Below are 57,671 nucleotides of genomic sequence, written 5' to 3'. Positions count from 1 at the left end.
ATCATTCTCTGGACGACGTCGGAGTTCGCGTTCGCCTCGCTGCCCGACGAATTTTCAACCGGCAGCTCGATGATGCCGCAGAAGAAGAATCCTGACCTGCTCGAGCTGATTCGCGGCAAGACTGGGCGCGTGGTCGGCGACCTGGTCGCGATGCTGACAACGCTCAAGGGCTTGCCGCTCGCCTACAACTCCGATCTCCAGGAAGACAAGGAACGCGTCTTTGACGCGCTCGACACGATCAAGCCGACGCTCGGCCTGCTGGCGAAGTTCTGGCCGATGCTGCGCTTCGATACCCGTCGCATGCGCGACGCGGCCGGCGGCTATGCGCTTGCGACCGATCTCGCCGAGTACCTTGTCAGCCATGGGATGCCGTTTCGTGAGGCCCATGAGATCGTCGGCGCGCTCGTGCGCGAGGCGGTCGAGGCAGGCAAGCCGCTCGAGTCTCTTACTGCCGAAGATCTGCGGCGGCATTCCGATGCGTTCGGCGTCGACGCGACCTCGATTCTTAGCGCCGAGCAGTCGCTCGCCCGTCGCGCGATCGACGGTGGTCCTGCACCCGCAACAGTGAGGCGCCGCCTGAAGGAGCTCGGGGGCTCGTGAAGCGCGAGATAAAAATTACCGCGATCGCTCTGATCGCGACCGCAGCAACCGCACTGTGGCTGGGATGCGGTGTGAAATCGCCGCCGATCCCGCCCGAGTACGCGCGGCCCGAGCAGATCCTCGATTTACAGGCGACCACGCCGCGCGCGGGGATACGAGTCGTATGGCATCGGCCCGAGCGCTACGCCGGTGGCACGCAGATGCGCGATCTCGCGGGCTTCACGCTGACGCGCGCGGAGAGCGACGGACCGTATGTGAAGATCGCCGACGTTCCGGTCACCGACCAGGGACGCTTCCAGCAGCAGAAAACGTTCGTCTACATCGATCAAAGCACGGAGGTCGGCAAAACGTATCACTATCAGGTCGTATCGAACACGACTGACGGTTATGTGAGCAAACCGTCGAACACCGCGACCGTGATAAGGCGCATTCCGCCGCCGCCGCCGAATCCGGAGACCTACCAGCTCCCGACGCCGACGCCGATTCCTTAAGCCGTTTATTCGCGTTGCCGCGCTGTGATAAAACCGTCTCTCACTGCCCTTTTGACGACCCGGCTGTGACGCCGATTTCCACATGAATTACTTCGAATACAAGAACGATCAACTCTACGCCGAGGATGTGCCTCTCGCCGAGCTCGCAAGCCGCGTCGGCACGCCCCTTTACGTCTACAGCACGCGGACGCTGCGCCGTCATTTTCGCGTCTTTGACGAGGCCTTCGCGGGCACCGACCATCTCATCTGCTACGCCATGAAGGCGCTGTCGAACCTCAGCATCCTGAAGCTGTTCGCCTCGATGGGCGCCGGTTTCGACATTGTTTCGGTGGGCGAGCTGATGCGATGCCTGCGCGTCGGCGCGGATCCAAAAAAGATCGTTTTTTCAGGCGTGGGCAAGACCGACGAGGAGATCGCAGCGGCTCTGGAAGCCGGCATCCTCATGATCAACGTCGAGTCGCGCCCCGAGCTGCATCGGATCGCGGAAGTCGCGGGCCGCATGAAGCGCAGTGCGCCCGTCAGCCTGCGCGTCAATCCCGATCTCGATCCCGGCACCCATCCACACATCTCGACCGGGCATCGCGACAGCAAGTTTGGCATTCCGCTTTCGCAGGTCGACGAGTATTACGCCGAAGCTCGCAGCCTCAAGAATCTCGAGCTGGTCGGGCTCAGCACGCATATCGGATCGCAGATCACCGAAGTTGGACCGTTTGCCGAAGAGGGGCAGAAGGTCGCCGCGATCGTGAAGCGCCTGCGCACCGCGGGCATCAGTCTCAAGTATCTCGACCTGGGCGGCGGACTCGGAATCCCCTACCAGGAATCGCCGCCGCCGCCGTCGGAATATGCGGCCTCACTGCTGCCTCCGCTGCGCGATCTCGGACTCAAGCTGATCACCGAGCCAGGTCGCGTGATGGTCGGCAATGCCGGCGTGCTCGTGACGCGCGTGCTCTATATCAAGGAAACCGACGTGAAGCGTTTCGTCGTGATCGACGGTGCGATGAACGATCTGATTCGGCCTGTGCTCTACGAAGCGTACCACGAGATTCGTCCGGTCGATCGCCGCGCGGGCGGCAAGGCGTTCATCGCCGACGTCGTCGGACCAGTATGCGAGAGCGGCGATTTCTTTGCGCGCGAGCGCGAGATGGCCGAGCCGAAGCCCGGTGACCTGCTCGCCGTGATGAGCGCGGGTGCCTACGGTTTCGTGATGGCCTCGAACTACAACAGCAGACCGCGCGCCGCCGAGATCCTCGTCGACGGTAAGGACGTGCATATCATCCGCGATCGCGACAGCTTCGACGACATCGTGCGCGGCGAGCACATCGTCGAGCTGCGCCGCGAGTGAGCTGAGCGATGCCCGCGCTGGATTTCACCAAGATGCACGGCTGCGGCAACGACTATATCTACGTCGTTGCGACCCGTGCGCGCCCTGTCGATCCCGCTAAGTTGTCGCAGCGAATTTCCGATCGTCATTTTGGCATCGGCGGCGATGGCCTAATCATGCTCACGCCCTCGCACGCCGGCGACATCCGGATGGAGATGTACAACGCCGACGGCAGCCGCGGCGACATGTGCGGCAACGGTATCCGATGCCTCGCGCGACTCGCATGGGATCGCGGGATCGTCAAAGCCAATCCGATGGTGGTCGAGACCGATGCGGGTCTCAAAACAGTCGCGCTCAACTTCGATGGCGACCGCTTGGTCGGCGCCACCGTCGATATGGGCGAGCCGATTCTCGATGGCCGCCGTATCCCGGTGAACGACGACGGTCGGATCATCAACTATCCGCTCGAAGTCGACGGCCGCAAGGAAATTATCACTGCGGTCTCGATGGGCAATCCGCACTGCGTATTGTTCGTTCCCAACTCGGCGGTGTTTCAGCTGCAGGATCTCGATTTCGCGGCGCTGGGCCGCAAGTTCGAGCATCATGGGTTTTTCCCGAAACGCGTTAACACCGAGTTTATCCTGCCGGTCTCGCGACGCCATCTTAAGATGCGCGTGTGGGAGCGCGGCTCCGGCGAGACCTGGGCCTGCGGCACGGGCGCATGCGCGGCGCTGGTCGCAGCCGTGCTCACCGATCGCGCGGAACGCAAGGCGAAGGTCGAGTTGCGCGGCGGCACGCTCGAAATCGAATGGCGCGAGAGCGGCGCCGACGCCAATCACGTTTTCATGAGCGGCGAAGCGATCGAAGTCTTTCGCGGCGAAGTCGAAGTCGGAGAGGGAGAAATCGTTCCGGTCGCCTGACCGGTCGGAGGCAGCATTCAGATGTTCACTGGCGCGTTGACGGCGATCATTACGCCGTTTCGCGATGGCGCGGTTGATGAGCCCGCGCTGCGCGAATTAATCGAGTGGCAGATTGCCGAAGGAATCGACGGCCTCGTGCCGTGCGGCTCGACCGGAGAATCCTCCACGCTCACCCATGCCGAGCACGAACATGTGATCAGGATCACGATCGAGCAGACGCGCAAGCGTGTCCCGGTCGTCGCCGGCACCGGCTCCAACGCCACGGCAGAGGCAGTGCGCCTGACGCGCGCCGCGCAGGAGATGGGCGCCGATGGCGCTCTCCTGATTTGCCCGTACTACAACCGGCCCACCCAGGAGGGCATCTTCCGTCACTTCAAGACGATCGCGCAGTCAGCCGACATGCCGCTGCTGGTTTACAACATCCCGAGCCGTACTGGCTCGAACATCGCGCCCGAAACCTTTGCGCGCCTGGTCGAAATCAAGAACATCGTCGGCGCCAAGGAAGCGACCGGCTCGATGGATCAAGTCTCCGACATCATTCGCCTGTGCGGCGAAAAGCTCACGATCCTTTCCGGCGACGACGCGCTCACGCTGCCGATCATCGCACTCGGCGGCAAGGGCGTTATCACGACTATCGGCAACGTGCTGCCGAAGCAGATGCATGACCTCGCTGGCGCCGCCGTCGCCGGCAACTTCGAGTTCGCGCGCGAGGCGCACTACAAGATGTTGCCGCTGATACGCGCGCTGTTCATCGAAACCAATCCGATCCCGGTCAAGCAGGCGATGGCAATGATGGGCAAGTGCGCCAACGAACTGCGCATGCCGCTCATTCCGATGTCGCCGCCGGCCGCGGAACGGCTTCATCTCGTGATGAAGGAGATGAACCTCATCTAGCGCGCGGCGGCGCCGTCGATCGCGGTGCCGGTGTTCCATCCGATCTCAGTCAGGAACCGATCAACCGTGGCGGCAAATTCATTCGGCCTTTCGAGATGAGCGGCGTGGCCGGCATCGAAAAGCTCGACCCGGAGGTCGGGAAATTTCCTGACCGTCGGTTCGTTTCGCTTCCATTGCACGAGCTGATCGTTCTTCGCCCACGCCGCCAGCACGCGGCTGTAGTACGTCCGATAGGCGGCGGGAAACCACCACGCGCCGCGCGCTCCCGCTTTGAAGAACTGGATCACGAGACCGAGGGCAATGCGGCCCATTCGATCGTTTATGACATCCAACCCGCCTGGATTTTCGAGCACAATCCCGGCGACGCGCTCGGGATGCGAAGCTGCATACTGAACGGCGGCCGCGCCGCCGATTGAATTGCCGATCAGAACCGCGCGATCGATTCGCGCTGCATCTACGAACCTCGCGAGCACTTCGGCATAGCGCCTCGCGATCGCGCGCAGCGCCGCCGCCAGATCAAGATGATGACACGGCTGAGGGGAGGTCCTGTCGTAGCGGGGCAGGCTGAGCGCGACGCGGTTCAGCTCTTCACCGTGGAGCGCACCTGCGACGCGATCGCGGAGGACGAGGTGAAAGCGCTCGGCCTTTCGACCGCGCGCGTCCTCGACCTGCTGCGCGAGGTCGTCGCGCGCTCGCTCGCGAACGCGCCGAGAATGAAAGCGGCCGGACATGCCGGCCGCCTTCGATAACTACCTGTTAATTGTGCGCTACTCGAACATCAGCACCGTGCGTGCGACTTCGCCGGCCTTCATCGCGCGGAACGCCTCGTTCACGTCCTCGAGCTTGCCGTGGCGGCTCACCATGTCGTCGAGGTTGATGCGATCCTGGCGATACAGATCGATGATGCGCGGCATGTCGATGCGGAAGCGGTTCGAACCCATGAAGCATCCCTGGATGCGCTTTTCGAACAGCAGCGAGAAGCCGTCGACTTCGACCTTCTGGCCGAGCGGAACCATGCCGACGATGGTCGCGATTCCACCGGGCTGAATGCTCTCGTAAGCCTGCTCCGCGGCCGATTTGAGACCAATTGCTTCGAACGAGTAATCCGCCCCTTCGCCGGTGAGCGTGCGAATCTCGGCGACCGGATCTTTCTCGCCCGCGTTAACAGTGTGTGTAGCGCCCAGCTTCTTTGCGAGCTCGAGCTTGTTCGGAAACTTGTCGACCGCGATGATCATGCGAGCGCCAGCGACCCGCGCGCCCTGTATGACCGCGAGGCCGACGCCGCCCGCGCCGAACACCGCGACCGTCGACCCGGGCGCGACCTTGGCGGTGTTAAGCGCAGCGCCGACGCCGGTCATGACGCCGCATCCGATGAGCGCGGCGCGATCGAGCGGGATCTTCTCGTCGATCTTAACCAGCGCGTTCTCATGCACCAGCATCTTCTCGGCGTAGCCCGAGAGATCGGCGAACTGGTTGACGGCCTTGCCGTTTTGCGACAGGCGCGGCTTGTCGTTCGGACCGCGCTGCGTTGCGGCCTTGTTCGAGCACAGGTTGGGATGCCCCGACATGCACTCCTCGCAGTAGCCGCAGAAAACCGACAGGCACGCGATCACGTGATCGCCGGGCTTCAGGTAGGTGACCTGCGAGCCGATCTTCTCGACGACTCCTGCCGCTTCGTGCCCGAGGATCGCGGGCGTCGGCCACATGTAGAGGCCGTCTACGAAATGCAGATCGCTGTGGCATACACCGCTGGCGACGGTGCGGACGAGAACTTCGCGCTCCTTGGGATCGTCGATATCGACATTCTCGATCTTAAGGGGCTGATTGGGACCGTGGAAAATTGCTGCTTTCATCTGAATGCTCCTTGATAGCGACGTCGCTCAGTTGTCGAAGGTCAGCACGGTGCGTGCGACTTCGCCGGCCTTCATCGCGCGGAACGCTTCGTTGACGTCTTCAAGCTTGCCGCGGCGGCTGATCATCTCGTCGAGCTTGAGTCGGCCCTGGAGATAAAAATCGATGTAGCGCGGCATGTCGATCCGGAAGCGGTTCGATCCCATGTTGCTGCCCTGCAGCTTGCGCTCGGTGAGGAACATGAAGCCGTCGATTTCGACCTTCTGCCCGACCGGAATCATGCCGATCACGGTTGCGGTGCCGCCGGGCTTGAGCGCGTTGAAGGCCTGCTCGGCGGCTTTCTTGAGACCGATCGCCTCGAACGCGTAGTCGACGCCGCCGCCGCCCGCGAGATCCTTGATCGCCTCGACCGGATCGCTGTTCGACGCGTCGACGGTGTCGGTCGCGCCGAACCGCTTCGCCATCGCGAGTTTGTTCTCGAACATATCAACCGCGATGATCTTGCGCGCGCCCGCGATACGAGCGCCCTGGATCGCCGCGATTCCGACGCCGCCGCATCCGAACACCGCGACCGTCGAGCCCGGCTCGATTTTCGCCGTGTTGAGCACTGCGCCAACGCCGGTCGTGACACCGCATCCGATGAGTGCGGCGCGATCGAGCGGGATGTCCTCGCGAATCTTCACCACCGCGTTCTCATGCAGCAGCATCTTCTCGCAGTAGGACGAGATATCAAGGAACTGGTTGATGGGCTTGCCTTTCTGCGAGATGCGCGGCTTGTCGGTCGGCTTGCGCTGCGTCGCGGTCTTGTTGGAACAGCGGTTCGGATGCCCCGACATGCACTGGTTGCAGAAGCCGCAGAACACGGAGAGACAGGAGATCACGTGGTCGCCCGGCTTGACGTAAGTGACGGCCTTGCCGACTTCCTCGATAATTCCGGCGGCCTCGTGACCGAGCACCGCAGGCGCGGCGTATGGATAGAGGCCATCAACAAAGTGCAGATCGCTATGGCACACGCCGGACGCGACGGTCTTGATGAGGACCTCGTGGTCCTGCGGATGATCGAGTTCGACGTCCTCGATCTTGAGCGGCTGGCCGGGGCCATGAAAAACAGCGGCTTTCATTCGCAAGCTCCTTGAGCGGTAGTGTGAGTCCGAGCGCACCGCAGCAGCGCGGCAAGGGCGCCGGAGACGAACCTTTTAACTATCACACGCCGCGCGCATTACCAGCGGCGGGAAAGATGGCGGGTTGCGCGCCTTCAAGTCCGTCATCCTGAGCGGCTGTGAACAAATTGATTTTGTGCGACCTAAGCGAAATCTCCTTGCGTCATGGTGAGCGGATTGGGCGGGCCGCTAGTCAGCAATATGGGCACCCCACGCAGTTCTTCACAAACTCCCAGGGGTGACGGACTGGATGGCGGCCAAGTTGATTGGAGAGGGATTCGCGCGTGATCAGGGGAAGGTGAATTTTGGATCTGTGCCTTTGATTGGGGTGCTAGGCGCGTTGGCGAGCGTCGACTTCCTGCGAGCGCAGAGCACCGATGCGGTGTCGCTATAGATGAGTCTCCAGTCTTTGCTCTCGTCCATCAGTTTGCGGGCGGGGGCCTTTGATGAAATCAACACGTAGTCATGCGGGTACGAGGCGAGGACTCGCGCTGCACCTGCGCGCGCGTCGTAGAAGGTCATGAAATCCTCGGCGATGCGCTCCGGGTAGATCATCTCGTAGCGGCCGTCGATAAAGACTCGCGACTTCGGCCCGTAGTGATAGAGCACATAACCGGCCCATTCGTAGTCGCAAAGGATGTTGCCGCGCAGTCCGTGCTGCGCCATGAACGCGATCGCGCCCGCGGGATAACTGCGGTCGGCCTCGAGCTTGCGCGACAGCACTCCCATCTTGATCGCGAGCGCGAGTGCGATTGCGGCGATGACAGTCTGTGTCGCGACGCTTGCGCGCCTCTGCCTATGCATCGACGATCTGGCCGACAGCAGAAGCATCGAATGCCGCGCCAGCGGTGCGGCGCATCCGATGATTCCGAGCGGGATATTACGCAGCGCCGCGGCAGTCGCCGCCAGCATCAACGCTCCGACAGCGACCAGCGGCAGATCGCGGCCACGCGGCGCGAGGATAACGCTGAGCGTGAATCCGCCGAGCATCAGCGCAAGGCTCACATCGAATATCACGGCCAGACCGGGTAGATGCCACACGGCCGCCATTCCGGCGAACAGCGATTGCCATTCGCTCACGTGACTCAGCATCGGCGGGCGCGTGATCGTGTGAAGCGCAGATCGCCACGCGCCGATTCCGTAGGGAGTGAGCAGGCTCGCGAGCGCCGCGCCGATCACGATCGCAGCGAGATGCGCGGCGCGTCCGATCCCATTGCCGCTGATAAAACCATCAAGTCCGGCGACCAGCGCATAGACACTCAGCACGGCGAGCCCCACGACGAAGCCGCCGTGAAGATTCGCCCACACCGCGAGCATCGGAATCGCGAGCCAAAGCGGCGAAGGTCGGCGGTAATTGTCGCGCGTAAGCATCCAGACGATCACGCTCAGCATCGCGTAGGTGAATATCTGCGGCCGAAACTGCATCCCGGGGATAAGGCCGATCGAGGCGAGAATCATCACGCCGAGTTGAATTCCGATCGGCGCGAAAGTCTCGCCGAGCGAGGCTGCGAGGCTCGCGATCGTGATCGCCGAGCAGACAAGGCGCAGCGCCTTCAGGCCGATCACCCCGAACCGCGCGAATATCCACGCGAAGATTACTTCGGATAACCATTCGTGACTGATCCAGGGCTGATTCGGAATCGAGTAGGCGTAGGGATCGCGCGCGATCGGACCGCGATTCGCCAGCATGTCGGCACCGAACTTCAGATGACGCCAGAGGTCGACGTCGGCAAGATCGGTCGCGGAGATCACGACGACGAGGAGCGCGACCATCGCGGGCGCAAATCGCATCAGCGACGGCGCTCGCGATTTCGATCCCTGCGGCGCGTTCATTTCCGTCCACTGCAAACGATAGTCGGAACGGGTCGATGGCGCGCCGGATGCGAGGCAACCAGCGACGTGCGAAAACTCGCTATGTCGCGCAGCGCGCCTATCTTCTTAGGACTAAGGCGCCGCGGACCTGCGCTACCACGATTGGATAGTTGCGCCGGATCGATGCTTCCGTTTCGGGACTCAGATTCTGATCTGCCATGATCATGACGCTCGCCGATGAACCCTCAGGCGAAGCTGAATCAACTGCCTGTGATTGATCTTCGGGCGGCAGATAGTAGCGCAGCACCTGTATCGCGTAGCTCGGCACGGCCGTCATCGTCTCTCCAGGCTTGAGGATCGTGCGCGCCGCCGCGATTGCCTCGGCGTACTGCGTGTCGTGGGGCTTGCGATCGTAGGACCAGACGTGACCGAGAGATAGCGCGACAGCCATAATGAGTGCAGCGGCACACAGCCGCGGCGGCCGCAACTCGGCGATGCCCAGCGCGATCAAAATGAAAAACGGCACGAATGACGACATCGCGTAGCGCTCGACGAAGATCGGCGTTAGCGCGTAGGAGGCGATCATCAACATGACTGGCGGCGCCCACATCCAGAGCAGCGCAAAAGCGACTGGCTGCCGCTCGCCGCGGATCCATCGGCGATAAAGCCCCCATAGCGCGAGGAGCGCGAGCACCGGATAGGCGATTGAACCGGTAGCCTTGTTGAAAAACGCGAGCGGCGCGTACCACGCCGGCGGCTTGATCCAGTGGATGACTCCGCCTGGCTTCGACGCCGCGGTTTGGCCGAAGGCCGAGACAATTTTCGGCACGAGGATCATGCCGCCGAGCGCGAGCGCGATAGCCGCGGCCCATGCGCGGCGCGCTCTTTGCGCGACAACCGAAAATCGCGCGGCGCCCAACACGTAGAGCAGCCAGGCAGCCTCGGTCAGCGGCACGAGCATCGCCGAGAAATTAGCGCCGACGCCTATCCCGGTCAGAATTGCGAGCGCAGCCAGGTTCGCGAGCCCCCCGCACCGCAGCGCGCGCAGGAAGAACCCCACCTGACCCAGAATCGCCGCGAGCATTACCGGATACATCCGGACCTCGCGCGCATACTTGATGACAACGAGGTTGACCGCGAACATCAACGCGCTTACCGCCGCGACCAGGAGCGAATCCTCGTCCTCGGCAAACATCTCGCGCGCGACGAAGCACACGAGCCCAATCGAGATTGTGCCGAGCAGCGCCGACAGCGCGCGCATCGCAAAGAGGCTCTGGCCGAATGTCGCCATCCACGCATGAAGCATCAAGTCGTGAATTGCGAGCTTGCCTGGATTCACGATTGCCTGCTGCGCGATAACGTCGGCGATCGTTGGCGCCGAGGCGGCGGCCCACGATGCGCCTTCGTCGGGCGAAAACTCGCGCGTCCCGAGATGCATGAGGCGGAGCGCCGCGCCCAGCACCAGTGCCACCGAGACGATCAGCAATGCGATCGCGCGGCGCTGCGAAGCTGAAGCGGCGCGGGTGCCGGGTAAATCTGAACTCAGAGACCCTTCCTTAACTGCGGCGCGGGCCGAAATCCTACCGTGCGCGTGGCCGGGATTGTCATCGGCGCATTGGTGCGCGGGTTGAATCCGGCGCGCGCGCGGCGGCGGCGCACGGTGAAGGTGCCGAAGCCCGGAATCCAGAAACGCTTGTCCTTGCGAATGGACCTGGCGATTTGCTCGAAGGAAAGATCCAGCATCCGCTCCACGGTCTTCTTCGGCTGCCGGGTATTTTTCGCCACGGTCTCGATCAATTCCGACTTGGTCATCGACGAGCCCTCCGCGCTTTGTTCCTAATGCCGCGCCGCGCTGCGGGCAAGAGTCGCGTGCGCGATGCGGCCCGCGATGGCTCTGGAGGCCGGTCAGAGCTTGGTGAACCCGTCGCGGCTCCACGCCTCCGATCCGACTCCGTTATGCACGAAGAAGAGCCCGTCGGGATCATATTTCTTTTTCACGTCGGCGAGGCGCTGACGGTTGCTGCCCCAGTATGCATTGGGAAAATCCTTTTCGAAGTAGTTGCTCTCGCTGACATATGCACCGGGTTCAGGCACGACCGCGCGAAGCTCATTCAGGCACTTCTCGATGCGTGCAGCGGCCTTTCGCCCTTCTTCGATGTTGGGCTCGTGGCCGGGAATTCCGGGATATGCGGGCTGCTGCGCGTCGCCGGTGATCGCGAGCGTGAACGCGGTCAGCACGGCGGGGTTAGTCGCAGTGTCGCGTGTTCTTTCGATCACGTCGGGCGGAGCACCGGCGAGCCCCTTGTTCAAGTGCAGCTCAAGATACGAATGCCGCGAGGCTGCGAACAGCGCATCGGCAAAGCGCTGCTGAGAATCAGGCTCGAGCAGGGATTCGGGCAGCCACAGCGACTGCATCCCCCACATGAACCATGAGACCTGGCCCGCGTCGCCCTGCCACCACGCGTTGCTAGGCGCCGCGCCTGGCCGTTTGTCGATCACAAATAACGGCTGCTCAACGAGATGCGACAGCGTTTTGTCTACAAGAGATGTAAACATGCTGTCATTCGGGTTGGGAAAGGGCAGCTCGGCCCAGTGCTCCTTCCACCACTGGACGTCCCACCAGCGCTGACCCGGGATGCTGCCGATCGTCAGATGTCCCTGGATCGAATAGTCACTCGACGAATTTTTGAGCCAATCGAGAAAGGGCTGCCAGATTTTTCTCGCCTCGTCCGAGCTGAGCCCCTGCGAGACCATCGAGACTTCGAAGATGTTGTCGGGCCGAACGTGAATCTGCTCGCCCCAATGATCGTTGAGAAGGCTCTCTTTGTAGAAACTCACGAACTGACGAATCAGGCGCCGGTACGCGTCGTCGGAGTCCGCTTTGATTTTGAAGTTCGCAACGCCGACGAATTCTGGCAGATCGTGCACCCGCACCGTGACCTTGCTGATCACGCCGAAGTTGCCGCCGCCGCCACCCTTGAGCGCCCAGAAAAGATCCGGGTTGTTGCACGCATTCGCGATACGAATCTGACCGTCGGCGGTAACGACCTCGGCCTCGAGCAGGTTCGCCGCCACCGTGCCGTAGTGTTTCGAATAGCTGCCGAAGCCGCCGCTCGAAACGAGTCCCGCAACGCCGACCGTCGTGCATCCTCCGCCCTGGACATATTTGCCGCCCTTGGTGGTGACCGCCTGGTAGGCCTGCATCCAGATCGTTCCAGCGCCGAGCGTGACCGCAGGTTGAGGAGCGATCTTGCCTTCGCATCCTTGCGGAACGAACGAAGGATGCATCGCGATGTCGTTCATGTGGCGGGTCCAGACTAACAGCGAGTCAGGTGCGTTGGAGGTGCCGTGGTAGCTGTGGCCGCCGCCTTTGACCACGAGGCGCAGGTTGTTCTGACGCGCGAAGTTGACCGCCGCCGCGATGTCGCTCGCGTTGCGCGCGGCGACTGCATACACGCTCGGCTGCGAGGTCCAGGCATCGACCCAGCCGAGGCTCTCCGTCAGCCCAACCTGATCGCCGACGAAGAACGGATTTTTCAGATTCTTCCAGAGCTCCTTGGCCGCGTCGCTGGAGGGATCGGTCTTCAGTATCGAAATCGGAAAATCGACCGTGATCAGATTTCCGCCGACCGCCTTATTGAGCTGATCCCATGCAGCCTTCGACGGCCAGGAAGGATCACCCGGGCGGCATCGTCGGACACTAGTGTCGGCGAGCAGCGGGAGCGGCAGCATCGGCAGCAAGGCTGCCGATCCGGCTACTTTGAGGAATTCTCTCCGGTTCATTTGGTCCCTCGCGTTCGAGTTAGCGATTCGGAGACTCAGCAATTCGTCTGCCAAGCATACCGCAGCGAAATCTGTGGGCGGAAATTGGACTTGGTTCCAGGAGCAGCAGCGCGATCGTTGCGGACGATGCAATACCAGCGCTGCGCTATGCGTCGCCGATTGCTCTCCAGACCAAACCCCAGCGAACTCCTTGATCACTGACAGTCACCGCGGCCGCATGGAAACGCTCCAGCACGCACTCGAGGATCATGGCGCCAGCGAAAATCACGTCGGCGCGGCCCTCGGCGAGTCCCGGTAAATTGCGGCGCTTTGTCAGAGGCATCGCGCCAAAGAGCTCGCGGACGCGCTTCACTTCGGAAAGCGCGATCGTGCGGCCATGCGTCGAGCCAAGCTGATCGACATCAAGGCCCTCCGACACGGCGCAAATCGTCGTCACCGTGCCCGCGATTCCGACCACCGCATCGGGACGAAAATCCCACGCGGCGATCGCGAGCGTTCCGTCGATCGTCTCGCGGAGCTTGGCAATCTCGGCAGCAGTGGGCGGATCGCCGCGAACCATTCGCTCGGTGAGCCTCACCGACCCAAGTTGAAGGCTCGCAAGATCGAGCGGCCGTCCGGGCTCGGCACGAATCAGCTCGGTCGAGCCGCCGCCAATGTCGACGATGAGCAGCTTGCCGGCGGGATCGATGGGCAGACCGCGCATTACCGCGAGATGCGACAAAGCTGCTTCCTCTGCGCCTGAGATCACGCGGAGCTCAACGCCCGTGCGCTCGCGCACCGCCACGATAAAGGCATCGCCGTCGCCTGCATCGCGCAATGCGCTCGTCGCGACTGCATCGAATTTCCCGACGCCGAGCTCGCGTGCGCGCCGCGCGAATTCCTCGATCGTCGCCAGTGTATTCGCCGATGTTTCGGGGTCGAGCGCGCCCGTGCGGTCGACGCCGCGGCCGAGCCGCGCGATCCGTCCGAGTTCCGCGAGCACCCGCGGATACTGATCATCTCCAACTTCGACGGCGAGCATCAACACGGTGTTGGTCCCGACGTCGAACGCGGCCAGCTTCATGAGCGCGCCGCAGCGGCTTGATCGCCGCCGGGTGGTTCAATCGCGTTAGAAGCGATCCAGCGATCGATTGCGGCGAGCGCGCGTTCTCCCTGCGCGATTTTCTTCTCGCGTCCGCGAAAGCGGCCGGCAAGTGCGGGCATCAAGCCGTAGTTCGCGTTCATCGGCTGGAAGTCCTTGCGCGTCGTGTCTGTGATATACGCCACGAGAGATCCAAGCGCGGTCTCAGGCGGCGGCACGACGAGTGCGCGGCCCTCGATCAAACGTTGCGCGTTGATTGCGGCCAGCAACCCTGCGGCGGCGGATTCGACGTAACCTTCGACGCCGATCATCTGGCCTGCAAGAAAGAGCTCGTCGCGCTTGCGAAGCTGCAACGTCGGCGCGAGGAGTCGCGGCGAATCGATAAAAGTATTGCGATGCAACGAGCCCAAACGCACGAACTCGGCGCGCCCGAGGCCGGGAATCATCCGCAACACGCGCCGCTGCTCCGGGTGCGTCATCTTGGTCTGGAATCCGACGATATTGTAGAGCTGGCCTTCGGTGTCGTCCTGGCGAAGCTGCACGACCGCGAACGGACGGCGGCCGCTCGGATCGCGCAAACCAACCGGACGCATCGGGCCGAATGCGAGTGTCTGGCGCCCGCGCCGCGCCATCTCCTCGATCGGCATGCATCCTTCGAAGTAGAGCGGCTTCTCGAACGGATGCAGCTCGACCTTGTCCGCCGCGATGACCGCATCGATGAACGCCTCGTACTCGTCCTCGGTCATCGGGCAGTTGATATAATCGTCGCCGCCCTTGTCGTAGCGCGAGGCCCGCCACGCGACGTTCATGTCGATTGAATCAGCCGCGACAATCGGCGCGATCGCATCGTAGAAGTAGAGATTGCGCGGTCCGATCAGATTGTTGAGCGCATCACCAAGCGCGGCACTGGTGAGAGGCCCCGAGGCGATTATCGCGCGACCGTCCGGGATGCTCGATGCTTCGGCGCGCTCGATCGTGACAGAAGGTTCACGCTCAAGAGTCTCGGTGATGATTCGCGAGAAGTCGTCACGATCCACCGCGAGCGCAGAGCCGGCCGGCACCCGTGCGCGATCGGCCGCCGCGATTACCAGCGAGCCGAGCCGCCGCATCTCTTCTTTCAGTACCCCAACCGCAGTCTCTAGCGAGGCGTTGCGCAGCGAGTTGGAGCAGACCAGCTCGGCGAATCCCGGGGTGCGATGCGCCTCGGTCATCTTGACCGGACGCATCTCGATAAGGCGCACGCGCACGCCACGCCGGGCGAGCTGCCACGCCGCCTCGCTTCCGGCGAGACCGGCGCCGATAACAGTAACCTGGGGCTCAGTCATCTTCAGGCAAACAGAGCGCGAACGTCTCTCGCCGCCGAAGATTTCATTTCGTAGGAAAGCCTCGCGGCGTTAGTGTCGATCCCGTTCACGCTCGTTCGACTATAGGCAGTAAACCTCAAAGGAGACTCACGATGGAATACATCCTGCTCATTTATAACAGCGAGGCCGAAGCCCAGAAGATGAGGCCCGCCCAAGGTCAGGAGATGTTTCAGGGCTACATGAAGTTCACCCAGGAACTGCAGGCTTCGGGCAAGAACAAAGGCGGCAATCCGCTGGAGCGAACCAGCAGCGCGACGACGGTGCGAGTCCGCAACGGCAAAACCGTGGTCACCGACGGCCCCTTCGCCGAAACCAAGGAGCAGCTCGGCGGCTACTACCTGGTAGAGGCGAAGGACCTCGATGACGCGATCGCGATCGCGGCGAAGATCCCCGGCGCGCTCACCGGCTCGATCGAAGTGCGGCCGATCATGAAGATGAACATGTAAGTTTGTTCCCCCGTGAACCTGCAACGGTTCAACATCGACCTTGCGATAGCCGTTGGCGAGGCCGCTGCGGTACGCTCCCGGGTGGAGATGGACCCCGGCGGCTTCGAAAGTTTTTATCGCGCGGAATACGGCCGAATTCTCGCAACGGTCATTGGTCTGGTCAGCGACTTCGACCTTGCCGAAGAAGCGGTGCAGGATGCGTTCGCGATTGCGCTCGAGCAATGGCCGCGCGAGGGGATGCCGCACAATCCGCGCGCGTGGATCGTCAGCGTCGCACGGCACAAGGCAATCGATCGCATCCGGCGGCGCGCGCGCTTCGACGAGCGCCAGGATGAGATCAAAAGGGTCATCGAGCTCGAGAGCATGCGCGACGACGACGAATCAGAGGATCGCGCGGTGCCCGACGAACGGCTGAACCTGATTTTCACATGTTGTCATCCCGCACTTGCGCGCGATGTGCAGGTGCCGCTGGCGCTGCGGACGCTGTGCGGGCTGAGGACGGAGGAGATCGCGCGGGCCTTTGTCGTGCCAGTGCCGACGATGGCGCAGCGATTGGTCCGCGCGAAGCGCAAGATCAGTACCGCCGGCATTCCGTACCAGGTCCCGCCGCCGGAGACGCTCAGCGAGCGCCTCGACGCGGTTATGGCGGTGATTTACCTGGTCTTCAACGAAGGCTACGCCGCAACTTCTGGAGCGGAACTCCTTCGCACCGACCTTTCCGCGGAAGCGATTCGTCTCGGCAGGATTCTCGTCGAACTGATGCCGACGTATCGCGAGGTCCGCGGACTGCTCGCGCTGATGCTGCTGCATCACTCGCGCCGCGACACCCGCGTCGATGCGAACGGCGACATCGTTCTGCTCGAAGACCAGGATCGCTCGAGCTGGCATCGCGATGAGATCGCCGAAGGTCTCGCACTCGCCGCCGAAGCGATGCGGTCGTCCGAGCCGGGACAATATGCGATCCAGGCGGCGATCGCGACCGAGCATTCGCGCGCCGCGCGATTCGAAGCTACCGCCTGGCGCGCGATCGCGGCTCTCTATGAAAAGCTGTCTGAATTAACTCCGACGCCCATCGTGGCGCTCAACCACGCTGTGGCGATCGCGATGGCTGACGGACCAGAACGAGGGCTGAAGCTGATTGACCGACTCGAGGCGACTCAACAGCTCAATGACTATTTCCTGCTCCACGCAGCCAAGGCGGACCTTTTACGACGGCTCGGCCGATGGGACGCGGCGGCGGATTCGTATCGCCGCGCACTTGAGTTGGCCGGCACAGAACCCGAGCAGAGATTCCTTCGACGAAGACTCGATGAGGTAAACAAGCGCGTCTAATTCTGCGGATTCGTCCGCGATAAAATGCCTGACGCGCGATGGCGCGCATCAGGCATCTCCGATCAACCGCAACAGATCAGCGCCGATTAACTATTCCATTTTACGGAGGTAAAGTCTCTTTCCGGTTGGCTTTGGTTACCGTCCCGCCCTGATCGTCGAAAATGTGAGTAACCTGAGAGCCGTCCATTCCATCAAGCCAGAATGTCACCGCATTACGAGGTTCTCCAGCGAGCGCGAGAAATTGTCGAGTGCGCCGGGCCCCACATTTATTGGATTGGTCGCGGGATTGTCCTGCGTGCGCACCGCACCTAACAACTACGGATTCGGCGGGACGTGGAGGGCTTGCTGGATTTGCCACCATGAAACGGGCTGGTCGGTGCGCAACAGCGCGATCGCCTCATCGATCATTTTGATCTGGACGGCGTAGTCCTGGACCTTGCCTGGCGAGTCCCACGTGTAATCCTGGACGCCATGACGGTCCAAATCACGCGCGGCCTGTAGCTGGTTGATGTAATCCTGGCGCTGCTCGGCCGACATCGACTTTGGCGGCACCGTCAGCGCCAGCCTCAGATCGCGATCCGATACGTATTGGCCTTGCCGCACCGCCGCGACGACTGCGTCGACTTTGGTCGCCGAGTGCATGAAATCGCCCTGCGTGATTGGGTTGATGCCGGGCGCGAGGGCATTGCGCTGGTCGGTCTGCTTTGCGGCTTCGAGCTGTGCAATGAGCGCGTCGCGCTGCTGCGGTGAGCTCGCGGGATTGGTCGATGCGCACGCGGATAACATCGCGGCGAGAAGAAACGCAGCATGGCGAGGTAGCGACTTCACCGGCGAACCATGGGTAGCCGCCAGAAAGGATGCGCGGCTAGGGATTCTGCGGAACGAAGAGCGCCTGCTGGATTGTCCACCACGAGACTGTGGCGCCGCTGCGCAGTTGTGCGATCGTTTGATCGATCATGCCGATTTGAACGGTGTAGTCCTCGCTCCTGATCGGCTCGCGCGACGAATCGAGGACGCCCGTCTCGTCGAGCTTTTTGGCAGCCTGGAGCTGGTCGATAAAGTCTTGCCGCTGCGCGGGCGTGAGCTCACCGGGCGGAACCGTCATCGCGAGATTCAGATCGCGCCGCGAAACGAACTGGCCTTGCTGCAGCTTGCCGATCGCCTCGTCGGCTTTCTGAGCTGAGTGCTCGAAGTCACCCTGCGCGACAGGATTTAGACCGGGCGCGAGCGCGTCCTGCAGATCAGTTTGCCTGGCTGCCGCAAGCTTCTCGATGAGCGCGGGGCGCTCCGACGGAACTTGCGATGGATTCGACGATGGGCCGCATGCGGACAGCGTCAGCGCGACGAGTGCCGCGCTTGCGATGGATCCGTATCGCGCCATCTGCGTCGGACTAGACCGTTGGTGACGACGCCGGCGGCTCGCCCGGTTCCGACGCTGCCGGGCCGCGGGCTTTGTAGCCGCATTCCTTGTTGGCGCACTGCAATGTGACGCCGTCGCGCTTGGTGACTTTCTCGGTAATATACGGTGCGCCGCATTGCGGGCACGGCTGCGCGATTACCTTGTCCCAGCTCGCGAACTTGCACTTCGGATAGCGGCCGCATCCGTAGAACAGCTTGCCGCGCCGGCTGCGACGCTCGAGGATCTCACCCTCTTTGCATTCGGGGCACGCGACTCCCGTCTTCACCGGGTCGGCCTTGAGCCGCTTGATTCCGTCGCAGTCCGGATAGCCCGAGCATCCGAGAAACTCGCCGAAGCGCGAGCGCCGCATCACCATCGGCTTGCCGCACTTCTCGCAGGTCTCGTCGGTGAGCGCCGGCGCGCTGGCCTCGCGAATCTTGATATTGCCCTGCTCGTCGCGGCCGAACTCGCTGGTCGTCGTGCAGTCGGGATAGTTGGAGCAGGCGAGGAACTCGCCGTTGCGGCCCCACTTGATAACCATCTCGCCGCCGTCGGTCGGGCACTTGATGCCGGTGGGGAGGCCCTTGCGCTTGACCTCCGGCATCTTCTCTTTGGCGTGCCCGAGCTGTTCCTCGAACGGACCGTAGAAGGACTTGAGCGTCTGCACCCAGCCCTGGGTCCCTTCTTCGACCTGGTCGAGGTTTTCTTCCATCTGCGCGGTGAAGCCACTCTCGACGATGTTCGGAAATGCCGCCGTCAGCATGTCGCAGACGACCCGCCCGAGCGATGTCGGACGCAGCCGCTTGCTCTCATCTTCCTCGACGTATTCCCGCAGGATGCTGGTGATGATCGTGGCGTAGGTGGACGGCCGCCCGATGCCGCGTTCTTCGAGCTCCTTGATGAGCGTGGCTTGAGTATAGCGCGGCGGAGGCTGCGTGAAGTGCTGCTCTGGTTCGAGTCCCAGCAGCTTGAGGATCTCGCCCTCGGCCAGAAGTGGCAGCGTGCCGTCCTCGTCCTCGGCGGCGTCGTCCTGGCCCTCGATATACACCCGCATGAAACCGTCGAACTTCATCACCTGGCCGGTGGCGCGAAAGATCGTGTCGTCGGCGGATTCGATATCGACCGTGGTACGATCATAAACCGCTGGCGTCATCTGGCTCGAAACGAAGCGGTTCCAAATCAGCGTGTAGAGCGCGAGTTCGTCCTTGCCGAGGTAACGCGCCATCGATTCGGGGTCGCGCTCGACGGCGGTCGGGCGGATAGCCTCGTGCGCGCCCTGAGCCTGCTTGCCGGACTTGTAGAAGTTCGGCTTCTCGGGGAGGTACTTCGCGCCGTAGCGATCATTAATATTGGCGCGGACCGATTCGAGCGCCGCGTCGGAAACGCGCGGCGAATCAGTACGCATATAGGTGATAAGGCCGACCGCGCCCTGGTCGCCCAGCTCGATGCCCTCGTAAAGCCGCTGCGCCACCTGCATCGTCTTGCGCGGCGAGAAGTACAGCCGGCGCGAGGCCTCCTGCTGGAGGCGCGAAGTGATGAACGGCGGCGCTGGAGTCCGGCGGACTTCCTTGCGCTCGATGCTCTTGATCTTGAACGGAGCGTACTCGACTGCGGCGATGATCGCGCGCGCCTCGGCCTCGGGCATCTTGTAGTTCTTGTTGTCGATGCGCTGGTCTTTGTGGCTGAAGAGGCGCGCCTTGAAGGCAGGAGGATTCGCGCCTTGCAGGTTCGCATCGAGGGTCCAGTATTCCTCGGCGCGAAACGCCTCACGTTCGCGCTCGCGCTCTACAACGATTCTGAGGGCAGGAGACTGAACGCGGCCGGCGCTGATGCCGCGCTTTACCTTGTCCCAGAGCAAAGGGCTTATCTTGTAGCCGACCAGCCGATCGAGCACGCGTCGCGCCTGCTGCGCATCGTAGAGATGCTCGTTCAGGGTCGTCGGATTCGCGACCGCCGCTTTGACCGCCGATTGCGTAATCTCGTGCAGCAGGATGCGATGCACCTGCGCTTTGGTCTTTCCGAGCTTGTCGCGGATGTGCCAGGCGATCGCCTCTCCTTCGCGATCAGGGTCGGTCGCGAGATAGATGTGGTCCTTGCCTTTGGCCGCGCCCTTGATTTCGTCGAGTACCTTGGTCTTGCCCGGGATGACGTGGTACTCGGGCTTGAAATCGTGTTCGATATCGACGCCGAGCTTGCTCTTTGGCAGGTCCATGACGTGGCCGACCGAGGGCGTGACGACATAGTTTGCCCCCAAGTAGCGCTTTATCGTCTTGGCCTTGGCCGGCGATTCAACGATGACGAGGTTCTTAGCCAATAGCTAGGTGCCTCCGGTTCTGGTTCGCGGCTCGGCTGACTCCCGGGCCGCTTCCCATCCTGCACAAATCACGCGAGTGAGAAAAGCTTGCCCGGATGTTGGGCGACGAGGCCGCGAAGCTCAAGTTCGAGTAACAACCTAAGCACGATCTGCGTCTTGAGCGCTGTAGCTTCAATAATCGAATCAACATGAAGTCTTTCATCATGCTTCAGAGCCTCAAGGATAAGTTTAGCCTCATCAACAGTGTTTTGCTCCGATTCGGTTTGCGAATTGCCGCCGCTTTTTTCAGTCTTTTCGCGCTTTGCCGAGCTCGGCTGCGGTATAGACAGCATCTTTGGACCGAGCGCGAGCTGCGGCGCCAGCTCCTCGATTACATCTTCTACACATTCTACGAGTTTCGCGCCTTCTTTTAAAAGTCGATTACTACCGCGCGCCTTGCCGCTTACCGGGCTGCCCGGCACAGCGAAGACCTGACGATCCTGCTCCAACGCCATCCGCGCCGATATAAGCGAGCCGCTTTTTTCAGCAGCCTCGACGACAACCACTCCCAAGGCGAGGCCCGAGAGAATCCGGTTGCGGGTCGGGAAGTTCTCGGCCAGCGGTTGGGTGCCAACCGGCAGCTCCGACATCAATGCGCCGCCTTTTTCGATGATCGCCTCGGCGAGCTTGCGATGCTCTGCGGGATAGATCACGTCGATTCCGCATCCCATGACCGCGATCGTTCTGCCGCCCGCGTCCAGCGCACCCTGATGCGCCTCGCCATCGATTCCGCGCGCAAGGCCGCTCACGACAGTGAAACCCTTGGCCGCGAGCTCGAAGCCGAGTCGCTGTGCCATCCGACGGCCGCCGTCGCTTGCGGCTCGCGCGCCAACGATCGCGACGCAATGCGAATCGGTCAGCGGCGCATCGCCGCGCACGAACAGGAACGGCGGAGGATCGGCGATGTGCTTTAGATTCGGCGGATATTCCGGATCGGTCCAACGCACCAGCCTTGCCCCGATTCGCGGCAACTCGCAGAGCTGCTTCTCGGCGAGGGTGAAATCCCGAAACTGGCTGACGTTGTAGGCAGTCTGCCGGGGCACGCCGATAGCAGCAATATCGCTAGCGCTGGCCTCGAATGCCCGCTCGGGAGTGCCGAACTTTTCAAGTATCAATCGATAAATGCGCGCTCCGACTCCGTTCACCTGGCGAAGCGCGATCCAGCATGCGTCAGCCGATTGCATCCGCTAATACCGCTTAGGACGCGGTCCCCCTTTTCCGAAACAAATACCTAGCTAAATCGTACTACTACAATAAGAACCTCTTAACGCCAACAGGCAACTATAAAAGCGCTGTTTGTGGTGATTTTCTTGACCACCGATGCCGAATCACATAACTTGGCCGCAACAATCCCTCCGCGGCCCACTCAATCTGGGCCAAACTATTTCAACAATCGCTGACCGAGGGACGGGTTGGCCAGGGACGGAGCAGAAGTAATTGATGGATTCGAACGGACTGTCAGCGGCCGAGAAGCAAATCGTAATTTTCAGCTTTTATCGCGACGCCGAACTTCGCGGGGCGCGTTTGCTTTTCAACCTTCTCGGCCGTCTGAAGGGCGGTGAAGCCCAGCTCAAGATGGCCGCGCACCTCGCCGACGAGACTCGTCATGCGTTCCTGTGGACCAAGCGGATCTCTGATCTCGGCGGCGCTCCAGTCGTTATAGATGACGGCTATCAGCGCCGGCTCGGCCTTCGCACCGGCGTTCCCAAGACTCTTATCGACCTGCTCGCTCTGACCGTTGTGGTCGAGGAGCGCGCGCAGAGCCGCTACAACGCGCACATGGCGCTGCCCAACGTCGATCCCGAAACGATGGAAGTGCTGAAGGCCGTAACCAAGGACGAATCGTGGCATCTCTCGTGGATCGAGAAAGAGCTGCGCGATATCGCCAAGGCTGAAGGCAAGGAAGAGACGGCCGACGAAGCGCTCGAGCGCTACCGCAGGATCGATCGCGAAGTCTTCGCGACGCTCGCGGCCGACGAAGCCGCGCTGATGCGCTCCTAGAGCAACTCCCAAAAATTCGGACTCGAAAATGATTCAGGCGGCGCGCCGCGCCTGATTTATCGCTGCGTTGAGTTCCGCGCGCATCACCGCTGCGGCTTCGGCAGCCGCCTCGCCGGGTTTTGCTCCCGCTTTGTTCAGATATGCGTACATCAGGCCACGACTGGAATTGACAACGATGCCGGTTCCATCGGGCCGCGCCGCCGCGACCGCGTCCGCCGCGGACGCGCCCTGCGTGCCATAGCCGGGAACGAGAATCGTCGCATTGGGCATCAGCTCGCGAGCGCGTCGCGCCTGCACCGGATAAGTCGCGCCCACAACCGCGCCGACGGCGGAGAGACCGCTCTGACCGATATGATCGCCGCCCCATCCGTTGACGCGCGCCGCGACCACCTCCCACATCGTGCGCTCACCGCTCTGCACATCCTGGAACTCGCCTGACGACGGATTCGAGGTTTTGACCAAAACGAACAGGCCACGCCCGCGCGGGACGCGCGCTATAAATGGCATCGTCGCGTCGCTGCCCTGGTAGGGATTCACCGTCACGGCATCAGCCGCGAAGTCGCCGTCGCCGAGGAACGCCTCCGCGTATGCCGCCGAGGTCGTACCAATATCGCCGCGCTTGGCGTCCGCGATCGTGACGAGACCAAGCCGCCGCGCGAGTTTGAGAACTTCAACGTACGCACGCATGCCTTCGAGGCCGCGCGCTTCGAAGAACGCGAGCTGCGGTTTGATCGCTGCGATGTGCGGCGCGCATGCCTCGACAATCTCGCAGCAGTAACTCGCGAGCGAATAGCCTGCCGGCACACCGGGCGTGGTTTTCGTATCAAGCTGCGGATCAACGCCGAGAATCGCGAAAGAGTTCTTGCGGCGGATCTCCTCGGCCAGCCGGTCAGCGAAGTTCATCGAAATCATGATCGCACAGATGCATTCGGCGATCATCCCGCGCCGCAAAGCCCGCCCTTGCTGTGTCTTTGGCTGCCATCCAGTCTGTCATCTTGAGCGGAATCTGCGGAGTCGAAAAGCCTGCCCTGAGCGAAGTCGAAGGGATCTCGGAGGCCCCGAAGGGGCCGGTACCGGTCCCGACTCCGCAGGGACCACCGAGATCCTTCACTGCGCAGACTCCGTTCGGGATGACAGACTGGATGGCGGCCGGCGATTTCAGACACCAGACAGTACAGCTGCACAAAGAAAGAGGCGTTGCGTTTTTCAATTAGCCGCGGGCATTGTGGATTCGCACATGAACAGAATCACGATCATCACGAAGTTAAGAGCGATCGCGGCGATCGCGCCGGCGATCTTGATAGTGGTGGGCCTTGTGGTCGCGGGCGCCTTGTATGCCTTTGGCGAGGCGCCGCGCGCACTTTACGACAGTCAGTATTTAAGCGCGCGGGCGGCGGACGGCATGGAAGCCGCCCTCTTCAAGATGGATTGGGGTCGCACGCAGCAAGACGGCTCGCAGATCGTGCTCGACCAGCAGCGCCGCTTCGTCTCGTGGGTCGATACCGCGCGCGCTCACGCCGACTCGCAAGAGCAGATCGATAGCCTGCACAAGATCGCCGACGCATCCGTGCCGATCTTCGATTCGCTGCGCAAAGCCGCCCCCAACGACGACAGCGTCGAACCCGGGATGCGCAATCTCGAGGGGATGGTCGCGGACCTCATCAGCGCCGACGAAGCTTCGATCCTGGCTATGGTTTCGCGCGCCGAGTCGCTGGCGCGCGTCATGGTTATCGTCGCGATCGCAGGCGTGATCGTCGTACCCTGGATCTGCTTCGTCGTGTTTTACCGCACGAGCAGTGCGGCAGCCGCTCAACTTCGCGAGATTCGCGCCAACTTGAATATCCTCGACGAGCGCGGCGAGACGACTGCGCCCGAGCTTCGCAAGATCGACGACAGCCTTACGGCACTTGGCTTTCCGAAGCCCAATCCGATGCTCGCCGAGGAGTGAGAGCGCTCAGCGTGTGAACTCCGGCATCACTTCTTTCGCGAACATCTCGAGCGAATCGGGCATGAGGAAGTTCAGGAAAAAGTAGGTCATCCCGAGGTCTTCGATTCGCGATGCGATCTCGCGCTTGATGTCGTCGGGCGTGCCGACCATCACCTGCATCGAAGAGCGCACGGCCTCCATGTCGGTGAGTCCGACCGATTGCGCGGTCGCGGCCGCCATCGCATCGACGGTCGCGCGGTCCTTCGCCATCAGCACGATAGCCGCGCCTGAAAGCTCGAGCGCGTCGGGCGAGCGCCCGGCGGCCTTGAGAAATTCGCGTGTCAGCGCCAGCCGATTCTTTGCCCTTACGCGATCGAACGCTAACGCGCGGTTGACGTCGACCGAACCGGTAGTTATCGGCGGATTGAGGTTCAGGATATCGCCCTCCTGCGCCGCGACTTCGAGAATTCGCCTGCCTCCGCCGCCGATCAGAAGCGGTAGCGGCTTTTGCACGGGCTTCGGATCGCAGTAAGCCTTTTCGATCTTGAAGTAGCGGCCGTGGTGCGTCGGCTCTTCCTGCGTCCACATCGCCTTCAACACCTTGATTCCGTCGGCCATCTGCTCGATTCGTTCGGCGTTCGACGGATACGAAAAGTTGTAGGCGTCGTACTCTTCCTTGAACCATCCGGCGCCGATTCCCGCCGTCAAACGCCCGCGGCTCAGGTTATCGAGCGACGCCATCGTCTTGGCGAGCAGCGCCGGGTTTCGATACGACATCGAGGTGACAAGCGGCAACATCCTGATGGTGCTGGTTGTCGCGGCGACCGCGCTCAGCATCGTGAAGCATTCGTAATGCGGCGCGCGCGGATCTTCCATCAGCCCGCGCATAAAGAAATGATCGTCGATCGAAACCGAGTAGTAGCCGAGATCCTCGGCCCGCTTCGCAGTCGCGATCGTGGCGGCGGGATCGCCATTGGGAAGTCCAGCGTTAAACCTGATGGGACGCATGCGTTCTCCTGACATTCGTGTGAGCACCGCAGCCGCGGCGCAGAATGCGGTCAGGCTAACGCGCAGTTAGGTTTCACGAAATGGGAAATCTGCTCAGGTCTTGCGGCGAGGTCGAGATGACTTCACCGGTTTGCGCGTGAGCGGCTTTGCGACCGCGATCTTTTTCGGCTTGGCGGCACTCGCACCGCCGTCGGGCAGGATCACGTCGATGCTGCGCCACAGATACCACGCCGCCGCCGTCCGATACGGACGCCATCGCTCGGCGACTTTCATGACCTGCTTGCGCTTGGGCCGCTGACGCATCCGAAAAAGGCGCTTGATCCCGTTCTGCACGCCGAGATCGTCGGCCGGCATCACGTCGGGCCGCCCGAGGTTGAACATCAGGAACATCTCGGCCGTCCAGCGACCGATTCCTTTGACGCGCGTGAGGTCGGCGATGATCTCGTCATCGGTCATCGTCGGGAAGCGATGAAAATTCAGCGTGCCGTCGCGCAGATGGCCCGCTAGATCGCGAATGTATAGCGCTTTCTTTTCGGAGAGCCCGACGCTGCGGAGCTTTTCGATTGGCGTCGCGATCACCTGCTCGGGGGTGGGGAATTCGGTGTCGGGATAAAGTCCGGTGAAACGATTGTAGATCGCAGTCGCCGCGGCCCCTGCGAGCTGCTGAAAGATGATCGCGCGGCAGAGCGCCGGGAATCGCTCGGGCCGCGGGATGATCTTAACCGGACCGACGCTTTCAATTACTTGCGCCAGGACCGGATCATTCTTGCTAAGATGCCGTCGGGCGGCGCGCGCGTATGGAACGGTTTTCTCGGTCATTGCGATCGCGCAGAATCTGACACGCGGACGCGCACCACGCAATGTCGACCAAGCACGCTGATGACTTATGAGCGACGATAGTCGGCTCCCGATGAAGGCCGAAAATCTGCGCGAGGGTATTCACCTCGGGCCGGTCTTCTACATCATCGACGCCGACCAGGTGAAACGCTTCACCACGGCACTCCGTGATCCGAATCCCGCGTTCGATCCTGCGCGCGACGAGCACGCTTTCGTCCCGCCCACGATGCGCCTGCAGGACTACGCGCTCCTCATCGCCACCCAGTTCAAGGGCGGCAAAGGGGGAGTGCACGCCAAGCACTGGTGCGAGTTTCACGCGCCGATGCGGGTCGGGCAGGCGATTCGCGCCGAGGGCACGATCACCGCTACGTTTCGAAAACGCGGCAAGTTCTATTTCACGCTCGAGTACGAGCAGCACGATGCGGCGAGCGGCGAGCTGCTGATGCGGCAGGCGATCACGTCGGTGCTGCTGAACGAAAAGGGAGAAATGAAATGAGCGGCACGCATGCGATCGCGGTCGGTGATCAACGAACCTCGCAACCGTACCTGCTCGACGCCGATGCGGCCGAGGCATACGGACGCGCGCTCGATTCGCCGCGTCGGCGGCGCCCACCCAAGAACATTCACAGTGATCCGGATGCCGCCGCCAAGGCGGGATTCACGGCGCCGATCGCGGCCGGAGAGCAAACCGTCGCGGTAATCGGGCAGTTCCTCGCGGCCGAGTTCGGGATGCGGTTTCTGCGCGGCGGCCGCATCGACGTATCGCTCACGCTGCCCGTTCTGTACGGCGATACACTGGTGTCGCACGCGCTCGCCGATCGCGAAGACGCAGAACTTCTCCATTTGAAAATCTGGGTCGAGAATCAGAGCGGCGATCGCGTGCTCGAGGGAACCGCGACGCTAAGGCGCGACGCGTGAGCACGGCCGCGCAAAGCGGCGCGCCCGCGGCATCGATTCCCACGCCGATCTGGCGGCGCGCGATTCCATACGCCGGCACGCTGCTCATCTTCGTGCTCATTTTCTGGCGCATCCCGCTGCGCAAGGTGGGCGAGGCGCTCACCGATGTTCCGGTCTTTGGGTTCCTCGGGCTCTTCCTGCCGTACTCGCTCTTCTACTTCGTGATCGATTCGGCGTGTCTGACCTGGGTCGTCCATCGCTTCAACGCGCCGATGCGCTATCGCGACATCCTGCCGATACGCGCCAGCATGTACCTGCTCGCGATGATCAATACGAACCTCGGCCAGGGCGGCGTCGCATACTACCTCTATCGCAAGGCCGGGATCACATTTCTCGCGGCGCTGAGCTCGATCCTGTTCATCGCGCTTTTGGAGATTTACCAGCTCTTCATGTTCTCGACGCTGGGAGTGATTTTCTACACGCCCCGCGCCGGCACGCAGACCGAGATCGTGAGTATCCTGCGGGTCGCGTACATCATCGCATGGGCCGGACTCTTCGCGCTGATGGCGTTTTTCGCGCTCGCGCGACGGCGCGAATCGATTCGCACGTGGCTCGCAACGAGCCGCGCGGGCGCGATCATCGCGACCTTCGTCGAAGCACGGCCGCTCGACTACCTGACTGTGCTCGTTATCAAATCGCCGACGTTTCTCGCATCGGTGGTCATCCAGTACTTCGCGCTCGCGATGTACGGAATCACGGTACCGTTCATAAAGCTGTTGCTCTTTCTGCCGCTCGTGTTCCTCGCCGCGGCGCTGCCGATCGCGGTCGCGCACCTCGGCACCAGTCAGGCGGCGTGGCTGCTCTTCTTCTCAGGCAATGCGCCGGATGCGAGGATCCTCGCCTACAGCCTCGCCGCCCACTTTACGTTCATGATTTGCAACGGCCTGATCGGTCTGATGTTCCTGCCGCGCGCCAGCCGCGAATTGACTGCCGCTGGCGCCACAGCGGCGAGCTGACTTAGACCGAAACGCCAAGCAGGGGAAACCCTTCGCGACGAGCGGCCTCAGCGAGGCGTACGTCAAAGGTCACGAATTGCAGCAATGCTGCATTGCCAGCCGCAGCAAAGCGAAAATCGGTGAGCTGCGCAACGGTCCGCTAATCATTCGCACTGCTTCGGTGGAGCGACACTGTCACGCGCTCGAAACGGGAGGGGCGCATCGGATTCAATACGTAATCGTTCACCCATGGTTGACGGATCGCGTACGAAACCGGGTAGTAGAGAAAAACCCAAGGCGCGTCCGCGACTGCGATTTTCTCCGCTTGGTCGTAGATTGCGTAGCGCTGCGGCAGATCAGTAACGTCCTTCGCCTCGTCGATCAGCCGCTGGAAGTCGGCGTTGTAGTAGAAGCTGTCGTTGTTCGAGCCCCACTGGTCGCGCGATAAAAGCGCGTTGAGAAAGTTTTCCGGGTCGGGGAAGTCCGCTTCCCATCCGCTCATGAACGCCTGCGCCGTATGCGGCTCACGGACGGCCTCGAGGAACGGCCCCCATGCCACCGGCTTCAAGTCCGCATGCACTCCAACTTCGGCGAGGTCCTGCTGCACCGATTGACCGAGCATCAGGAGGGTAGGATCGGCGCGCATCCAGAGTTCGAAGCTGAAACCGCCGCCGAGGCCGGCCTGCTCGAGCAGCGCGCGCGCTTTGCCCGGATCGTGATCGTAGCCCGCCAGTTTTGGATCAAAGCCGGGCAGATTCGGCGGCATCACGCCGTGCGCGACGAGGCCGCGTCCGTTGAGCAGCGCGATCAGCTTCTGGCGATCGATCTCATAGCTCATCGCCTGCCGCACGCGGACATCGGTGAAAGGCCGCATCTGGCAGTTCATCCCCAGATATCGTGTTGTCACCGTGGCCTTGTGCAGGGTGAGCGCGCGCAGGCGCGGCGTTTTCATCACGTACGGAAACTCGGCGGGGGGAATATCGGAGACCACATCGAGATCGCCGGCCTCGTAGCGAAACCATTGCAGGTCGCTGGTCACGCCGAGCGAATCGACGATCGCGTCGAGACGCGGCAGCCCCTTCTCGAAGTAATAAGGATTGCGCACCAGCACGAGCCGCTCGCCGCTCAACCATTGCTTCAACATGAAGGCGCCGCTGCCGACGGCGTGGCGCGAAAAATCATCGCCCCACTTGAGCGCCTCCTCGCGTGGCACGGCCGACGCAAACGGCATCGCAATCTTGTGGGGGAAAATCGGATCGGGCTTCGCGAGATGAAATATGACGGTCCACGCGTCGGGCGTTTCGATGCCGTTCACGTGCGCGACACGATGAGCCGCGAAATCATCCGCGCCCACGATGCCGCGGTAGTACTCCATCCCCCGCGAGCGCGTCGCGGGATCGAGCACGCGCTCGATCCCAAAGCGAAAGTCATCGCTCGTGACCGTGCGCCCGTTCGAGAAGCGCGCATCGCGACGCAGATGAAAGGTGAACGTTTGCGCATCGGGCGCGGCTTCCCACGAGGTCGCGAGATCCGGCTCGAGGTCGATATTGTCATCGCCGTAGCGCAGCAGCGTGTCGAAAATCGCCTGCTCGAAGGTCCACGAGACGGTGTCGTAGCCCAACGCGGGATCGAGTGTCGGAATATCGTCCGAGTCCGCGATTTGCAGCACCATCGCATGCGGCGGCAGATCGAGCGGCGGCGGCCCCGAATGACATCCTGTTAACGCGAATGCCGCAATCGCCAGCGCGCCGACTATCTCTGCGCGCGTCGTCATTGTCCGCGCCGCTGCAGAATGCCGTAGCCGAAGAGGTTGAATCCGAGCACCGCGTAAAAGATCGCCAGACCCGGAAAGGTTGCGAGCCAGGGCGCGGTGCGAAAGTAAATCGTCGCCTCTTCGATCATGCGGCCCCAGCTCGGCGCGGGCGGCGGGATACCGAGACCGAGAAAACTAAGCGCCGCTTCGAGCAGGAGCGTGCTCGACACTCCAAGCGAGGCCATCACGATGATTATCGGCATCACATTCGGCAGCACGTGGCGTCCGATCATGCGATACGACGAAGCGCCCAGCGCGCCGGAAGCGACTACGAAATCGCGCTTCACCATCGTCAATGTTTCGGCGCGCACGACGCGCGCCACCTGCGTCCACGTCACGAGGCCAATGACGATCAGGATCGAGGTGAGGCTCGGACGCAGAACTGTCACGAACGCCATCGCCAGCAGCAGCACCGGTAACGAGAGCATCACATCGGTGAAGCGCATCAGTACAAGGTCAGTGCGGCCGCCGAAGAATCCCGACGCTAGTCCGATGACGACGCCAATCGTCATCGTCATCGCGGTCGCGACGATCCCGACGATCATCGAAATACGCGCGCCGTATATAATTCGCGACAACACGTCGCGCCCCAGCTGATCGGTTCCCATCGGAAATGTCCAGGACGGGGCACCGGGATCGCCATAGGTCGCAGCCACCGCCCGCGTCGGATCATGAGGCGCGAGCCACGGCGCGAAGATCGCAACTACCAGAAGGCTCACGACCATCGCAGCGCCGATCGTTTCGATTTTAAGACGCCGCGTCATCCGGTGCCGGCCAGCGTGATGCGCGGATCGAGCCAGACATAGAGCAAATCGACGGCGAAGTTCGCGATGACGATCAGAAACGCCGAGAACAGCACCGTGCCCATGATGAGCGGGATGTCGAGGTTGAAGACCGCTTCGTAGGCGAGGCGGCCGATCCCCGGCCAGTTGAAAACCGTCTCCGTCATCACGACGCCCGACAGCATCGAGGCGAGATCGAGTCCCGCGAGCGTCACCAGCGGCAGCAGCGCGTTCGCCATCCCGTGCTTGACTACGACCATCGCGCGCGAGAGCCCCTTGCTGCGCGCGGTGCGGATGAAATCGCGATCCAGGGCGTCGGTCAGGTTGGTATGCAGAATCCGCGAGTAGTAGCCCGCCGAGCCGAGCGCCAGCGTGATCGTCGGCAGCACCAGGCTGCGCGCGCCGCTGAAACCGCCGAGCGGAAACGATCGCAGGTAGAGTCCGCCCGCGACCAGCAGCATCGTGCCGAGCCAGAACACCGGTATCGAAACGAGCGCGAGCGAGATGAAAAGCAACAGATTGTCAAGTGTGCGGCCGCGATTGGCCGCCGCGATCACGCCCATCGCGATGCCGAGCACGAGTGACAACACGAATGCGCACAGCGCGAGGATCGCCGTCGCAGGAAGCCGTTCTTCGATCAGTGCCGTGACGTTTTCGCGCCGGATGTAGGAGCGGCCGAGGTCGCCGTGAATCGCGCGATCGAGATACAGCGCGTACTGCACGTAGATCGGCCGGTCGAGCCCCATCTCGCGCCGAATCGTCGCGAGCGTTTGTGGATCGGCCTTCGCGCCTGCGAGCGTGACTGCGGGATCGGCTGGGACAACGAACGCGATCGCGAACGTGATGAGAGTTGTGCCGATCAGAACGACGAGGCCGAATGCGATCCTGCGCGCGAGGTAGGCGAGCATCGATCAGCCCGCCAGGATTTTGCGCGCGAGCAGTTCGCGATTCAGCTTGAGCATCGCGCGCTCGCGATGCCGCCGGGTCGCGGGATCGTCCGCATCGTTCAGAACCGCCTCACGCTCGATTGTCGAGAGCGGCGCGAGCGCGTCGGTCATTGTAGCGACGAGCTTTTCATCGTCCGGCGAATGCGATGCTTTGAGCGCGTGAAGGTGCGCGAGAAATGCTTCCACCGATGAGTACGTGCGCGTCTTCATGCTCAACCCGCGGCCGCGCCGAGCGGCGAGATTGCAAGACCGATGAGATAGCCAATCGCCGCCGCGCCGAGCGCGATCAGCATAAAGCGCAGGCCTCCCGGCCAGCGTGACTCGCGATGCGCCAGCCATCCCGCGAAATATCCGACGCCGAACAGCACGACCGCCGTGGCCAGGAGCGCGCCGCCGAGGTCGTAGCGCTGATGCGGAATCAGCATGTACGGCAGCAGCGGCACCAGTGCGCCGACCACGAACGCGAATCCCATCACAAGGCCGTCGAGAATCGGATTGCTCATGAAGTCTTTGCCGAGACCGTACATCTTGATCTCGGCGGTCGAGGTGAGCGCTTCCTGCGACGAGCTCAGCAGCTTGACGATTCGATATGACGCCTCGCGGCTGAGACCTTCCTTGGCGAACTCCTGCAGCAGACCTTCTTGCATCACGTAAGGCTGCTTGGCGGTTTCCTCGCGCACGCGATCAAGCTCGGCCTTCATGACCTCGACTTCGGCGCGCGTTCCGAGGTATGCGCCCGCACCCATCGAGAGCGCGCCGGCGGCGGTCGAGGCGAGCGCTGCCAGCGCGACCTGCGAATGCGACGAAACGGCGCCGCTCAGGCCGCACAGCACTCCGGCTGTCGTGAGCACTCCATCCTGTACGCCGAAGACGACTTCGCGCACGCTCGACAGCCGCTCGAAGAGCCGCTTCTGTTCTTTAGGATCGACGGCGGCCAAGGGCGTTTAGAACTTTCGATCGCTGGGGCCGAAATCCATGCCGGGTTTCCATTCCGCGGGGCACATGTGGCCGCTGCGAATCGCCTGCACCACGCGCAACGTCTCGCTCACACTGCGTCCAACGTTGATTGGGCACGCGCTCACGTACATCACGTTGCGCTTGGCGTCGAGGATGAAGGTCGCGCGCATCGCGACCTTCTCCGCTTCGTCGAAGATGCCGAATGCGCGCGCCAGCTTGCCGTCCTCGTCGGCGAGCATCGGGAATCCGACCCCGCCGAGCTCGCGCGCCCATTCGAGGTGACTCTGCACGCTATCGACACTGACGGCGATGACGTCGGTTTTCTCAGCGGCGAAATCCTTGAGCGCCTTGTTGAAGCCCACTACTTCGGTCGGGCAGATAAACGAAAAATCGCGCGGGTAGAAAAAGAGCACGATCATCTCGGCGCTTATCGCCGCAAGCTTGAGCCGCGTTATCTTGCCGTCAACGGCGCATGGCAGATCGAACGGCGGCGCTGCGTCACCGGGTTTTAGCATCGTGAATATCCAATCACGGTCGCGGCTCGATGGCGATTGGCAGCGCTACTCGATTTCATAGGTGAGCGTCACCGACGCGGAGACGCTGACCTGCCCGGGCTCGACCGGAGTCGGCGCCGACATTTTCGCCATCGCCATCATCGGACGCTCCATCCGAATCGGCTGCGGCTCCGAGACCGTCGTCGCCTTGACGATTTTGCCGAGCTTGACGCCGAGCGCGTCGGCGAGCGCCTGGGCCTGCTCGCGCGCATCGTGGGTCGCCATCGTAATCGCCTTCGCACGCGCGTCGGCATCGTTCTTGAGCGAGAAGTTGAGGTAGTTGACGCTGTTCGCGCCCGCGCCGATCGCGGCATCGATCAGCTCGCCCACCAAGTCGAGCTGTCCCGTTTCGACCGTGATCGAATTTTGCGCGGTGTATCCAACGATGGACGGGTGCTCGCGGCCCGGTCGCTGATCGTACTCGGGATTCAACGAATAGCCGCCAGTAGAGACGGTGCCCTTGTCACCCAGCTTGGACTTGAGCGCGGCAACGACCTTCGACGCGAGGTCGGCATTCGCGCCCGATGCTTGCGCGGCCGTGCGGCCGGTAGTCTGGATCGCGAGGTTGAGCGAAGCGGTGTCGGGTGTGGCCTGCGCTTCGCCGCTGCCATCAACGACGATAGTTCGTGTCGCCGCCGAGTCCGAATCCGCAGCACGCGCAGCGACCGGAATTATCAGCATCAGACAGACGAGGATGAGGGCCTTGGTTCGCATCGCCAGTTCCTCCGCATCGGCGCACCGCGCGCATTGATTCGGAGCGATTTTATCCGGAGACTGGACCAATTGACGATAGTGAACAACTGAAATGGCCGACAAAACCGACGAAAAGAAAGTTACCCCTCGCAGCCAGGACTTCGCCGCCTGGTACAACGACATCATCCTGAAGGCGGAGCTGGCCGATTACTCGCCGGTGCGCGGATGCATGGTGATCCGGCCCGACGGCTTCGGCATGTGGGAAGCGCTGCGCGACGAGCTCGATCGGCGCATCAAGCGCACGGGCGCGCGCAACGCCTACTTCCCGCTCTTCATCCCGCAAAGTTTTTTGCAGAAGGAAGCGGAGCACGTCGAGGGGTTCGCTCCCGAGCTCGCCGTGGTCACGCATGGCGGCGGCAAGGAGCTCGAGGAGCCGCTGGTGGTGCGGCCGACGTCGGAAACGATCATCAATCACATGTTCGCGCAGTGGATTCGGTCGCATCGCGATTTGCCGCTGATGGTGAATCAGTGGTGCAACGTCGTGCGATGGGAAATGCGCACGCGGCTGTTCCTGCGCACCAGCGAATTCCTGTGGCAGGAAGGGCACACGGCCCACACGACGCGCGAGGAAGCCGAGCGCGAGACGCTCACGATGCTGGAAGTCTATCGCTCATTCGTCGAAGAGTTTCTCGCGATCCCGCTGGTCTTTGGACGCAAGAGCGCCGCCCAGCGGTTTCCCGGCGCGGTTGAAACCTACGCGATCGAGGGTTTGATGGGCGATGGGCGCGCGCTGCAATGCGGCACCTCGCACTTCCTCGGCCAGAATTTTGCCAAGGCGTTCGAGACGCGCTACCTCGACGACTCCAACCAGCTTCAGCTCGTATGGCAGACGAGCTGGGGTGTTTCGACACGGCTCATTGGCGCGATCATCATGGCGCACGGCGACGACCAGGGACTTCGCCTGCCGCCCAACGTTGCGTCAACGCAGGCTGTAGTCGTTCCCATCTGGCGCAAAGCCGATGAGGGCGACAAGGTGCTCGGCGCCGCACGCGCCGCGTTCGAGGCGCTCGAGAAGGCCGGCATCCGCGCGCGGCTCGATACGCGCGAAGGCGTAACTCCCGGTTTCAAGTTCAACGACTGGGAGATGCGCGGCGTGCCGATCAGAATCGAAATCGGCCCGCGCGACGTGGCCTCCGGCGAAGCAGTGCTAGCGCGCCGCGACAAGTCGGGCCCTGAGGCAAAAACCAAGGCCTCACTGGCCGGTATCGAAGGACACGTGCAGAAACTGCTCGGCGAGATCCAGCAGAGTCTCTTCGCCCAGGCCAAAGCCGCCAGCGATTCGAACACGCGCGAGTTCAGCGACTACGAATCGCTCAAGAAACAGATGGAAGGTGAGGGTGGCGGAGGCTTCGCCGTCGTCTATTGGTGCGAAAATCCTGCCTGCGAAGAGAAGATTCGCGTCGATACCAGGGCGACCTGCCGCGTGATTGGGCTGAATCAGAATGTCGCCTCCGGCAAGTGTATCGTGTGCGGCGAATCGGCCGCCGAGCGCGCGCACTTCGCTAAAGCTTACTAGCGTGGACGGCTGCGGCGGCTCGCGCTAAGAAGCGGATACGGAGGTCATTCGCCATGAGCACGCCGCAGATCGATCTTTATACCGCCTCGACTCCCAACGGTTGGAAAGTTTCGGTGTTTCTCGAGGAAGTCGGGCTGCCGTACAACGTGCGCCGGATTGATCTGACAAAGGGTGAACAGAAGACACCCGAGTTCCTGAAGATCTGCCCCAACGGCCGCATCCCGGCGATCGTCGATCGCGGCAACGGTGATTTCGCCGTGTTCGAGACCGGCGCGATCCTGCTCTACCTCGCGCGCAAAACCGGCAAGCTCATGCCCAGGGACGAAAAGGGGATGTCGCGCGTCGAGCAGTGGCTGATGTTCCAGATGGCGGGGATCGGCCCGATGATGGGACAGGCCAACGTCTTCTATCGCTATTTTCCCGAGAAGCTTCCGGCCGCGATTCAGCGCTATCACAACGAATGCCGCCGGCTGTTCGAAGTGCTCAACGCGCAGCTCAAGGGCCGCGAGTACCTGTGCGATGAATACAGCATCGCGGACATCGCCAACTGGTGCTGGGTGCGAATCCACGAATGGACGGGAGTTAACGTCGAGGGGCTGAAGGATCTCCAGGCCTGGAACGCGCGGATGGCGGCGCGCCCGGGATGCCAGCGCGGAATCGCAGTTCCCGAGCCGCTCTCTTTCAAAGAACCGACGCCCGAGATGCTCGCGACCGCACAGAAGATCGTAACGCGCTGATGGAGTAACCGCGATGCTGGAATACCGCAGCTTCAAGGAAATAGTTGACCATCCCGGCCTGCGCATCGTGCTTGTCAAAGGCGTGCCGAGTCCGTGGGGCCAGGCGGCCAAGGCGATTTTCGAGGTCAAAGGCCTCGATTACGTCGCCGCGCCGTGGATCGCCGGCGAGCCCAACGAAGAAATCGTTGCGTGGGGTCATGAAGCCAGTGGTCCAATCGTCGCGTGGGCCAGGGAAAAGCCCATCCACCGATGGATCGACATCCTGTACCTGGCCGAACGTCTCGGGCCGCAGCCGGCGTTGATTCCCGCCGACGCGACCCAGCGCGCGTTGATGATCGGTCTCTCGCACGAGATCTGCGGCGAGATGGGAATCGGATGGAATCGGCGGCTGCAACTGTTCGCTCCCGCGATGAGTGCGGACAAACCTCCGGCGGGGATCGCGAGGATGGGCGGCAAGTACGGCTTCAACGAAGCCGATGTGAAAGCGGCCGGCGGGCGCACCGCGGAATCGCTGCGAGCGCTGACAGCTCAGCTCAAGGCGCAGTACGCGCGCGGCGCGAAATATTTCATAGGCGATTCGCTGAGCGCGCTCGATATTTACTGGACAGCGTTCGCCAATCTTCTCGATCCGCTCGCGAAGGAGCACTGTCCGATGCCGGAAGGCCTCCGCGCCGGATTCACCGCGCAGGACCCGGTCGTGAAGGGGGCGCTCGATCCCGTTCTGCTCGAGCATCGCGATCGGATCTTCAAAGCCCACTTCCGCGATCCGATGGAGCTGTAGAAACGACCGCTACGGCAGAGAGCGCGAGTCGGAGGCTATCTGCAGGCGCCATCCGTCGATTGGCGTGCCGCTTACTTTCAGATTCGTAGCGAAAAAGCGCAGCCGATCCGTGTCCACACCGGAGGCATCCTGCGCGCGCTGCCGCAGGTAATAGGGCGGGATCGTCTGGTAATAGAGCGTGGCACGAATCGAGGCCGCGCGGCGCAGCTTCGGCGTCAGCGGAATGCGGTAGGCGATAGTGTTGGAGCCTGAGCTGCTGGCCGCCGTGTAATCGGGATCGTTGGCGGCGCCGCCAATCGGGCCTGTTTCGGCGGCATCGGGTCCATTGACCGACCATCCTTGCGGCTGCAGCCGGTTTTCCTTCACCTTTCGATCGAGGCTTAGAAAACTGGTAGTCAGCAACCCTTGCGGATCGGTTACCAGTTCCTCGTAGATTTGCACCTGGTCGGGGCGCGTGATCGGATTTCCTTTCCAGAAGTGCGGCTGGAATCTTTGCTGGAAAAGCGAGAAAAACTCGGTCGCGAGCGGTTGGCCGTTTGCGTCAACGATCACGCCGTCCGGCGACGTATCGCCCGATGCCCACAGTTCGTTGCCGTTGGCATCGAGCACCTGGAAATTCACGAAGGCGCGCCGAAATCCCACGCCCGAAGGAAAACCATGACCGGCCAGGTTCGTCACCGTCACGTCGGCGCTGAGCGTCGATCCTGAAATTGCGGCCGTCAGCACCTTGACGATCGCAGTCCGATTGCTCGCCTGGTCGATGCTTTCCGAGATCGCCGTGTCGAGCCCGGAGATCGTCTGGGCCGCGTCGAACGGGATGTAGGGATCCTGATCGTATAGGCCAAGCTGGTTGCGGAACTGAGAGAACATCTCGAGCGCGAAAACATTGTTGCCGAGCAACGCATGACGGGCGTAGGGCTGCTGCGTTTGCATCGTGATATCGGCGGCGGGTGCGAGGAACGGCACTTCGGGAAAAGTCACATCCTCGATATTCGCGATCTTGAATGCGAGCTGCGGATTGGGATTCAGCGGATCGCCGTGGAACTCCGAGGGCATGTGGCAGGTCTGGCATGGAACGCCGGCACGGTAGCGGCTGTTCTCCCATTCGAGATAAGTCGCCTGCTCGACAAATGTCTTCGGCTTTCCTTTGTCTGCGACTTGGCGGCCGAACACGTCGTACACCGGCAGGATGATCGTATGACACGAACCGCACATCGCGGGATCCTGCGTTGAGGTGCCAAACTTCGGCGTCGCGCCAATCGCACTGTCCATCGGATACGCGGTCACGTCGACGAAGGGTCCATAGACCTCATTGGCCGGACCCAGGTTGAAATTGCCGGTGAACGTGGAAGGATCGCCCAGTCCCTGCGATGAGATGTGATGGCATACGGCGCACGAAATTCCATCGCGCGCGAGCGCACCGTACTTCGAGGTGGTGTTGTTCAGCTCATCGCGTGTGAGCATCGCGCTGGGACCTTTGTCGATCTGCAACTGCCGCTGTCCCATCGCGCCATGGCAGTGCAGGCACATATTCTGCACGAACGCGCGCCCGCTCGCTTGCCCGCGGATATTGGCATGAACAGTTGACTCGGAGTTAAGCTGCGAAAAGAAAATCGGATCGCGTCCGGCCAGACCCATCATCGAGAAACGCCACTCGCCGTATTCCGACAGGTTCGCCTGCGGATGCGCCGGGTCGGGCCACATCATGTTCGGCAGATCGGAGCGAAATAGCGTAATCGTCGCATCGTGACACGGTGCGCATTGGTTCGAGGTCATGAACTCGCTCGGACCGACCGGCTTGCCGGTCGATACCACGTGGTCGAGCGATTCCGCCGGCATGCAGGCCGCGGTGCTGAGCGGCAGCAGCGGCAATCCCGGATAGACAAGGCTCGCGATCTTGGTGTTGCGCGGCGCGAGCGATGCGGCGATCGCGCCCGGGTCCGCCATCACCGTTGCCTGATGCACGAAGAACGGCGCTGAGCCAGCGCCACGCGTTTGCGGCGGATCGGCCACGTGCTCGGTGCTGGAGAATGTGCCTTGCAGCTCCGCCGCGGAGCCGTGGCAGTTCATGCAGGTGAGGCCGAATCCCGTGAATCGCTGCTCAGGCTTGCCGCACGGTGGACTGGGTGGCTGAATTTGCGCGGGCTTCAGCAGGTCCGCCCAATACCATCCGTCCCACGCGCCCGACTGGTCTTTGACCATCACGGTCCATCCCAGGAGCGGAGCCGTGAGAGTCTTGAACTGTTCCTTGACGACGATAGCGCCGTCAGGAATTTGCGCCGCGCGATCACCGGCAGTCATCCAGGTCCAGAGCGCCGGCGAGTACCAGACCTTCACGAACGGATGTAGTCCGTTGGTGGTCCGCACCTGCGCATCGTGCTGCCAGTTGTCTTGCTGATAGCAGAGCGCATTGAGGTAGTTATCAAGGCGCGGTTCGAAATCGGGCGAGGTCGCGGCAGGAAGAGAGGCGCAGGGATCGCTGGCCGGAGCCGCAGCAGCGGGAAGTCGCGATGTCAGAATCGAGGTCAGCGCCAACGCCACAGCGATCGAGCGCCGCAAGAATGCTCCCATCCCTTCTGATGGCTCCTTTCGGATCCCGGATCGTTAAGTGATTTGCAATCAGCCAGACGATCGCAAACGCAAGCTATAGCTGAAAGTTCAGCGTCAGACGAGCTTATAACTGATCTTCATCGCGCGGCGTACTTCTTCCATCGTTTCCTGCGCGAGTGCGCGGCCCTTGCGCGTGCCTTCGAGCACGATATCGCGAACATCGTTGCGGCGCACGGCAAACTCGGCGCGCCGAGAGCGGATCGGCTCGAGGAATTCGTTGAGCGCCTTGAAGAGTCGCTCCTTCACTTCGACATCGCCGACGGTGCCCTTGGTATACCGATCTTTCAGCTCTTCGACCTCGGCTTTATCCGGATTGAAAACGTCATGGTAGGTGAAGACCGGATTGCCCTCGACGTGGCCGGGATCGGTCGGATGAATCCGGGTCGGGTCCGTGAACATCGACATCACGCGCTTGCGGACGAGCTCCGGCGAATCGCCCAGATAAATGCAGTTGCCGAGCGTCTTCGACATCTTGGCGCCGCCGTCGGTGCCCGGCAGCCGCGCGACCTCGCCGAGCATCGCCCGAGGCTCGATCAACACTTTGTCATACAGACGATTGAAGCGGCGCACGATCTCGCGCGTCTGCTCGATCATCGGCAACTGATCCTCGCCGACCGGCACCAGGTGCGCTTTGAAGATCGTGATGTCGGCGGCCTGTGAGATTGGATAGGTGTAAAAGCCGACCGGCAGCCCCTTGGTGAAATTCTTCTGCTGGATTTCCGCCTTCAGCGTCGGATTGCGCTCGAGCGTCGCCGTCGTCACGAGGTTCAGAAAATAGATCGTGAGCTCGGTCAGCTCCGGCACCATCGACTGCACGACGATCTTGACCTTGTTCGGATCGAGCCCGACCGCCAGGTAATCGAGCGCCACCTCCATGATGTTGCCTTCGAGTTTCTCGGGATGCTCGAAGTTGTCGGTCAGCGCCTGCACGTCGGCAATCAAAATGTAGGTATCGTATTCATCCTGCAATTTGACGCGATTCTGCAAGGATCCGACATAGTGGCCGAGATGAAGCGGGCCTGTGGGGCGATCGCCGGTGAGAATGGTCTTTTGCATCAGGCAAACAGCGCACGCAAAGTTGCGAGATTTTCCACGTCCTCGTGGAGGTCGGGGCTCTTGTCGGTTTCAAGACACATCGGGATTCCGGCAAACCGCTTGTCGTTCAGGAGTCGGCGAAACGCGTCGAGACCAAGATAGCCCTTGCCGATATGCTGATGCCGATCGACGCGCGAGTGAAACGGTTTCAGCGAATCGTTCAGATGAAACGCGGCCACGCGCTCCAGGCCGACGTGCTCATCGAGCTCGGCGAAGGTGCGATCGTAACCTTCCTCGGTCCTGAGATCGTAGCCTGCGGCGAACGCGTGCTCGGTGTCGAAACAAAGTTGCAGGCGCTCGTTTTGTTTCACCGCGTCGAAGATGCGGCCGAGCTGTGCAAACGAATGACCGAGCACACTGCCCTGTCCCGCCGTGATTTCGAGTGCGACCCTGGTCTTGAAGCCTTTGCAGGACGCATGCGCCTGGTTGATCGACTTCGCGATCGTCTTGATACCCGCTTCCTCGCCCGAGCCGACGTGCGCGCCCGGATGCGCGATCAGAATCGGGATGCCCAGCAGCTCGCAGCGTTCGATTTCATCGACGAACCCATCGACCGATTTTTTGCGCAGCGCGTCGTCGGGCGCGCCGAGATTCAGCAAGTATGAATCGTGCGCGACCACGCTGGTAATCCCGGTTTCGCGCTGATTGCGTTTGAAGGTCGCAACCTCGGCTTCGCTGAGCGGCTTTGAGGCCCACTGCCGCGACGACTTGGTGAAAATCTGGATGCAGTCGCATCCGACCTGCTGGCCGCGGGTCAGCGCATTGCCGACCTCGCCGGCGATCGACATATGGGCGCCCAGTAGCGGTCGTTGCAGTGATGTTTTGGCGCTTGGCATCCGAGATCGCGGCGCGCAGCCTGGTTCGCGGCGCCGGCCCCTCGCGATTTTATATATGAAGGTCCGGCCGAAGCGAGAAGGCGCGCTTGCTCGGTTCCGGCGTCATCCGGTCGACGCCAGTAACGCTCGCTCTTGTGCCGCTTCGACAGCATCGCTATTTGATCGCGTGTGCGTTGCGCGATTCTGATTTCGATCTGCATTGCGCTGACGGCGCTCGCACCGTCATGCACCAAAGTCGCGTTGCCGCCGCAGGTCACGGTCTCCGAAATCGAGCCCTCCGGTCACGCTGCCAAGCCGCCCGATTGCGACATGCCCGTGTTGCGCTCCGAACCGCTGGCGGACTTCCGCAAGGTCGACATTATCGAAGCCGTTGGCAATACCTGGGAATCCGAAAACGACGTACTGCCTGAGGTCAAGCGCAAGGCGTGTGAGACGGGCGCCGACGCTATCGTGATCACCGGCAGCAAATCGGAAACGACCGAGGGCCTGGTCGGCTACTATGTGGGCGCGTATGCGATCGTTTATGGCAAGCAAAAAGCCTCCACCATCGAGGGCGGGACTACGTCGTATCCGCTGCATCAATGAACGCGCGGCGCGAACTCGCGTTGCTGCGAATTTTTCCGCATGATAATTGCCTAGGCGGGTGGCCAGGCGGGCAATAAGAACGGTCGGATTGGTCGTCAAGCGCGATCGGCCCGAGGCCGTGAGCCTGGCGCGATCGCTGACCCGGTTCCTGCACAACGAGGGCAAGGGCGCGATCGCCGAGCTCGACATCGCGGCCAAAATCGGCGCCGATGGCGTCGAGCGGCATCATCTTGCAGACAAGGCGGAGCTCATCGTCGTGCTCGGCGGCGACGGCACCATGCTCGGTGTGGCGCGCCTCATCGCCGGCAAGCCGATTCCGATTCTCGGCGTGAACCTGGGAGGCCTGGGCTTCCTGACCGAAGTAACAATCAAGGAAGCCAAGGCCGCGCTCGAGCGGGTGCTCAAGGGAGATTTCGAGGTCGATCCGCGCATCATGCTCGAGGCGTCGGTGGTGCGCGCGTCGCAGCCGCTCGATCGAATCGAGATGTTCCAAGCGCTCAACGACGTCGTCGTGAGCAAGGGCCCGCTCGGCAGGATGCTCCAGCTCGAGGTGTTCGCCGATCATCAGCCATTCTGCTCCTACCGCGCCGACGGCCTCATTATTTCCACGCCGACCGGATCGACGGCATACGCGCTGAGCGCGGGGGGCCCGATCATCTACCCTACGCTCGGCGCGATCGTGCTCGCGCCGATTTGTCCGCATACCTTGACCAACCGTCCCGTGGTGTTGCCTGATACGTTCGAAATCGAGGTGCGCGTGCGGGCGCCAGATCATGACACGACGTTTATTGTCGATGGCCAGGAGTCGGCGCAGCTCGGCGAGGCGGATTCGATCCTGATTCGGCGTGGCGCGGCGCAGGTCTCGCTGGTGCGCTCGGAACACAGGTACTTTGAAATCTGGCGCGAAAAACTTCACTGGGGATAAGCGGCCGCCTCCGCGATGCTGCTCGAACTGAGAATCCGCAACTTCGCAATTATCGAAGAGACCAGTCTCGAATTCGGTCCCGGCCTCAACGTGCTGTCGGGCGAAACCGGCGCCGGCAAAACCATCATCCTGAGCGCGCTCGGCTTGCTGCTCGGCGGACGGGCGTCACCCGACATGGTGCGGACGGGCGAGAAAGAGGCGGTGGTCGAGGCGTTGTTCGAGCTCGAAGGCGAAGCGGCGATTCCCGAGCTGGCGGAGCGCACGCGCGACGCCGATCGTCGCGAGCTGCTGATTCGCCGCGTGGTCGCCGACGGCGGCCGCTCGCGCGTCACGATCGACGGCGAGCTCGCGACGGTGCAGTCGCTGGCGCGGCTCGGCGCCGCCCTGGTGCAGGTTTACGGGCAGCACGAGCAGCATTCGCTGCTCCGCTCTGAGAGCCATCGCGAGGTGCTGGACCGCTTCGCGAAAATTGACCCCGAACTGGCGGCATACAGCTCCACTTATGCGCGCGCGGGCACGATTCGCTCGCGCCTTGCAGATCTGGAGCGCCGCGCGCGCGAGCGCGCCGATCTGCTGGAGCTGGCGCGCTTCCGCGCCGTCGAACTCGAGCGCGCGGAATTGATCCCCGGCGAGGACGAAGAACTGGCTCGCGAGCGCACGGTGCTCGCTAACGCGGCCAAGCTCGCCGCAGCAGCAAGCGAAACCGAGAGCACCCTCTACGGCGCGGAGGGCGCTGCGATCGACACGATCGCCGCGGCGGAAACGCGGCTTACCGAGGCGGCGGCGATCGATCCCAAACTCGGCGAGGCGCTGGAGATGATCAAGTCTGCGCGCACCAACCTCGCCGAAGCGGCGCGCTCACTGGCAGCTTACGCGGCTCGCATCGAAGCCGATCCCGCGCGGCTTGAACAGATCGATAATCGACTCCAGGAGCTGACCCGGCTCAAACGCAAATACGGCGGCTCGCTCGCTTTGGCCATCGAAACGCTCGCCAAGGCGCGCAAGGAGATCGCGGAGCTCGAAGGCATCGCGGAATCGAGGGCGGAAGTTGAAGTGGAGTTACACTCGGTGCTCGACGAACTGCTCGCCCAGGCGCGGAAAATCAGCGCGTCGCGCAAGCGCGCAGCCGCTGAGCTCGGGCGCAAGATGGAAGCCGAGTTGAAAACCCTCGGAATGCGCTCTGCCGTATTCGAGCCACGGCTCGACGCGCTCGGCACCGACGAGGCTGGCTTCGAGCGCGAGGCAGTCGCGCTCGGGCCGCTGGGCTTCGACACCGTCGAGTTCTATATTTCGCCGAACCTGGGACAGCTACCGATGCCGCTCGCGCGAATCGTTTCGGGAGGGGAGCTATCGCGCGTGATGCTCGCGCTGAAACGCCTTGAAGCGCAGCGCCGCGGCGTCGCGACAATGATCTTCGATGAAGTCGACGCCGGCATCGGCGGCGCAGTGGCGCAGGTCGTGGGCCGCAAGCTGAAACAGCTCGCACGCTACCATCAGATCCTGTGCGTCACGCATCTGGCACAAATCGCCGCTTACGCCGACCGTCACTTCATGGTCGAAAAAGAAGAGCGCCGCGGCTCAACCCGCAGCCGCGTGAGCCTGATCGACGAAACCGAGCGCACCGAAGAAATCGCCCGCATGCTAGGCGGCGACGTCTCCGAAAAACTCCGCCGCGCTGCCCGCGAGCTCCTCGAACGAGCAACCGAGTGAGGCGCCTTGAAAGGCGGGGCCAAAGAGACCCAATCGCGACGCGCGGAGCATATTTCTAAAGCCAGGCAGGCGATGCTCGGCCGTGCGACAACCTGAGGGGGGATTCGATGCGTGCTCGAGCCATCTTCATATTCGGCTTAACACTGATGATCGCGGCTGCCGCTTTAGAGCATCACTCCGAACAGCGAGCCTTCGGCGCCTCAACGCGTGCGGTGAAGATGGGAAAAATCAAACAAGAGCTCATCAAAAATCAGGGTGACCACCCGCCGGATGTTCACAAGTTCTTCTTGATCGATACCGTACTTACGTCGGCCATTCTCTGTTCATCGTTTCGATTGGGAGTGTCGCGGGCCGCACGTCGCCACGAATAGCGATCGCGGCGACGATGATTGGTTTCTGCGCTCTCGTAGGATCGCGGACCACGTTGAAGCAAACTTCAGCTACGATCCGAACTGGCGCGCCGCCCCGTTGACTTGCCCGGCATCATCCGATTAGCTGAAAACCCTCAGCCGCGGTGGGGCTGTAGCTCAGTTTGGGAGAGCGCCTGAATGGCATTCAGGAGGTCGACGGTTCGATCCCGTTCAGCTCCACCAATAGAATATCCAATTAATTCAAGGGCTTTTCGCTTCGTGCAGAACGGCTCTCTGCCGGCTCGCGCGAGGACTGTGGGGACTTTTGTCGGGAGCCAGATCGAGTAGTTTCGGTTTCGAGGCTCGCGATGGCCGCTCGCTTGGCTTTAGTGCGTATATGAGCGTATCGGCTGAGCATCTGGTGACCGACGTGCCCAGCCAACGACCGGATCGTTTCTTCGCTTATGGCCGGATTCTCAGCTAGACGAGAGACAAGCGTGTGGCGCAGGTCATGCCACCTTGCGTTGACGCGGGCCGTTCGTCGCGCCCGAGTCCACGCGCTCTTCCATGCCCGCATCGGACGACTGAAATCAATCCCATAGATAACGCCGCGCCGGCCCAAAGGGCCAAATCCGACCTGATGGCGAGGAAAAACGTAGGCGTCAGGGCCGGCTTCCGGGAGACTACGAAGCCATCCGGCGAGTGCGCTTGCGGCGCGGCGGGTTAGCGGCACGACGCGGACGGACTTCCCTTCTGCGAGCCGGTGTGCTGCAAACGAACGATAGCGTCGTAATCGATATCGCAGATCAAGCGATCGCCCAGCTCAGCCGAAGGGGTGCGGACGTATTGCTCATAAGAGGCCAGTGACTTGTCAGCCAAGCCGCCAAGGCTCGCAAGCCATTGTTCCGCCGCTGACTTTAACAGAGGCATCGGCTCGCGCTTGGTAAGACGGTTGACGCCAAGCTCAAGTTCACGGCGACGTGCGCGCTCCGCTTCGCGCGCAACAGCCTTACTGTTCGTCTTCGTTGATTCTCGGACGCGATCCGTTGAAGACAAATTCGTACCAACAGACGCCTCCGCGCTTGTGGACGCTCATTGCTCACCTCTTCAGATGCCGTTCGCTACGCACTGTGTACAGCACCTGCAAGAGCAGCGCGCGCAGAAGCTTTCCGACGCGATCGATGGCCGGCCGCTGCTGGCGTAGACTGCGTCGAAGCGCCACGACGATTACTTAAGCGCCGCGTCCACCACTTCCCGGATCGCTCGCGGCGGATGATCCTTCGGGACTCGCTGCTCCGCCGATATGTAACTGAAACATTCCGGCTTGCTGGTGGTTCTTCCCACGCATCGCCGCCACCTCCACCTGCCACTTCCTACTTCACTATATCCGACGAAGTCGAAAACTCGACATTTTTCTGCCTGCTAAGTCAATTCGGGCCGAGTCGAATACTATGAATCTCAGAGTATCGATGAGTCGCAGCGTCTACGAACAACCTTGGAGGTTGTGGCTCACTTATTTGATGAAAGCGGCCACTTTTGATTCACCAGCAAGCTGATGAGAAGCAAGGCTCCGGAACCGATTAAGATCCAATGCAGCCAGACTAGAACAGTACGCTGATCCTTCGTTATGTATACAACGATGCTTTTCGCGTAGTAAGGAACCGTACGTCCGATTTCAGGATCAGGAATCCTAGGATAATCTACATAGGTGTTATCAAGCACGTACACTACAGCCCAAGCAGCGACCCAAACTATTGCTGCTCCGCCCCAATACAGCCATTCTGATCCTGTGAATTCTCGCCATAGCTCCGGAAAATCACCTTCCAGACGTGGAGGATCCGCACGAGCTCGTCAACGATGAATTGACGGGCGCGCCTGGCCGGCTCGGTATCGGTCTTCGTGCCGCAACAGATGAATTGGCTGGCGTACTTCCGTCACCAAAGGGAGCATAGACCCAAGTTCTTGTAATACCTGCCGAGGCAAGGCTCCCGCTGCTGCGCCAAGGGTGACGCCTCCGCCTGCAACCGGGCCGTTGGCGCTATGCCCAAAAAAATACTCTACAGATCCCCGACTCCTGTCCCCGCATGACCGCTTAGATTCGAGAACGGCCCTTTCAGATCGGTGATCGTCTCTGCATTTGAAACCTGAACGCTCACCCCCGCCTCAACAACGGCGCCCACCTGAGCACCACCGCCCGCGTAGCCATAAAGTCCCACATGAGCCATGCGTATCAACCGCCACCCCTAGACCCAAGGGAACGGACAAGCTGAAAAGATACTGCCGGCCACACCGACCTGCAACGTGGCCAAGCCGATCGGATCGACTCTGTTTGCTGGATCATTGCGCACATATGAGTGCAAATTCGTATCTTCACCTAAGAAATCCATAGGATCCTGACTGATAAACCTCTGCAGCTTAAGGCTGAAGTATCTCGCGCGGTAATAGTAAAGCCCGTCGCTATCATTCTTTCTGCCCGTGAACTGATCCGCATTCCAAGTGGCGGTGCCTGAGGCTGTCGTATTCCCGAAAGGTTCGTAGGTGTAGTTCGTGGATAGCACGACATTGTTCGTCGTGACCAAGCCCACAGCGGAGTATGGTTCTCCTCCAGTATCATTGCCTATAAGAGTTTAATCCGTAAAATTATTTAATATTATAATTATGGTTAATTAAAAGATTGGAATGGAACTCGAAGCTGAAAGCGGAGTCGGGCGGCTTCAAGTCTCAACCGGTTCTGAAAGCGAACCCGTCGAGCATCGTGATTTTCCCTCAAGATGGGCCGACGGTTGCCTCCTTTCAAACGCCATTTTCCCTATCCTTTGCTCGACGTTCGGTGGGTCTTCATTTTTCCCAAGGTTCATCGAACTCGTGGTGATTGGCACTCTAGCTTGCTAAAGTGCGCGCGATGGCTGGAGGCGAAAATCAGCAACCGTCGGATCGCGATACGGAACTGACGGCTTCTGGATTCGAAGAATTGCGTGTGGTCGCAATCAGGAAAGGTCCGATGAGACCAAACTCATTGAAGAACAGCTGCGAAAGCTGCTGATCCCAAGCGACCGACACAGTGAGTCCGAAGTAAGTAAGAGTCGCAAGCAGGAAAGGAACGCTATCATGCCCGTGGATTGTCGAACTCAGTTGCGTCTTGCCTTAATCATGGTGGTGGGATTCGTCGCAGTATTGGTGCCTGGGTTAGCGGCTGCCGCTCCTACTAACGTGCCGCTGAAGGTCCTGAGCGTACTAGTACCGGTACCGCCTGGCGCAGAGCCGGACGGTCAGATGTTTTTACAGGCGAAGGTCAAGGCGAACATCGGGATTGGGAAGCCGGCTGTTGTGTCATTTTACTTGGCCAACAATCCTTATCCGGACCCACACGACGTGCAGATAGGAAGTTCAAGCGTGTCGCTGCTTTCTGTCTTCTTTAATCCAGGAACGGTTGCGGTCACCGGCTTGGTGCCACAAAATGTTCCGCCTGGATTCTACTACGTACTAGCTTGCGCAGGCGCCAACAACTGCGTTGCGACCCCACAGACGATTGCCATCCTCGGCCAGGAACTAAGTCGCCTGCCTCAGAGTCCATTCACTACACTCCAGAACGCGCCTGGCCCCGAATTTTTCCCGGAGACCACCCCGGGCATGAGCGTGGGAGCTCCTTTCGGATGCCCAGCCTCAGGTAACGGCCAGTCTGGCAGCCAATGTGTTTGGGTTACTACTCAAAACGTCAACGTCAATCCTCCGCTTTCATCCTTGAGCTTGTTTTATTGCCCTGCCAGCAATCCCTATCCATATCAGGTTGCCTTTGGACACGACACGCTATGGGAGGATCTCTCCCAGGGAGTGTTTGGCAACACGAATGGCGTCAGTTTCACGAAATACAAGCGAGACGCCCTGGGCTTTGATCTATCTTACGCAGGTCCTCGCGGTTATGCGGTTTTTTACTGGCTTTGCCTGCCACCATTTTGCCCTTCACAGGCTACCGGCAAAGTGCGATATCTTTGCTCGACTGCGAAAACCGTGAGGGCAATACCTTAGGCAGGCCACGCCAAAGCAGAGAGCTAACTCAACTCGCTTTCGGCGTTTAGCGGACGGAACGAATAGTTGAGGCGATTGCCGGCAGGCGTTCGTTTCCTGGCAGTCGGCCCGGAGCCAAGAGTTCGGCCACCTGAAGAAGAAGTATTCGGGGTTGCTTGCAACGCTGAAAAACTGATCCACTGTACCGCTGTAAAAATGAGCCACCCCGGACTGGTTCCTTGTTCTCTCTCTTCTGAGATTTTAATCGTCTGATCTTTTCGCCAGTGCGCGTTAAGTGTCGCGCGCCAGCGGGTACCTTGTGCGCCAGCACTTGCCATAGTGTCTGATAATTCCGCCGGAAAACCCGGAGCTTTGGCCGTTTGGGTGACAAGGCAGGCAAAACTCGTCAAAGACCGCCCGTGCAGCAGGCTTCTGCACTCAAAAACAGGTTTGAACTTGCGTTTGCAACCGTTTGAATACCTGTGCGAGCTTGACCTTCCAACATGGAAATTTCCGTGTACAGCGGATTAGAGCTCGCGTATTTAGAGCCGCAGGCCTGCCGATGATGAAAAACGGGGAGATAAATCGAATTATCGAGCGCGAGAACGAGCGCCTCGCACCATCCACCCCGAACTCGCTCCGTCTCAGCCGACGCGCGTTACTGAAGAGTGTCGCGGCGCTCGCGGCCGCGACGACGATCTCTCCGTGGCCAATCGGCGTGCTGTCCGCCTTCGCCCAGGGGACGGGCCCCGCGGCGAAGCAGGTCCCCGTCTCCGATAGCGATGTCGACCGAACGACGCTGACGCTCGAAGCTTTCGCGGATACGTTGATCCCGGGCGAGAAGCGCTTCCCGGATGACGTGGCGATCGCCGGCGTTGTAACCGGCCCAGGCGCGGTGCAAGGGGGCGCGATCGATATGATGAACTTCGTCGGCTTGGGGCCGACACTGCCGCTGCTTGCCCCGCTAATCAATGCGGCCGCCATCGCGTATGCACTGCTCAACCGGATCACGCTCGATCCGGCGTTGCCGGCGTTGGTCTCGCTCAACTTCGCGCAACGCACCGCTCTCATGGTCCAACTCCTCGCCCCTAACGCGCTATTTCGAGAAGTGTACTCCCCGCTCGCGGCCCTTTGTTTCGTCGCATTCAACACTGCGGGTTACCTCGACACTGTCGTCGCAATCAAACAGGGGCATCCCGGTTTGACGGCTATCGGCTTTCCGGCTCCCAATCCCGACGGCAAGTGGCGATTCCCGGATTTCTCGTACCAGCAAGTCCTGGCGAAGCCGCATCCGACCTCGAAGAACGGCAACCCCGCGTGATCCTGGAGATACGTGATGGCGAATGAGACCACTGACGTCCTGATTATCGGGACGGGCTTCGGGGGCTCGATCCCCGGTTATTACCTGGCCGCCGCCGGTGCCAAGGTGATCATGCTCGAGCGCGGCCCGCGGTTCTCGACCGAAGACTTCACGCAAAGCCTGCGGATCGGCACCTTCAACCGCTTCATCGACAGCATCTCGGGCAAGGGCATCGACGTTACTGCGGGCAACTGCGTCGGCGGCTCGAGCGTCACCTACTACGCAGCATCGCTGCGGGCGCCGAGCTTCATCTTCGAGCGTCGCGGCACGCTCGGCCGTCGGATCTGGCCGAATTCGATCACCCGGCAAACGCTCAACCAGTGGTATAGCCGCGTCGAGGCCGCCATACCGGTGGCCGAACTTAGCTGGAACGACGTACCGTATGCGGGTGGCCTCTTCGCCGCGGCGTGCAACCGCGCGGGACACACGTGCCAGCCGGTCCCACTTGCCGTCGACCTCACGAAGTGCACCAACTGCAACTGGATGCATACCGGCTGCATCTTCGACGCCAAGCGCTCGATGCTGTTCAACTACATCCCGGCTGCGGAGTCGTTTGGGGCCGAGATCCGCCCCTTGAACGAGGTGCAAAAAATCCAACGGGCCCGGGCTGCCGGCTACCGTTACACGGTCTCGTATCTGCAGCTCGACCCGAACGACTACACCAAAATTCTCGGCAGCGGCGCCATCGACGCGAAGATAATCATCGTCGCCGCGGGCACGATGGGTACCCCGGTGATCTTGCAGCGCTCAGCCCTGGATCTCGGCGGTATGCCGCCCGCGGTTGGGCGCTACATGTCGGCCAACGGCGATCGGGTCTCGTTCGCGGCCTTCGACGAGGATAAGGTGAGTAGCCTGCTCGGGCTCCAACGCGCACCCGGTGTCGCCTACGAGGCCTTTCCGATCGGCAAGCCGATCAACACCATGACCTTCGACTACCTCGACCCGAAGAAGCCGGAATTCTCGCGCTTCGCCTTGCAGCAGCTCTACTCTCCGCCGATCGTAAACGCCCTCCCTGGGGTGGACCAGTCGCCGTTCTGGTTCGGCATCGAGAAGCGAAATCTCCTAACGCAATGGCGCTCGTGGATGGCGATCGTCGAGATGACCGAGGACGCCAACGAAGGCTTCTTCGGCCCCCCGCCCAAGACCGGCAGCTTCACGCGCCTCGGGCCAGGCATCGCATCCGGCCAGTTGGAGTATCCCATTGCGCCGCAAACCCAACACGGTTTCGACCTGGCCGACGCGGCGGCCGAGTCGATCCTGACGCTCGATGGGCTCGCCACGTTTCATACGGTGGCGTCCACGAACAGTATTCAGTGTGCGCACCCACTGGCGTCGTGCCGAATCGGTGACAATCCCGGAACGTCGGCGCTCGATGATCGCCACGAGTTGCGCGGCCATCCCGGCATCTTCGTCACCGACGGGGCAAGCGTACCGACTTCGCTCTGCGTCAACCCTTCGCTCACGATCGCGGCGCTGGCAGAGCGCGCGTCGTCGTTATTGCTGAAGCGCGCCGACCAGTACGGCGTCGCGGTCAAGCAAGGCGGTATCCCCATCCCGTCCTGAGGCGAAGCCCCGCCAAATAGCATCGTCCGTGGACACGGTTTGGACATTCCGTTCCTTCCGGTGGCGGAAAAGACGGATATGTCGACGGCTTTGCGCTCTCGGACGTCGAGACAGCCCAAACTCGAGTTATTTCCGGGAAGGTGAGAGAGAGCTTTAAGTCCGAGTAAGCAACGAATCGTTATTCATCACGGAAATCCACTTTGTTGAGCATGCGTAGAGTTGAATCTGGCCGTAGAATGGGTGATTTGGTAGCTTTCGTGATAAAGGCATCCGGCATCCTGATGTTTCCACCGCTCGAATCTCGCGTTGGGGCTTATGATGTTTCGCAGCCGTGGCTGGTGGTTTGTCGCAATTCTGGTTGCTCTTTTCCTGAATGCGACCGCTTATGCATCGCAGCATCAGTACGATCAAGATGTCTCGAGCGTGAGGCTCCCCGGTCATGTGTTACCGGCGCTGCCAAGGGCCACGCTCATTCAATCGAAGCCAGACGCTGGCAACCAGCGAATCAGTCTGACAATTGTACTCAAGCTCGAAGATCAAGAGGGTTTCGAGAAATATTTGAGCGAGATTTACAATCCTGACTCGCCGAACTTTCAGAACTTCCTGGAGGCGCAAGAAATCAGCCGACGCTTCGGGCCGTCAAAGGACTCGTACGAAGCGGTACTCGCATACTTAAAAGATCACGGGTTGAAGTTAATCGAGGGTTCCGCGGACTACTCGACGATCACGGTAGGTGGCCGGCGCTCGGACGTGGAGCGGGCGTTAGGAACTAAAATCGCCGACTACCAACTAGGGAAGCGGAAGTTCTACGCGAATCAGACTGATCCTGCGCTCCCGGTCGATCTCGCCTCGCATGTGCAGGCGGTCATCGGACTGAATAATCTTGCCCAGCCATCTCATGGCGACCTTACAATTCCCAACAACGGTAATTTTTTTGGACAAGCTTCCCAAGCGATTCTGGCTGCGGTAGTTGCTGATCTGGCGTTCACGATTGTGTTCGGCGCGCTGTTTGGTATCTTCGCTCTGCTAATCCTGATCGTCATCTTCGGTCTTGCAATAATCGCCGGAAGTAGTTCATCGCTTACTGAACGGCGGGCAACAAGGCTCAATGCAAGTGCTGCCGGGAGCGGTCAGACCATTGGCCTTTTAGAGTTCGATACCTTTCAATCCAGCGACGTTGGCAATTATCTCGCCCTGCTTAGCGAGCTTGCGGATGCGCTCGACACGCCGGCGGGCGATTTGAGCAATCTCAGCGTGGTGCCCGTCAATGGCGGCGCCAGTCCGGGTCCCAATCAGTCAGAGGTCCTTGTCGATATCGATGACGTCATGACGATCGCGCCGGGCGCCAAGGTTGCCGTGTACGATGCCCCCTTCAGCGGCGCTGGCAGCTTCCAGGCGCTGCTAAACGCCATGATCAATGGCGGAGTCGACGTCATCTCGAACAGCTGGGCGTACTGCGAAGATCAAACCACGCTGGCCGACGTGCAAAGCATCGATTCATTGCTGCAAAAGGCAGCGATGGCGGGAATCAGCGTATTCAGTGGTTCGGGCGACGGCGGCAGCACCTGCCTCGACGGCAGCCCGAACACGATCTCAGTTCCGGCGGACTCGCCCAATCTCACTGCGGTTGGCGGCACGACACTTACTATTGGTCCAGGATTGACCTATGGCGGCGAGACCTGGTGGAACGGCGTCGCGGATAGTCCTCCGACGGGGCAGGGCGGCTTCGGCACGAGCAGGTTCTTCGCCGCACCGCCATACCAGTCCGGGTCGGCGATGCGCACGATCCCGGACGTGGTCGTCAACGCTGACCCGGCCAGCGGGATGCTCATTTGCCAGGCGTCGAACGGCGGATGCCCCAACGGAAACCTCTACGGCGGCACCAGCATGGCGGCGCCGACCTGGGCCGCTTTTGCGGCCACGCTCAACCAATTGTCTGGTACGAATCAAGGCTTCTACAACCCGCTGTTGTATCCGCTCGCAAACACGTCGGCCTTTCACGACGCAAGTTCGATGGACAGCGACTTCACCCACGTCGGACTCGGCTCGCCGAACCTCGGGGTCCTGCTGCAGAAGCTAACCGGCCAGAGTCCCGGCTCAGTGAGCGCATCGGCGTCTGGAGTCGTCGCATATACGAGCACCCAGGTACTCACTCCGCCGCTCGGCGGCGTGCCGGCGGACGGCACGTCGCAGGCCACGGTAAAAGTGCTGTTGCTTGACGCGGACGACAATCCTGTGCCGGGAAAGACGGTGAGACTGTCGGCAGGCGGGAGCCACGCGACCATTTCTCCGTCCAGCGCTGTTACCAGCGTTGACAATGGTGCCGCCGTCTTCACCATCACTGACGATACGCCCGAGAGCGTAACTTTCACCGGCGACGACACAACAGATGGCATCACAGTAACGGAGACGGCGACCATGCCGTTCGTCACACCGTCGGCCTCGTCGGCCGGGATCGGCGCCAGTCCGACCAGCGTGAGCAATGATGGGACATCGGCAACGACGATTACGGTGACGTTGAAGGATTCGCAGGGCCGGCCGACACCGGGCAAGCTGGTCCAGATATCGCAAACCGGCAACTCGGTGATCAGCGGGCCGAATCCGCCCGTGACCGACAGCAACGGCATGGTGGTGCTCGCGGCCACGGATCTCACGAGCGAGACGGTAACTTATAGTGGTGTCGATGTGACCGACGGTAATCTGCCGATTCCTGGTCCGAATCCGCAGGTGACTTTCTCCGGCATGGCGAGCAATGCGTGTGCGCCGCCCAATCCTCCCGCCGCGCCGGGCTTCGTCGTGACGCCTTATGCGACAGGATTCGTCGCCGCGAACGTCACTGCGGGTGGCTTTCCTTTCGGATGCATGGGTGTGAGCGGGATCGCATTCGATTCATCGGGAAACCTCTACGCCAACGATGCACCGACCGGGAACATCTACAAGATTCCAGCGGGCGGCGGCCCGGCGACGATGCCCCTGAACACCACCTCGCTCGGCACGACGCTCTCCGGCCTGGCCTTCGATAACAGTGGCGACTTGTTTGCGAGCTTCGGCGTGACCAGCGGCGATCCCACCACCGGCATAGTCGTTCAGCTCAACCCGTCGAACGGCTCGATCATCAGAACGATCTCATCGGGTGTCATTTGCCCGACGGTGATTTCGATCGATCCGCTGAGCGGCGATCTCTTCACCGACGACACTTGCTTCGGCGACGGCTTCAACAACGCATCGATCTGGCGCATCTCGAATCCGGGCGGAGTGTCGCCATCTACATCGGTCTACGCGACGACAACCAACACGCCGAACTCGACGCTCGCCTTCGCGCCTGGCGGAACGATCTATATGTGGACCGACGCCCAGGTGGCGCAGGTGAGTGGCACCAACGTTTCAGGGCCGCCGACCGTGACCATACTACCCGGCCTGAACGCGAGCTCGACCGGCATGGTTGCGGGCGGAACGGGATCGGGCGGCGCCGGAACTTTCCTGATCGAGAATCCGTTCGCGGTCCCGAGCGGAACTAATCTCGGCATCGAATCGATCGACCTGACCGGCAGTCCTCTCAGCGCCGCTAATTCATTCACCACCAGCGCCGCGGGAGCCAATACCCTCGTCTTCGGTCCCGACGGATGCCTCTACGTGGCGCAGGAGACGACGGTTTACAGGGTCAGCGATCCCAGCGGTGGCTGCAGCTATGGCTCGACGCTCGGCTCACCGACGCTCACGCTGGCGCCCAACGCCGTGTCGCCGAATCCTGCGCAGGGTACGTCGCAGGCCTTCAGCGCGACGCTTCACTACGCGAGTGTTCCGGATGGAACGCCGGTGATTCTCAATCTGGGCGGCGCAAATCGATTCGGCGCCCAAGGCCTTCTGGCCAATACCGTCAGCAATATCGCTTCCTTCAGCTACACCGGAGTATACGCCGGGGTCGACACGCTCACGGCATCGGCAAGGGTAAGCAGCAATACGGTGACATCCGATCCTGCCGTCCTGACTTGGACCGCAGGCGCGCATACGACGTTCATCGGACTTAATCAGAGTCCGACCAGTGGTGCGCCCGGGCAGATGGTCAACTTGGTCGGATCGCTAACGGACGTTTCAGTCGTGCCTGCCGCGCCGATTGCCGGTCAGACGCTGGACCTTGGAGTCGGTGGCTCGAGCTGCAACGCGGCGACAAATTCGAGCGGCACTGCAAGCTGCCAGGTGACGCTCGGCAGTCCCGGCACGTATACGCTGTCGGGCAGCTTTGCGGGAACGTCTTCGCTGCTCGCCTCGAGCAACTCGACTGGCTTCAACGTGCTGACGCCGCCGACACCAACGGCGTCAGCGACGCCGACCGCAACTCCGTCGGTTCTTCCCACCGCCACATCTACCCCGACGGCTACTGCCACTGCCACGCCGACTCCCGGCGGCATCGTCATGGTGACAGGACAGGCGAGCGGCGGAGGCCAGCCGGGTGCGACCGTCGATCTCGGGAGCTTCAGCTATCAGTCATCGGACGACCATCAACAGACTGTCTCCTCGACGAGCGTGTCAGTGAGCCGACCGAGCATCTTCAGCTCGATAACTCTGACCGCGACGATCAATGGCGATACGGTTGATACGGCGACGCTGAGCAGTCCGATCGAATCGCCCGCCGTCTTCACATTCTCATCGCCAATCACTTTGCCGGCAGGTCAGTCGGTCATGTTTGCGCTCAGCGGCGTTATTTCAGGCGGAACGAGCGCCACTCTCGACTTGAGCAATGAAGCTAGGCTCGCGGGGATCACAACTTCTCCCGGGACGACCGAACGAGGCGCGAGCGGCGGCTTGATGCTGGCGCTCTGTCTGTTGGGCCTCGCGATCCGGCCGATGAGGCGCAGGCAGCGGCTCAGGGCATCGATTCTCACTGCTGTCATGCTGATGCTGGCAGTAAGCGTGCTCGGATGCTCGGGCTCGTCGGGGGGCGCGCCCGCGCCAAACACCTCGATCCAGCAAGTCGTCTCGATGGGCGTGAGCGAGGGCGGCGAGCCGGTGACCGTCGGTGGCCTGCCGGCTAACCTGGGCAAAATACAGAAGGAGTGAGCCGCTCCCCTTGAAATTGAATCGTGTTGCGTGCTCGAAGCGAGCGCTTTCGCTCCTGGCCTTTGGGAATCACCGCGAAACCTCTGCCGTTATCGGCTCCGATTGCTGAAGGAAGGCTATTCGCAAGACTTTGCAGGCGGGAGTCAGGCGGGGATTTACCTGGCGCGCCGTCGCATCTGAGATTCTTCGAGTGGATACTCAGTTAACTCGGACTGCGTTTTGGTTTGCGATGCGAACGGCCGCCGAGGCCGATCGCGAGACT

The 57,671-nt window shown here is 61.6% G+C and carries 51 protein-coding genes, 1 tRNA gene and 1 pseudogene (2 of these 53 cut by a window edge); 24 read left to right on the top strand and 29 right to left on the bottom strand.

Annotated features, from left to right (window positions below):
- The 5 genes from argH to dapA form a co-directional block, all read left to right on the top strand.
- Window positions 1-600, top strand: the 3' end of a protein-coding gene (argH, locus tag VMA09_22730) for an argininosuccinate lyase (protein ID HUA36439.1). The gene continues 798 nt to the left of window position 1, outside the view; 600 of the gene's 1,398 nt are visible here — the last part of the coding sequence; its start codon lies off the left edge, out of view; it ends in the stop codon at window positions 598-600.
- Window positions 597-1,091 carry a hypothetical protein gene (locus VMA09_22725; GenBank protein HUA36438.1) on the top strand — a complete coding sequence of 165 codons (495 nt, stop codon included), beginning with the start codon at window positions 597-599 and terminating at the stop codon, window positions 1,089-1,091. The genes argH and VMA09_22725 overlap by 4 nt, the downstream gene beginning before the upstream one ends.
- 82 nt (window positions 1,092-1,173) lie before the next feature.
- A complete protein-coding gene (gene lysA / locus VMA09_22720; protein HUA36437.1) occupies window positions 1,174-2,433 on the top strand; it encodes a diaminopimelate decarboxylase in 1,260 nt (419 codons plus the stop codon).
- Between the two features lie 8 nt (window positions 2,434-2,441).
- Window positions 2,442-3,332 carry a diaminopimelate epimerase gene (dapF, locus tag VMA09_22715; protein HUA36436.1) on the top strand — a complete coding sequence of 297 codons (891 nt, stop codon included), beginning with the start codon at window positions 2,442-2,444 and terminating at the stop codon, window positions 3,330-3,332.
- A gap of 21 nt (window positions 3,333-3,353) precedes the next feature.
- Window positions 3,354-4,226, top strand: coding sequence for a 4-hydroxy-tetrahydrodipicolinate synthase (gene dapA, locus VMA09_22710; protein ID HUA36435.1), 873 nt, complete (start codon window positions 3,354-3,356; stop codon window positions 4,224-4,226).
- Here dapA and VMA09_22705 read toward each other — a convergent pair.
- The 9 genes from VMA09_22705 to trmFO form a co-directional block, all read right to left on the bottom strand.
- The gene (locus tag VMA09_22705; protein HUA36434.1) at window positions 4,223-4,957 is read right to left on the bottom strand and encodes an alpha/beta fold hydrolase; all 735 of its coding nucleotides are present in this window, start codon (window positions 4,955-4,957) and stop codon (window positions 4,223-4,225) included. The genes dapA and VMA09_22705 overlap by 4 nt on opposite strands.
- Before the next feature lie 36 nt (window positions 4,958-4,993).
- The gene (locus VMA09_22700) at window positions 4,994-6,079 is read right to left on the bottom strand and encodes a Zn-dependent alcohol dehydrogenase (protein HUA36433.1); all 1,086 of its coding nucleotides are present in this window, start codon (window positions 6,077-6,079) and stop codon (window positions 4,994-4,996) included.
- 27 nt (window positions 6,080-6,106) lie between these two features.
- The gene (locus VMA09_22695; GenBank protein ID HUA36432.1) at window positions 6,107-7,198 is read right to left on the bottom strand and encodes a Zn-dependent alcohol dehydrogenase; all 1,092 of its coding nucleotides are present in this window, start codon (window positions 7,196-7,198) and stop codon (window positions 6,107-6,109) included.
- 327 nt (window positions 7,199-7,525) lie between these two features.
- Complete coding sequence (locus tag VMA09_22690; GenBank protein ID HUA36431.1) at window positions 7,526-9,070, bottom strand: hypothetical protein; 1,545 nt, start codon at window positions 9,068-9,070, stop codon at window positions 7,526-7,528.
- A 97-nt stretch (window positions 9,071-9,167) separates the two neighbouring features.
- Window positions 9,168-10,535, bottom strand: coding sequence for a glycosyltransferase family 39 protein (locus tag VMA09_22685; protein HUA36430.1), 1,368 nt, complete (start codon window positions 10,533-10,535; stop codon window positions 9,168-9,170).
- Window positions 10,536-10,591: 56 nt separating this feature from the next.
- On the bottom strand, window positions 10,592-10,861 hold the full coding sequence (locus VMA09_22680; GenBank protein ID HUA36429.1) for an HU family DNA-binding protein: 270 nt from the start codon (window positions 10,859-10,861) through the stop codon (window positions 10,592-10,594).
- A 93-nt stretch (window positions 10,862-10,954) separates the two neighbouring features.
- Entirely contained in the window at window positions 10,955-12,832 is a 1,878-nt protein-coding gene (locus VMA09_22675) for an FAD-binding oxidoreductase (protein ID HUA36428.1), read from the bottom strand.
- A 145-nt stretch (window positions 12,833-12,977) separates the two neighbouring features.
- The gene (locus VMA09_22670) at window positions 12,978-13,895 is read right to left on the bottom strand and encodes a Ppx/GppA phosphatase family protein (GenBank protein ID HUA36427.1); all 918 of its coding nucleotides are present in this window, start codon (window positions 13,893-13,895) and stop codon (window positions 12,978-12,980) included.
- On the bottom strand, window positions 13,892-15,238 hold the full coding sequence (gene trmFO / locus VMA09_22665) for a methylenetetrahydrofolate--tRNA-(uracil(54)-C(5))-methyltransferase (FADH(2)-oxidizing) TrmFO (GenBank protein HUA36426.1): 1,347 nt from the start codon (window positions 15,236-15,238) through the stop codon (window positions 13,892-13,894). Before trmFO ends, VMA09_22670 begins: the two co-directional genes overlap by 4 nt.
- 131 nt (window positions 15,239-15,369) lie before the next feature.
- Between trmFO and VMA09_22660 the strand changes: the two genes are divergently transcribed.
- Window positions 15,370-15,723 (top strand): YciI family protein, encoded by a 354-nt coding sequence (locus VMA09_22660; GenBank protein ID HUA36425.1) that lies wholly within the window; start codon window positions 15,370-15,372, stop codon window positions 15,721-15,723.
- A 12-nt stretch (window positions 15,724-15,735) separates the two neighbouring features.
- Window positions 15,736-17,055 carry an RNA polymerase sigma factor gene (locus tag VMA09_22655; GenBank protein HUA36424.1) on the top strand — a complete coding sequence of 440 codons (1,320 nt, stop codon included), beginning with the start codon at window positions 15,736-15,738 and terminating at the stop codon, window positions 17,053-17,055.
- A 315-nt stretch (window positions 17,056-17,370) separates the two neighbouring features.
- On the opposite strand, the gene VMA09_22650 is transcribed toward VMA09_22655, so the two are convergent.
- The 4 genes from VMA09_22650 to dprA all read right to left on the bottom strand — a co-directional run bounded on the left by VMA09_22650 (window position 17,371) and on the right by dprA (window position 21,991).
- Window positions 17,371-17,841: a hypothetical protein gene (locus VMA09_22650; protein HUA36423.1), complete on the bottom strand. Its 471-nt coding sequence runs from the start codon at window positions 17,839-17,841 to the stop codon at window positions 17,371-17,373.
- Between the two features lie 79 nt (window positions 17,842-17,920).
- Window positions 17,921-18,436: a hypothetical protein gene (locus VMA09_22645; protein ID HUA36422.1), complete on the bottom strand. Its 516-nt coding sequence runs from the start codon at window positions 18,434-18,436 to the stop codon at window positions 17,921-17,923.
- A gap of 10 nt (window positions 18,437-18,446) precedes the next feature.
- Window positions 18,447-20,768: a type I DNA topoisomerase gene (gene topA / locus VMA09_22640; GenBank protein ID HUA36421.1), complete on the bottom strand. Its 2,322-nt coding sequence runs from the start codon at window positions 20,766-20,768 to the stop codon at window positions 18,447-18,449.
- A gap of 68 nt (window positions 20,769-20,836) precedes the next feature.
- Window positions 20,837-21,991 carry a DNA-processing protein DprA gene (gene dprA / locus VMA09_22635; protein ID HUA36420.1) on the bottom strand — a complete coding sequence of 385 codons (1,155 nt, stop codon included), beginning with the start codon at window positions 21,989-21,991 and terminating at the stop codon, window positions 20,837-20,839.
- 256 nt (window positions 21,992-22,247) lie between these two features.
- Between dprA and VMA09_22630 the strand changes: the two genes are divergently transcribed.
- The gene (locus VMA09_22630) at window positions 22,248-22,808 is read left to right on the top strand and encodes a ferritin-like domain-containing protein (protein HUA36419.1); all 561 of its coding nucleotides are present in this window, start codon (window positions 22,248-22,250) and stop codon (window positions 22,806-22,808) included.
- 33 nt (window positions 22,809-22,841) lie between these two features.
- Here VMA09_22630 and pyrF read toward each other — a convergent pair whose 3' ends face one another.
- Window positions 22,842-23,711 (bottom strand): orotidine-5'-phosphate decarboxylase, encoded by an 870-nt coding sequence (gene pyrF / locus VMA09_22625; protein HUA36418.1) that lies wholly within the window; start codon window positions 23,709-23,711, stop codon window positions 22,842-22,844.
- Window positions 23,712-24,045: 334 nt separating this feature from the next.
- Between pyrF and VMA09_22620 the strand changes: the two genes are divergently transcribed.
- On the top strand, window positions 24,046-24,756 hold the full coding sequence (locus tag VMA09_22620; protein ID HUA36417.1) for a hypothetical protein: 711 nt from the start codon (window positions 24,046-24,048) through the stop codon (window positions 24,754-24,756).
- A 6-nt stretch (window positions 24,757-24,762) separates the two neighbouring features.
- Here VMA09_22620 and VMA09_22615 read toward each other — a convergent pair whose 3' ends face one another.
- Window positions 24,763-25,743, bottom strand: coding sequence for a TIGR03619 family F420-dependent LLM class oxidoreductase (locus tag VMA09_22615; GenBank protein ID HUA36416.1), 981 nt, complete (start codon window positions 25,741-25,743; stop codon window positions 24,763-24,765).
- Between the two features lie 93 nt (window positions 25,744-25,836).
- Window positions 25,837-26,562, bottom strand: a complete 726-nt coding sequence (locus VMA09_22610) for a DNA-3-methyladenine glycosylase (protein HUA36415.1) — start codon at window positions 26,560-26,562, stop codon at window positions 25,837-25,839.
- A gap of 67 nt (window positions 26,563-26,629) precedes the next feature.
- Between VMA09_22610 and VMA09_22605 the strand changes: the two genes are divergently transcribed.
- The 3 genes from VMA09_22605 to VMA09_22595 are packed head-to-tail and all read left to right on the top strand — an operon-like array spanning window position 26,630 to window position 28,493.
- Window positions 26,630-27,076, top strand: a complete 447-nt coding sequence (locus VMA09_22605) for a MaoC family dehydratase N-terminal domain-containing protein (protein HUA36414.1) — start codon at window positions 26,630-26,632, stop codon at window positions 27,074-27,076.
- Window positions 27,073-27,498, top strand: a complete 426-nt coding sequence (locus tag VMA09_22600; GenBank protein HUA36413.1) for a MaoC family dehydratase — start codon at window positions 27,073-27,075, stop codon at window positions 27,496-27,498. The genes VMA09_22605 and VMA09_22600 overlap by 4 nt, the downstream gene beginning before the upstream one ends.
- On the top strand, window positions 27,495-28,493 hold the full coding sequence (locus VMA09_22595) for a lysylphosphatidylglycerol synthase domain-containing protein (GenBank protein HUA36412.1): 999 nt from the start codon (window positions 27,495-27,497) through the stop codon (window positions 28,491-28,493). Before VMA09_22600 ends, VMA09_22595 begins: the two co-directional genes overlap by 4 nt.
- Before the next feature lie 139 nt (window positions 28,494-28,632).
- Here the strand turns inward: VMA09_22595 and VMA09_22590 are convergent, their stop codons facing one another.
- Genes VMA09_22590 through VMA09_22560 form a run of 7 tightly spaced genes read right to left on the bottom strand, consistent with a single transcriptional unit; the run spans window position 28,633 to window position 34,239 of the window.
- The gene (locus VMA09_22590) at window positions 28,633-30,246 is read right to left on the bottom strand and encodes an ABC transporter substrate-binding protein (GenBank protein HUA36411.1); all 1,614 of its coding nucleotides are present in this window, start codon (window positions 30,244-30,246) and stop codon (window positions 28,633-28,635) included.
- Complete coding sequence (locus VMA09_22585) at window positions 30,243-31,049, bottom strand: ABC transporter permease (GenBank protein HUA36410.1); 807 nt, start codon at window positions 31,047-31,049, stop codon at window positions 30,243-30,245. Before VMA09_22585 ends, VMA09_22590 begins: the two co-directional genes overlap by 4 nt.
- Window positions 31,046-31,975, bottom strand: a complete 930-nt coding sequence (locus VMA09_22580; GenBank protein ID HUA36409.1) for an ABC transporter permease — start codon at window positions 31,973-31,975, stop codon at window positions 31,046-31,048. The genes VMA09_22585 and VMA09_22580 overlap by 4 nt, the downstream gene beginning before the upstream one ends.
- A 3-nt stretch (window positions 31,976-31,978) precedes the next feature.
- A complete protein-coding gene (locus tag VMA09_22575; GenBank protein HUA36408.1) occupies window positions 31,979-32,224 on the bottom strand; it encodes a hypothetical protein in 246 nt (81 codons plus the stop codon).
- A gap of 2 nt (window positions 32,225-32,226) precedes the next feature.
- Window positions 32,227-32,952, bottom strand: a complete 726-nt coding sequence (locus tag VMA09_22570) for a VIT1/CCC1 transporter family protein (GenBank protein ID HUA36407.1) — start codon at window positions 32,950-32,952, stop codon at window positions 32,227-32,229.
- Between the two features lie 6 nt (window positions 32,953-32,958).
- Window positions 32,959-33,486: a peroxiredoxin gene (locus VMA09_22565; GenBank protein ID HUA36406.1), complete on the bottom strand. Its 528-nt coding sequence runs from the start codon at window positions 33,484-33,486 to the stop codon at window positions 32,959-32,961.
- Window positions 33,487-33,531: 45 nt separating this feature from the next.
- Window positions 33,532-34,239, bottom strand: coding sequence for an SIMPL domain-containing protein (locus VMA09_22560; protein HUA36405.1), 708 nt, complete (start codon window positions 34,237-34,239; stop codon window positions 33,532-33,534).
- A gap of 91 nt (window positions 34,240-34,330) precedes the next feature.
- On the opposite strand from VMA09_22560, the gene proS reads away from it, so the two are divergent.
- Genes proS through VMA09_22545 form a run of 3 tightly spaced genes read left to right on the top strand, consistent with a single transcriptional unit; the run spans window position 34,331 to window position 37,312 of the window.
- Window positions 34,331-35,794 carry a proline--tRNA ligase gene (proS, locus tag VMA09_22555; GenBank protein ID HUA36404.1) on the top strand — a complete coding sequence of 488 codons (1,464 nt, stop codon included), beginning with the start codon at window positions 34,331-34,333 and terminating at the stop codon, window positions 35,792-35,794.
- 53 nt (window positions 35,795-35,847) lie between these two features.
- Window positions 35,848-36,531, top strand: coding sequence for a glutathione binding-like protein (locus VMA09_22550; protein ID HUA36403.1), 684 nt, complete (start codon window positions 35,848-35,850; stop codon window positions 36,529-36,531).
- Between the two features lie 13 nt (window positions 36,532-36,544).
- A complete protein-coding gene (locus VMA09_22545; protein ID HUA36402.1) occupies window positions 36,545-37,312 on the top strand; it encodes a hypothetical protein in 768 nt (255 codons plus the stop codon).
- 9 nt (window positions 37,313-37,321) lie between these two features.
- Here VMA09_22545 and VMA09_22540 read toward each other — a convergent pair whose 3' ends face one another.
- The 3 genes from VMA09_22540 to VMA09_22530 all read right to left on the bottom strand — a co-directional run bounded on the left by VMA09_22540 (window position 37,322) and on the right by VMA09_22530 (window position 41,853).
- Window positions 37,322-39,883, bottom strand: a complete 2,562-nt coding sequence (locus VMA09_22540; GenBank protein HUA36401.1) for a hypothetical protein — start codon at window positions 39,881-39,883, stop codon at window positions 37,322-37,324.
- Between the two features lie 93 nt (window positions 39,884-39,976).
- Entirely contained in the window at window positions 39,977-40,978 is a 1,002-nt protein-coding gene (trpS, locus tag VMA09_22535) for a tryptophan--tRNA ligase (protein ID HUA36400.1), read from the bottom strand.
- Window positions 40,978-41,853 (bottom strand): deoxyribonuclease IV, encoded by an 876-nt coding sequence (locus tag VMA09_22530; GenBank protein ID HUA36399.1) that lies wholly within the window; start codon window positions 41,851-41,853, stop codon window positions 40,978-40,980. The genes trpS and VMA09_22530 overlap by 1 nt, the downstream gene beginning before the upstream one ends.
- A gap of 168 nt (window positions 41,854-42,021) precedes the next feature.
- On the opposite strand from VMA09_22530, the gene VMA09_22525 reads away from it, so the two are divergent.
- From VMA09_22525 to VMA09_22505, 5 genes are all read left to right on the top strand, one after another.
- On the top strand, window positions 42,022-42,438 hold the full coding sequence (locus VMA09_22525) for a hypothetical protein (protein HUA36398.1): 417 nt from the start codon (window positions 42,022-42,024) through the stop codon (window positions 42,436-42,438).
- Window positions 42,439-42,496: 58 nt separating this feature from the next.
- Window positions 42,497-43,363 carry an NAD(+)/NADH kinase gene (locus tag VMA09_22520; protein ID HUA36397.1) on the top strand — a complete coding sequence of 289 codons (867 nt, stop codon included), beginning with the start codon at window positions 42,497-42,499 and terminating at the stop codon, window positions 43,361-43,363.
- Window positions 43,364-43,378: 15 nt separating this feature from the next.
- Complete coding sequence (recN, locus tag VMA09_22515; protein ID HUA36396.1) at window positions 43,379-45,073, top strand: DNA repair protein RecN; 1,695 nt, start codon at window positions 43,379-43,381, stop codon at window positions 45,071-45,073.
- 107 nt (window positions 45,074-45,180) lie between these two features.
- A complete protein-coding gene (locus VMA09_22510; protein HUA36395.1) occupies window positions 45,181-45,444 on the top strand; it encodes a hypothetical protein in 264 nt (87 codons plus the stop codon).
- 145 nt (window positions 45,445-45,589) lie between these two features.
- Window positions 45,590-45,666 (top strand) — tRNA-Ala (locus tag VMA09_22505).
- A 480-nt stretch (window positions 45,667-46,146) separates the two neighbouring features.
- Here the strand turns inward: VMA09_22505 and VMA09_22500 are convergent.
- Window positions 46,147-46,302: a hypothetical protein gene (locus VMA09_22500; protein ID HUA36394.1), complete on the bottom strand. Its 156-nt coding sequence runs from the start codon at window positions 46,300-46,302 to the stop codon at window positions 46,147-46,149.
- Window positions 46,303-46,531: 229 nt separating this feature from the next.
- A pseudogene (locus tag VMA09_22495) lies at window positions 46,532-46,767 on the bottom strand (IS5/IS1182 family transposase).
- 1,770 nt (window positions 46,768-48,537) lie between these two features.
- On the opposite strand from VMA09_22495, the gene VMA09_22490 reads away from it, so the two are divergent.
- The 4 genes from VMA09_22490 to VMA09_22475 all read left to right on the top strand — a co-directional run bounded on the left by VMA09_22490 (window position 48,538) and on the right by VMA09_22475 (window position 57,409).
- The gene (locus tag VMA09_22490) at window positions 48,538-49,449 is read left to right on the top strand and encodes a hypothetical protein (protein HUA36393.1); all 912 of its coding nucleotides are present in this window, start codon (window positions 48,538-48,540) and stop codon (window positions 49,447-49,449) included.
- A gap of 541 nt (window positions 49,450-49,990) precedes the next feature.
- Window positions 49,991-50,749: a DUF5987 family protein gene (locus VMA09_22485; protein HUA36392.1), complete on the top strand. Its 759-nt coding sequence runs from the start codon at window positions 49,991-49,993 to the stop codon at window positions 50,747-50,749.
- A 15-nt stretch (window positions 50,750-50,764) separates the two neighbouring features.
- Entirely contained in the window at window positions 50,765-52,351 is a 1,587-nt protein-coding gene (locus tag VMA09_22480) for a GMC family oxidoreductase (protein ID HUA36391.1), read from the top strand.
- A gap of 315 nt (window positions 52,352-52,666) precedes the next feature.
- Window positions 52,667-57,409, top strand: a complete 4,743-nt coding sequence (locus VMA09_22475; GenBank protein ID HUA36390.1) for a protease pro-enzyme activation domain-containing protein — start codon at window positions 52,667-52,669, stop codon at window positions 57,407-57,409.
- Window positions 57,410-57,611: 202 nt separating this feature from the next.
- On the opposite strand, the gene VMA09_22470 is transcribed toward VMA09_22475, so the two are convergent.
- On the bottom strand, window positions 57,612-57,671 hold the final stretch of the coding sequence (locus tag VMA09_22470) for a glycosyltransferase family A protein (GenBank protein HUA36389.1). 882 nt of this gene lie beyond the right edge of the window; only the last 60 of its 942 coding nucleotides appear in the window; its start codon lies beyond the right edge, outside the window — the gene reads right to left on this strand; its stop codon occupies window positions 57,612-57,614.

The organism is Candidatus Binataceae bacterium (assembly GCA_035508495.1).
Taxonomy (GTDB): Bacteria; Desulfobacterota; Binatia; order Binatales; family Binataceae; genus JASHPB01.
The sequence above is the reverse complement of the archived record's forward strand: the minus strand, read 5'-3'. Positions and strand labels throughout refer to the sequence as shown.

Coding starts and splice junctions, on each gene's coding strand:
- lysA (HUA36437.1), top strand. CDS start 1,174: ATGAATTACTTCGAATACAAGAACGATCAACTCTACGCCGAGGATGTG.
- dapF (HUA36436.1), top strand. CDS start 2,442: ATGCCCGCGCTGGATTTCACCAAGATGCACGGCTGCGGCAACGACTAT.
- dapA (HUA36435.1), top strand. CDS start 3,354: ATGTTCACTGGCGCGTTGACGGCGATCATTACGCCGTTTCGCGATGGC.
- VMA09_22705 (HUA36434.1), bottom strand. CDS start 4,957: ATGTCCGGCCGCTTTCATTCTCGGCGCGTTCGCGAGCGAGCGCGCGAC.
- VMA09_22700 (HUA36433.1), bottom strand. CDS start 6,079: ATGAAAGCAGCAATTTTCCACGGTCCCAATCAGCCCCTTAAGATCGAG.
- VMA09_22695 (HUA36432.1), bottom strand. CDS start 7,198: ATGAAAGCCGCTGTTTTTCATGGCCCCGGCCAGCCGCTCAAGATCGAG.
- VMA09_22690 (HUA36431.1), bottom strand. CDS start 9,070: ATGAACGCGCCGCAGGGATCGAAATCGCGAGCGCCGTCGCTGATGCGA.
- VMA09_22680 (HUA36429.1), bottom strand. CDS start 10,861: ATGACCAAGTCGGAATTGATCGAGACCGTGGCGAAAAATACCCGGCAG.
- VMA09_22675 (HUA36428.1), bottom strand. CDS start 12,832: ATGAACCGGAGAGAATTCCTCAAAGTAGCCGGATCGGCAGCCTTGCTG.
- VMA09_22670 (HUA36427.1), bottom strand. CDS start 13,895: ATGAAGCTGGCCGCGTTCGACGTCGGGACCAACACCGTGTTGATGCTC.
- trmFO (HUA36426.1), bottom strand. CDS start 15,238: ATGACTGAGCCCCAGGTTACTGTTATCGGCGCCGGTCTCGCCGGAAGC.
- VMA09_22660 (HUA36425.1), top strand. CDS start 15,370: ATGGAATACATCCTGCTCATTTATAACAGCGAGGCCGAAGCCCAGAAG.
- VMA09_22650 (HUA36423.1), bottom strand. CDS start 17,841: ATGTTATCCGCGTGCGCATCGACCAATCCCGCGAGCTCACCGCAGCAG.
- VMA09_22645 (HUA36422.1), bottom strand. CDS start 18,436: ATGGCGCGATACGGATCCATCGCAAGCGCGGCACTCGTCGCGCTGACG.
- dprA (HUA36420.1), bottom strand. CDS start 21,991: ATGCAATCGGCTGACGCATGCTGGATCGCGCTTCGCCAGGTGAACGGA.
- VMA09_22630 (HUA36419.1), top strand. CDS start 22,248: ATGGATTCGAACGGACTGTCAGCGGCCGAGAAGCAAATCGTAATTTTC.
- pyrF (HUA36418.1), bottom strand. CDS start 23,711: ATGAACTTCGCTGACCGGCTGGCCGAGGAGATCCGCCGCAAGAACTCT.
- VMA09_22620 (HUA36417.1), top strand. CDS start 24,046: ATGAACAGAATCACGATCATCACGAAGTTAAGAGCGATCGCGGCGATC.
- VMA09_22615 (HUA36416.1), bottom strand. CDS start 25,743: ATGCGTCCCATCAGGTTTAACGCTGGACTTCCCAATGGCGATCCCGCC.
- VMA09_22610 (HUA36415.1), bottom strand. CDS start 26,562: ATGACCGAGAAAACCGTTCCATACGCGCGCGCCGCCCGACGGCATCTT.
- VMA09_22605 (HUA36414.1), top strand. CDS start 26,630: ATGAGCGACGATAGTCGGCTCCCGATGAAGGCCGAAAATCTGCGCGAG.
- VMA09_22600 (HUA36413.1), top strand. CDS start 27,073: ATGAGCGGCACGCATGCGATCGCGGTCGGTGATCAACGAACCTCGCAA.
- VMA09_22590 (HUA36411.1), bottom strand. CDS start 30,246: ATGACGACGCGCGCAGAGATAGTCGGCGCGCTGGCGATTGCGGCATTC.
- VMA09_22585 (HUA36410.1), bottom strand. CDS start 31,049: ATGACGCGGCGTCTTAAAATCGAAACGATCGGCGCTGCGATGGTCGTG.
- VMA09_22580 (HUA36409.1), bottom strand. CDS start 31,975: ATGCTCGCCTACCTCGCGCGCAGGATCGCATTCGGCCTCGTCGTTCTG.
- VMA09_22575 (HUA36408.1), bottom strand. CDS start 32,224: ATGAAGACGCGCACGTACTCATCGGTGGAAGCATTTCTCGCGCACCTT.
- VMA09_22565 (HUA36406.1), bottom strand. CDS start 33,486: ATGCTAAAACCCGGTGACGCAGCGCCGCCGTTCGATCTGCCATGCGCC.
- VMA09_22560 (HUA36405.1), bottom strand. CDS start 34,239: ATGCGAACCAAGGCCCTCATCCTCGTCTGTCTGATGCTGATAATTCCG.
- proS (HUA36404.1), top strand. CDS start 34,331: ATGGCCGACAAAACCGACGAAAAGAAAGTTACCCCTCGCAGCCAGGAC.
- VMA09_22550 (HUA36403.1), top strand. CDS start 35,848: ATGAGCACGCCGCAGATCGATCTTTATACCGCCTCGACTCCCAACGGT.
- VMA09_22545 (HUA36402.1), top strand. CDS start 36,545: ATGCTGGAATACCGCAGCTTCAAGGAAATAGTTGACCATCCCGGCCTG.
- VMA09_22540 (HUA36401.1), bottom strand. CDS start 39,883: ATGGGAGCATTCTTGCGGCGCTCGATCGCTGTGGCGTTGGCGCTGACC.
- trpS (HUA36400.1), bottom strand. CDS start 40,978: ATGCAAAAGACCATTCTCACCGGCGATCGCCCCACAGGCCCGCTTCAT.
- VMA09_22530 (HUA36399.1), bottom strand. CDS start 41,853: ATGCCAAGCGCCAAAACATCACTGCAACGACCGCTACTGGGCGCCCAT.
- recN (HUA36396.1), top strand. CDS start 43,379: ATGCTGCTCGAACTGAGAATCCGCAACTTCGCAATTATCGAAGAGACC.
- VMA09_22510 (HUA36395.1), top strand. CDS start 45,181: ATGCGTGCTCGAGCCATCTTCATATTCGGCTTAACACTGATGATCGCG.
- VMA09_22485 (HUA36392.1), top strand. CDS start 49,991: ATGATGAAAAACGGGGAGATAAATCGAATTATCGAGCGCGAGAACGAG.
- VMA09_22480 (HUA36391.1), top strand. CDS start 50,765: ATGGCGAATGAGACCACTGACGTCCTGATTATCGGGACGGGCTTCGGG.
- VMA09_22475 (HUA36390.1), top strand. CDS start 52,667: ATGATGTTTCGCAGCCGTGGCTGGTGGTTTGTCGCAATTCTGGTTGCT.